General features: G+C 66.7%; 54 protein-coding genes, 1 tRNA gene, 1 pseudogene and 1 riboswitch (2 of these 57 cut by a window edge). Of the genes and pseudogenes, 21 read left to right on the top strand and 35 right to left on the bottom strand.

The features are described from left to right. The 12 genes from recN to PQI66_RS03200 form a co-directional block, all read left to right on the top strand. A protein-coding gene (recN, locus tag PQI66_RS03255) for a DNA repair protein RecN (RefSeq protein ID WP_339995949.1) crosses the window boundary here: on the top strand, window positions 1–560 show its 3' end. It extends 1,159 nt beyond the left edge of the window; 560 of the gene's 1,719 nt are visible here — the last part of the coding sequence; the start codon falls outside the window, past its left edge; the stop codon is at window positions 558–560. 67 nt (window positions 561–627) lie between these two features. Beyond that, window positions 628–1,806: a putative cytokinetic ring protein SteA gene (gene steA / locus PQI66_RS03250; RefSeq protein WP_339996024.1), complete on the top strand. Its 1,179-nt coding sequence runs from the start codon at window positions 628–630 to the stop codon at window positions 1,804–1,806. Further along, window positions 1,806–2,720, top strand: coding sequence for a copper transporter (locus tag PQI66_RS03245; RefSeq protein WP_339995947.1), 915 nt, complete (start codon window positions 1,806–1,808; stop codon window positions 2,718–2,720). The genes steA and PQI66_RS03245 overlap by 1 nt, the downstream gene beginning before the upstream one ends. 62 nt (window positions 2,721–2,782) lie before the next feature. Beyond that, the gene (locus PQI66_RS03240) at window positions 2,783–4,444 is read left to right on the top strand and encodes a CTP synthase (protein WP_339995945.1); all 1,662 of its coding nucleotides are present in this window, start codon (window positions 2,783–2,785) and stop codon (window positions 4,442–4,444) included. 13 nt (window positions 4,445–4,457) lie between these two features. Beyond that, the gene (locus PQI66_RS03235; protein ID WP_339995944.1) at window positions 4,458–5,117 is read left to right on the top strand and encodes an NUDIX hydrolase; all 660 of its coding nucleotides are present in this window, start codon (window positions 4,458–4,460) and stop codon (window positions 5,115–5,117) included. Further along, complete coding sequence (locus tag PQI66_RS03230) at window positions 5,107–6,063, top strand: site-specific tyrosine recombinase XerD (RefSeq protein WP_339995943.1); 957 nt, start codon at window positions 5,107–5,109, stop codon at window positions 6,061–6,063. The genes PQI66_RS03235 and PQI66_RS03230 overlap by 11 nt, the downstream gene beginning before the upstream one ends. Window positions 6,064–6,165: 102 nt before the next feature. Continuing rightward, a complete protein-coding gene (locus PQI66_RS03225; protein ID WP_339995940.1) occupies window positions 6,166–7,032 on the top strand; it encodes a ParA family protein in 867 nt (288 codons plus the stop codon). A 2-nt stretch (window positions 7,033–7,034) separates the two neighbouring features. Beyond that, window positions 7,035–7,868 (top strand): segregation and condensation protein A, encoded by an 834-nt coding sequence (locus tag PQI66_RS03220; RefSeq protein WP_339995939.1) that lies wholly within the window; start codon window positions 7,035–7,037, stop codon window positions 7,866–7,868. 14 nt (window positions 7,869–7,882) lie between these two features. Continuing rightward, window positions 7,883–8,449 carry an SMC-Scp complex subunit ScpB gene (gene scpB / locus PQI66_RS03215; protein WP_339995938.1) on the top strand — a complete coding sequence of 189 codons (567 nt, stop codon included), beginning with the start codon at window positions 7,883–7,885 and terminating at the stop codon, window positions 8,447–8,449. 75 nt (window positions 8,450–8,524) lie between these two features. Next, on the top strand, window positions 8,525–9,439 hold the full coding sequence (locus PQI66_RS03210) for a pseudouridine synthase (protein WP_339995937.1): 915 nt from the start codon (window positions 8,525–8,527) through the stop codon (window positions 9,437–9,439). Beyond that, complete coding sequence (der, locus tag PQI66_RS03205) at window positions 9,439–11,805, top strand: bifunctional cytidylate kinase/GTPase Der (protein ID WP_445227983.1); 2,367 nt, start codon at window positions 9,439–9,441, stop codon at window positions 11,803–11,805. The genes PQI66_RS03210 and der overlap by 1 nt, the downstream gene beginning before the upstream one ends. A gap of 88 nt (window positions 11,806–11,893) precedes the next feature. After that, the gene (locus PQI66_RS03200) at window positions 11,894–12,550 is read left to right on the top strand and encodes a DUF4395 domain-containing protein (RefSeq protein ID WP_339995934.1); all 657 of its coding nucleotides are present in this window, start codon (window positions 11,894–11,896) and stop codon (window positions 12,548–12,550) included. Window positions 12,551–12,607: 57 nt separating this feature from the next. Here PQI66_RS03200 and PQI66_RS03195 read toward each other — a convergent pair whose 3' ends face one another. From PQI66_RS03195 to PQI66_RS03170, 6 genes are all read right to left on the bottom strand, one after another. Then, window positions 12,608–13,336 carry a superoxide dismutase family protein gene (locus PQI66_RS03195; RefSeq protein WP_339995933.1) on the bottom strand — a complete coding sequence of 243 codons (729 nt, stop codon included), beginning with the start codon at window positions 13,334–13,336 and terminating at the stop codon, window positions 12,608–12,610. Window positions 13,337–13,435: 99 nt separating this feature from the next. Then, a complete protein-coding gene (locus PQI66_RS03190) occupies window positions 13,436–13,621 on the bottom strand; it encodes a PspC domain-containing protein (RefSeq protein ID WP_339995932.1) in 186 nt (61 codons plus the stop codon). A gap of 81 nt (window positions 13,622–13,702) precedes the next feature. After that, a complete protein-coding gene (locus PQI66_RS03185) occupies window positions 13,703–13,870 on the bottom strand; it encodes a hypothetical protein (protein WP_339995931.1) in 168 nt (55 codons plus the stop codon). A gap of 203 nt (window positions 13,871–14,073) precedes the next feature. Beyond that, window positions 14,074–14,147 (bottom strand) — tRNA-Pro (locus PQI66_RS03180). Between the two features lie 128 nt (window positions 14,148–14,275). Then, entirely contained in the window at window positions 14,276–14,779 is a 504-nt protein-coding gene (gene rraA, locus PQI66_RS03175) for a ribonuclease E activity regulator RraA (RefSeq protein ID WP_339995929.1), read from the bottom strand. A gap of 27 nt (window positions 14,780–14,806) precedes the next feature. Continuing rightward, window positions 14,807–15,646 carry an alpha/beta hydrolase family protein gene (locus PQI66_RS03170; protein ID WP_339995927.1) on the bottom strand — a complete coding sequence of 280 codons (840 nt, stop codon included), beginning with the start codon at window positions 15,644–15,646 and terminating at the stop codon, window positions 14,807–14,809. A gap of 150 nt (window positions 15,647–15,796) precedes the next feature. Here PQI66_RS03170 and secA2 point away from each other — a divergent pair, with 150 nt between their 5' ends. The 4 genes from secA2 to PQI66_RS03150 all read left to right on the top strand — a co-directional run bounded on the left by secA2 (window position 15,797) and on the right by PQI66_RS03150 (window position 20,490). After that, entirely contained in the window at window positions 15,797–18,154 is a 2,358-nt protein-coding gene (secA2, locus tag PQI66_RS03165; RefSeq protein ID WP_339995926.1) for an accessory Sec system translocase SecA2, read from the top strand. 156 nt (window positions 18,155–18,310) lie between these two features. Beyond that, window positions 18,311–18,745, top strand: a complete 435-nt coding sequence (gene odhI / locus PQI66_RS03160; protein WP_075816070.1) for an oxoglutarate dehydrogenase inhibitor Odhl — start codon at window positions 18,311–18,313, stop codon at window positions 18,743–18,745. Window positions 18,746–18,826: 81 nt separating this feature from the next. Further along, complete coding sequence (gene ftsR / locus PQI66_RS03155) at window positions 18,827–19,567, top strand: transcriptional regulator FtsR (protein ID WP_339995922.1); 741 nt, start codon at window positions 18,827–18,829, stop codon at window positions 19,565–19,567. 290 nt (window positions 19,568–19,857) lie between these two features. Beyond that, window positions 19,858–20,490, top strand: a complete 633-nt coding sequence (locus tag PQI66_RS03150) for a MerR family transcriptional regulator (protein ID WP_339995920.1) — start codon at window positions 19,858–19,860, stop codon at window positions 20,488–20,490. 43 nt (window positions 20,491–20,533) lie between these two features. Here PQI66_RS03150 and PQI66_RS03145 read toward each other — a convergent pair whose 3' ends face one another. From PQI66_RS03145 to PQI66_RS03135, 3 genes are read right to left on the bottom strand one after another with little or no spacing between them, the layout of a single operon-like run. Then, a complete protein-coding gene (locus tag PQI66_RS03145) occupies window positions 20,534–21,367 on the bottom strand; it encodes a hypothetical protein (RefSeq protein ID WP_339995919.1) in 834 nt (277 codons plus the stop codon). Next, complete coding sequence (locus PQI66_RS03140; RefSeq protein WP_445227982.1) at window positions 21,345–22,265, bottom strand: 3-methyladenine DNA glycosylase; 921 nt, start codon at window positions 22,263–22,265, stop codon at window positions 21,345–21,347. Before PQI66_RS03140 ends, PQI66_RS03145 begins: the two co-directional genes overlap by 23 nt. A gap of 24 nt (window positions 22,266–22,289) precedes the next feature. After that, complete coding sequence (locus PQI66_RS03135) at window positions 22,290–23,186, bottom strand: tyrosine-type recombinase/integrase (protein ID WP_339995918.1); 897 nt, start codon at window positions 23,184–23,186, stop codon at window positions 22,290–22,292. A 29-nt stretch (window positions 23,187–23,215) separates the two neighbouring features. Here PQI66_RS03135 and PQI66_RS03130 point away from each other — a divergent pair, with 29 nt between their 5' ends. Then, window positions 23,216–23,590 carry a hypothetical protein gene (locus PQI66_RS03130; protein ID WP_339995917.1) on the top strand — a complete coding sequence of 125 codons (375 nt, stop codon included), beginning with the start codon at window positions 23,216–23,218 and terminating at the stop codon, window positions 23,588–23,590. A 135-nt stretch (window positions 23,591–23,725) separates the two neighbouring features. Here the strand turns inward: PQI66_RS03130 and PQI66_RS03125 are convergent, their stop codons facing one another. The 14 genes from PQI66_RS03125 to gndA form a co-directional block, all read right to left on the bottom strand. Then, window positions 23,726–24,235: a hypothetical protein gene (locus tag PQI66_RS03125; protein ID WP_339995916.1), complete on the bottom strand. Its 510-nt coding sequence runs from the start codon at window positions 24,233–24,235 to the stop codon at window positions 23,726–23,728. A 170-nt stretch (window positions 24,236–24,405) separates the two neighbouring features. Beyond that, complete coding sequence (locus tag PQI66_RS03120; RefSeq protein WP_339995914.1) at window positions 24,406–24,813, bottom strand: hypothetical protein; 408 nt, start codon at window positions 24,811–24,813, stop codon at window positions 24,406–24,408. Further along, complete coding sequence (locus tag PQI66_RS03115) at window positions 24,810–25,208, bottom strand: hypothetical protein (protein ID WP_339995912.1); 399 nt, start codon at window positions 25,206–25,208, stop codon at window positions 24,810–24,812. The genes PQI66_RS03120 and PQI66_RS03115 overlap by 4 nt, the downstream gene beginning before the upstream one ends. Before the next feature lie 45 nt (window positions 25,209–25,253). Next, window positions 25,254–25,679 (bottom strand): hypothetical protein, encoded by a 426-nt coding sequence (locus tag PQI66_RS03110; protein ID WP_339995911.1) that lies wholly within the window; start codon window positions 25,677–25,679, stop codon window positions 25,254–25,256. Between the two features lie 212 nt (window positions 25,680–25,891). Then, window positions 25,892–26,413, bottom strand: coding sequence for a hypothetical protein (locus PQI66_RS03105; RefSeq protein ID WP_339995909.1), 522 nt, complete (start codon window positions 26,411–26,413; stop codon window positions 25,892–25,894). 61 nt (window positions 26,414–26,474) lie between these two features. Further along, on the bottom strand, window positions 26,475–26,897 hold the full coding sequence (locus PQI66_RS03100) for a hypothetical protein (protein WP_339995907.1): 423 nt from the start codon (window positions 26,895–26,897) through the stop codon (window positions 26,475–26,477). A gap of 50 nt (window positions 26,898–26,947) precedes the next feature. After that, complete coding sequence (locus tag PQI66_RS03095) at window positions 26,948–27,340, bottom strand: ImmA/IrrE family metallo-endopeptidase (protein ID WP_339995906.1); 393 nt, start codon at window positions 27,338–27,340, stop codon at window positions 26,948–26,950. A 1,602-nt stretch (window positions 27,341–28,942) separates the two neighbouring features. Further along, entirely contained in the window at window positions 28,943–30,016 is a 1,074-nt protein-coding gene (locus PQI66_RS03090) for an IS630 family transposase (protein ID WP_339995904.1), read from the bottom strand. 34 nt (window positions 30,017–30,050) lie between these two features. Next, entirely contained in the window at window positions 30,051–31,151 is a 1,101-nt protein-coding gene (locus tag PQI66_RS03085; protein ID WP_339995903.1) for a type I restriction enzyme HsdR N-terminal domain-containing protein, read from the bottom strand. Window positions 31,152–31,383: 232 nt separating this feature from the next. Continuing rightward, window positions 31,384–31,842 carry a hypothetical protein gene (locus PQI66_RS03080; protein ID WP_339995901.1) on the bottom strand — a complete coding sequence of 153 codons (459 nt, stop codon included), beginning with the start codon at window positions 31,840–31,842 and terminating at the stop codon, window positions 31,384–31,386. Between the two features lie 324 nt (window positions 31,843–32,166). Further along, on the bottom strand, window positions 32,167–33,228 hold the full coding sequence (locus PQI66_RS03075) for a hemolysin family protein (RefSeq protein ID WP_339996021.1): 1,062 nt from the start codon (window positions 33,226–33,228) through the stop codon (window positions 32,167–32,169). Beyond that, window positions 33,221–34,612, bottom strand: a complete 1,392-nt coding sequence (locus tag PQI66_RS03070) for a hemolysin family protein (RefSeq protein ID WP_339995899.1) — start codon at window positions 34,610–34,612, stop codon at window positions 33,221–33,223. The genes PQI66_RS03075 and PQI66_RS03070 overlap by 8 nt, the downstream gene beginning before the upstream one ends. Before the next feature lie 7 nt (window positions 34,613–34,619). Beyond that, window positions 34,620–35,762, bottom strand: a complete 1,143-nt coding sequence (locus PQI66_RS03065; RefSeq protein ID WP_339996019.1) for a DEAD/DEAH box helicase — start codon at window positions 35,760–35,762, stop codon at window positions 34,620–34,622. 363 nt (window positions 35,763–36,125) lie between these two features. Next, complete coding sequence (gene gndA / locus PQI66_RS03060; protein WP_339995897.1) at window positions 36,126–37,574, bottom strand: NADP-dependent phosphogluconate dehydrogenase; 1,449 nt, start codon at window positions 37,572–37,574, stop codon at window positions 36,126–36,128. A gap of 117 nt (window positions 37,575–37,691) precedes the next feature. Between gndA and PQI66_RS03055 the strand changes: the two genes are divergently transcribed. After that, complete coding sequence (locus PQI66_RS03055; protein ID WP_339995896.1) at window positions 37,692–38,228, top strand: PaaI family thioesterase; 537 nt, start codon at window positions 37,692–37,694, stop codon at window positions 38,226–38,228. 22 nt (window positions 38,229–38,250) lie between these two features. Here the strand turns inward: PQI66_RS03055 and PQI66_RS03050 are convergent. The 3 genes and pseudogenes from PQI66_RS03050 to PQI66_RS03040 all read right to left on the bottom strand — a co-directional run bounded on the left by PQI66_RS03050 (window position 38,251) and on the right by PQI66_RS03040 (window position 42,982). Next, window positions 38,251–40,523, bottom strand: a pseudogene (locus PQI66_RS03050) (bifunctional hydroxymethylpyrimidine kinase/phosphomethylpyrimidine kinase). Further along, window positions 40,520–41,371 (bottom strand): hydroxyethylthiazole kinase, encoded by an 852-nt coding sequence (gene thiM, locus PQI66_RS03045; RefSeq protein ID WP_339995894.1) that lies wholly within the window; start codon window positions 41,369–41,371, stop codon window positions 40,520–40,522. The pseudogene PQI66_RS03050 and the gene thiM overlap by 4 nt, the downstream one beginning before the upstream one ends. Next, window positions 41,361–41,454: riboswitch (TPP riboswitch) on the bottom strand. It overlaps the preceding gene by 11 nt. 100 nt (window positions 41,455–41,554) lie before the next feature. Next, window positions 41,555–42,982, bottom strand: a complete 1,428-nt coding sequence (locus tag PQI66_RS03040) for an NAD(P)/FAD-dependent oxidoreductase (RefSeq protein WP_339995892.1) — start codon at window positions 42,980–42,982, stop codon at window positions 41,555–41,557. A gap of 332 nt (window positions 42,983–43,314) precedes the next feature. On the opposite strand from PQI66_RS03040, the gene PQI66_RS03035 reads away from it, so the two are divergent. Further along, window positions 43,315–44,673, top strand: coding sequence for a class I SAM-dependent methyltransferase (locus PQI66_RS03035; protein WP_339995891.1), 1,359 nt, complete (start codon window positions 43,315–43,317; stop codon window positions 44,671–44,673). 16 nt (window positions 44,674–44,689) lie between these two features. Here the strand turns inward: PQI66_RS03035 and PQI66_RS03030 are convergent, their stop codons facing one another. Continuing rightward, window positions 44,690–46,066: an MFS transporter gene (locus tag PQI66_RS03030; protein ID WP_339995889.1), complete on the bottom strand. Its 1,377-nt coding sequence runs from the start codon at window positions 46,064–46,066 to the stop codon at window positions 44,690–44,692. 160 nt (window positions 46,067–46,226) lie between these two features. Here PQI66_RS03030 and PQI66_RS03025 point away from each other — a divergent pair, with 160 nt between their 5' ends. Beyond that, window positions 46,227–47,951 (top strand): FAD-binding dehydrogenase, encoded by a 1,725-nt coding sequence (locus tag PQI66_RS03025; RefSeq protein WP_339995888.1) that lies wholly within the window; start codon window positions 46,227–46,229, stop codon window positions 47,949–47,951. On the opposite strand, the gene PQI66_RS03020 is transcribed toward PQI66_RS03025, so the two are convergent. From PQI66_RS03020 to PQI66_RS02990, 7 genes are all read right to left on the bottom strand, one after another. Then, the gene (locus PQI66_RS03020; protein ID WP_339995886.1) at window positions 47,948–48,457 is read right to left on the bottom strand and encodes a phosphoribosyltransferase; all 510 of its coding nucleotides are present in this window, start codon (window positions 48,455–48,457) and stop codon (window positions 47,948–47,950) included. The two genes, PQI66_RS03025 and PQI66_RS03020, sit on opposite strands and share 4 nt — an antisense overlap. A 41-nt stretch (window positions 48,458–48,498) precedes the next feature. Continuing rightward, window positions 48,499–50,355: a BCCT family transporter gene (locus PQI66_RS03015; RefSeq protein WP_339996017.1), complete on the bottom strand. Its 1,857-nt coding sequence runs from the start codon at window positions 50,353–50,355 to the stop codon at window positions 48,499–48,501. A 258-nt stretch (window positions 50,356–50,613) separates the two neighbouring features. Beyond that, the gene (locus tag PQI66_RS03010; protein WP_339995884.1) at window positions 50,614–51,675 is read right to left on the bottom strand and encodes an FUSC family protein; all 1,062 of its coding nucleotides are present in this window, start codon (window positions 51,673–51,675) and stop codon (window positions 50,614–50,616) included. Continuing rightward, window positions 51,672–52,475 carry a bifunctional hydroxymethylpyrimidine kinase/phosphomethylpyrimidine kinase gene (gene thiD / locus PQI66_RS03005; protein WP_339995882.1) on the bottom strand — a complete coding sequence of 268 codons (804 nt, stop codon included), beginning with the start codon at window positions 52,473–52,475 and terminating at the stop codon, window positions 51,672–51,674. The genes PQI66_RS03010 and thiD overlap by 4 nt, the downstream gene beginning before the upstream one ends. 263 nt (window positions 52,476–52,738) lie before the next feature. Continuing rightward, window positions 52,739–52,864 carry a hypothetical protein gene (locus tag PQI66_RS03000; protein WP_339995880.1) on the bottom strand — a complete coding sequence of 42 codons (126 nt, stop codon included), beginning with the start codon at window positions 52,862–52,864 and terminating at the stop codon, window positions 52,739–52,741. Then, window positions 52,865–54,109 carry a pyridoxal phosphate-dependent aminotransferase gene (locus tag PQI66_RS02995; protein ID WP_339995879.1) on the bottom strand — a complete coding sequence of 415 codons (1,245 nt, stop codon included), beginning with the start codon at window positions 54,107–54,109 and terminating at the stop codon, window positions 52,865–52,867. After that, on the bottom strand, window positions 54,106–55,080 hold the full coding sequence (locus PQI66_RS02990) for a DMT family transporter (RefSeq protein WP_339995877.1): 975 nt from the start codon (window positions 55,078–55,080) through the stop codon (window positions 54,106–54,108). The genes PQI66_RS02995 and PQI66_RS02990 overlap by 4 nt, the downstream gene beginning before the upstream one ends. Between PQI66_RS02990 and PQI66_RS02985 the strand changes: the two genes are divergently transcribed. Next, window positions 55,079–56,533: an aminotransferase-like domain-containing protein gene (locus tag PQI66_RS02985; protein ID WP_339995876.1), complete on the top strand. Its 1,455-nt coding sequence runs from the start codon at window positions 55,079–55,081 to the stop codon at window positions 56,531–56,533. The genes PQI66_RS02990 and PQI66_RS02985 overlap by 2 nt on opposite strands. On the opposite strand, the gene PQI66_RS02980 is transcribed toward PQI66_RS02985, so the two are convergent. After that, window positions 56,496–56,772: the 3' portion of an HAD family hydrolase gene (locus tag PQI66_RS02980; protein WP_339995874.1), read on the bottom strand. The gene runs 581 nt beyond the window's last position; only the last 277 of its 858 coding nucleotides appear in the window; its start codon lies beyond the right edge, outside the window; its stop codon occupies window positions 56,496–56,498. The genes PQI66_RS02985 and PQI66_RS02980 overlap by 38 nt on opposite strands.

Here is a 56,772-nt window from a genome sequence, read left to right as displayed (position 1 = left end):
AGATCGAGGGGCTGCAGATGTCCTCGTCGTTGCGTGTGGAGGTGCGCACTGCAGGGGGACGGGGAGCTGCGGCGGCGGAGGCCGCGGACTGCCACTCGGACGGTATCGACGAGGTCGAGTTCCTGCTCGTCCAGGGAGGGAAACCGAATTCGCTGGCCGCGACGGCGTCGGGCGGCGAGCTCTCCCGCGTCATGCTCGCCCTCGAGGTGGTCCTGGCCGGGCAGGGTCGCACGATGGTCTTCGACGAGGTGGACTCCGGTGTGGGGGGACGCGCCGCCGTGGAGATCGGACGGCGGCTCGCCCGGCTCGCCGTCGACAACCAGGTCATCGTGGTGACCCATCTGCCCCAGGTCGCGGCCTTCGCCGATGCGCACGTGCATGTGGCCAAGGCGGCCTCGGACGAGTCGGTGCGGTCCAGTGTGCGCACGCTCGACGACGCAGGACGGGTGGAGGAGCTGTCCCGCATGCTGGCCGGTCTCGAGTCGGACACCGGGCGTGCGCACGCCGAGGAACTGCTGGAGACGGCGCGCCAGGCCAAGGTGGACCTCGGCGCCCGGTGACGACGTCCGTCAATCTCGTCGGTCCCGTCGGCGCGCCTACCCGCCGGTGACGCGCCCAACCGCCACAATGGTCTGCATGATCTTCTCCCGTACTGACACCCCCGGCATCCACGGCCACACCCGGGACTGCACCGGGACGAACGGCACCGGCCGGTTGTCCGAGGGCGACATCGTCGTCATCGACCAGCCGGACATCGGTCGCGCCCTCGCCCAGAAGTTCATCGACGCCAAGGTGGCCGCGGTGGTCAACACGGCGCCGTTCTCGACCGGGAACGTCCCGAACTTCGGACCGCAGATGCTGCTGGACGCCGGTATCGTGTTGGTCGACGACGCGGACCCGTCACTCACCGAGCGGTTGAAGAACGGACGCAAAGGCCGGCTGCACGAGGGCAAGATCCTCTACGGGGACCGCTCCATCGGCAAGGGCGAGATCCTCGAGGACGACGTCGCCGTCGCACGTTTCGACGAGGCGCGCGAGACCCTGGCCGACCACATGGAGGCGTTCACCGGGAACACCGCCGAATTCGTGCGCACCGAAGCCCCCTTGTTCATCGACGGTCTCGGTATCCCCGAGGTCGGTGTGGACATGGACGACCGCAAGGTGCTGGTGGTCAGCCCCGACCCGGCCATCGACGACAAGATCAAGTCCCTGCGCTACTTCATCCGGGAGTACGAGCCGGTCATCATCGCCGTCGACGGTGCGGCGGACACCGTCCTCAAGCACGGCTACCGCCCCCGGGTGATCGTCGGTGATCCTGAGGTCATCAGCAACGAGGCACTGAACTCCGGTGCCACCATCGTCCTCCCCGCCGAGCCGGACGGTCACGCCGCCGGTCTGGAACGTATCCAGGACCTCGGGGTCGGCGCGATGACGTTCCCCGCGGCCACGTCCGATTCCACGGACCTGGCGCTGCTGCTGGCCAACTACCACGGTGCGTCCATGGTGGTGAACCTCGGACCGGTGCTGGACCTGGACCGTATCTTCGACACCGCGCAGTCCCCGGACACGCCGTCGGCGATGCTCTCCCGCCTACGCGTGGGTGGACGCCTCGTCGACTCCTCGGCCGTCGCCGAGCTCTACCGGGTCTCCCGGAGCGGTGGCGGCTGGTGGTGGGCACTCGTCGGTGTCCTGCTGGCCGTGCTGGTGATCGTGTTGATCGCAGGATTCAGCGGGTCGGGGAGCTTCGCCGACAACCTGGTCGACACGTGGAACAACATCGCCCTGCGTTTCCAGGACCTGTTCTGATGGGCGCAGCGAAGACGACCGGGGTCGTGGCGATCGGAATCGCCCTGGGCACCGCCCTGGGTTTCTACGTCCTGGCTCCGAATGTGGAGGGTGGCCCGGCGGCCGTGGACTCGGAGGCGCAGGCCCGGCTCTCGGAGGAGGCCGAGCGGGCCGACCTGGAGGCCGCCGAGGGCGACGCCTCTGATGCGGTGCTGTCGGACCTGGCGGCGGATGCCGTCGGCGATGACCTGGACGGTCGCTCGGTGATGGTCATGGCCACCGCGGACGCGGACGACGACGCCGTCGACGCGGTCCGCGACCTGATCGGCGAGGCCGGCGGAGAGGACGCCGGGACGTTGCGGTTCGACGCCTCGTTGACGTCGCCGGAGTCCGGTGACGAGCTGAAGTCGCTCGCCGCAGGAAGCCTGCCGGCGGGGGCCTCACTGTCCGAGGACCGGCTGGACCCCGGTTACCACGTCGGTGAGTTGCTCGGGCAGTCCCTGAGTTCGGGCCGGGACGCGGCCAGCGAGTCCGACCGCGCGGTGGTGCTCGGCGCACTCGGGAACGCCGGCTTCTTCGCCGACGGTCAGGACGACCTCTCGGCGGCGGACGCGGTGGTCGTCGTGACCGGTGGAGCGTCCGACGGCGACGGCGACGGCAACTACTCCACCCGCTTCGTCGCGGACCTCGCCGCCGCACTGGACGAGACGACCGGGGGAGTCGTCCTGGCCGGTGAACACGGGTCAGCGGCACGTGACGGTGCGCTCGGCCTCATCCGGGCCGACGCCGACGCGACCGAGAACGTCAGTACCGTGGACAACGTGACCACCGTCGCCGGCCGGATCACCGTCGTGCGTGCCGTCGCCGGTCAGCTGGACGGCGACGCCGGTGCCTACGGGTCGGCGTCGAACGCCGCGGCGCCGACAGTGGAGTAGGCGCCGACGTCTGTTAGACTGAAGCCCCGTAGGTTTTAACAGTTCCAACCACGGGAGTCGATGTGTCTCAGGGCCGTAGCGAGCAGCACACCAAGTTTATTTTCGTCACGGGCGGCGTCGTCTCGTCGCTGGGCAAGGGGCTGACCGCCGCCAGCCTGGGGCAGCTGCTCGTCGCACGGGGGCTGACGGTCACCATGCAGAAGCTGGATCCGTACCTCAACGTCGATCCGGGCACGATGAACCCCTTCGAGCACGGCGAGGTCTTCGTCACCGACGACGGCGCCGAGACCGACCTCGACCTCGGTCACTACGAGCGCTTCCTCGACCGCAACCTCACCCAGAACGCCAACGTCACGACCGGCAAGGTGTACTCCACCGTCATCGCCAAGGAACGCCGTGGCGAGTTCCTGGGGAAGACCGTGCAGGTCATCCCGCACATCACCGATGAAATCAAGTCCCGGATCCTCGCCCAGGCACTGCCGGACGCCAACGGGGTGAAGCCGGACGTCGTCATCTCCGAGATCGGCGGCACCGTCGGTGACATCGAGTCCCAGCCGTTCCTCGAGGCCGCGCGACAGGTCCGCCACGAGGTCGGCCGGGAGAACATCTTCTTCATCCACGTGTCCCTCGTGCCGTACCTGGCACCGTCGGGTGAGCTGAAGACCAAGCCGACCCAGCACTCCGTCGCGGAACTGCGCAGCATCGGCATCATCCCCGACGCGATCGTGCTGCGCTGCGACCGGGAGGTTCCCGAGGGACTGAAGTCCAAGATCGCGATGATGACCGACGTCGAGGAGGAGGGCGTCGTGTCCTGCGCCGACGCCGCCTCGATCTACGACATCCCGCGCGTGCTCTACCGTGAGCACCTGGACTCGTTCCTGATCCGGAAGCTCAACCTCCCTTTCCGGGACGTCGACTGGACCGTGTGGGGCGGACTGCTCGACCGGGTGCACGCGCCCAGGGGTGAGGTCACCGTGGGACTGGTCGGCAAGTACATCGACCTGCCGGACGCCTACCTGTCGGTCGCCGAGGCGATCCGGGCCGGGGCCTTCGGCGAGCAGGTGAAGGCGAACGTCCGGTGGATCGCCGCCGACGACTGCGCCACACCCGACGGCGCGGCGCAGGCGCTCAAGGGCGTCGACGCCGTCGTCGTCCCCGGTGGATTCGGGATCCGGGGCATCGAGGGGAAGATCGGTGCGGTGACCCACTGCCGTGAGAACCTCGTCCCGATGCTGGGTATCTGCCTGGGGCTGCAGTGCACCGTCATCGAGGCCGCCCGCAACGCCGGAATCGCCGACGCCTCGTCCACCGAGTTCGACGAGAACACCCCCTCGCCGGTGATCTCGACCATGGCGGAGCAGCAGGCCGCCGTGTCAGGTCAGGCTGACCTGGGCGGCACGATGCGTCTCGGCGCGTACCCGGCCGTGCTGACCGAGGGCTCGGTGGTGGCCGCGGCCTACGGTGAGAACGAGGTCTCGGAGCGTCACCGGCACCGCTACGAGGTCAACAACGCCTACCGGAGTGAGATCGAGGAGAACTCCGACCTGGTCTTCTCCGGGATCTCGCCCGACGGAACCCTGGTGGAGTTCGTCGAGTACCCCACGTCGGTGCACCCCTACCTCGTGGCGACACAGGCCCACCCGGAGTACAAGTCGCGCCCGACGCGGCCGCACCCGCTGTTCAGCGGACTGGTTCGTGCGGCGGTACAACGCCAGGGCAGCTAGAGGAACCCCCGTCGTGGAGTACCGCACGCTGTCCAGTGAGCTGCTCGTGGATGCGCCGGTGGTGGCCGTGCGCCGCGACCGGATCACCACCGCCACCGGTGAGGCCACCCGGGAGATCGTCGAGCACTTCAGTGCGGTGGCGGTCGTCGCCGTGCGGACCTCGGCGACGGACGGACGACCGGAGGTGATGCTGGTCCGCCAGTACCGCCGTCCGGTGGACCGGTACCTCTGGGAACTACCGGCCGGGCTGCTCGACGTTGTCGGGGAGAGCCCGCTGGAGGCGGCACGCCGGGAACTCGCCGAGGAGGCCGGGTTGGCCGCCGGACGGTGGCATCTGCTCGGTGACGTGTGTTCGTCGCCGGGGATCAGCGAGGAGATGTGCCGTATCTTCCTCGCCGAGGATGTCCGGTCGGTCACCTCCGACGATCCGGGGGCGGGAGCGGAGGCGTCCGGTGAGGAAGCGGACATGACCACGACGTGGCTTCCGGTCGATGAGGCCGTGGAGTGGGTCCGGCACGGGCGTATCGAGAATGCGACGGCGGTGGCCGGGCTCCTGTACCACGACGCCGGTGTTCGCCGCGACGTCGCCGAACCCTTCGCCTACCGTTCCGGACTCGCCCGGCGGCGCAGTGGAGGCCGGGAGGCGGGGGCGGACATGAAGCATGTCCGCTGAGGAACTCCCGGAGGTGTCCGCGGCAGACCAGCGGCGGGCCCGGGCGTGGATGCGCCATCTGCGGACCGAGCGGGGGCGCAGCGCCAACACACTGAGCAGCTACGGCAGGGACGTCGACCGCTACCTGACGTGGCTGGCGCACGACGGCCTCGACATGGCGACGGTCTCGACGACCGACATTGAACGGTTCATCGTGGACCTGCGTCATGGGTGCGCCGTGACCCGGCAGCGGCCTCTCGCCCAGACCTCGGTCGCCAGGATCCTCAGCGCGGTCCGCGGCCTGCACGGGTTCACCGCCCGGGAGACCGGGCTGCCGGACGTCGTCGCGGATGTGCCGTTGTCGCCGGGGCGCCGTGACCTCCCGAAGGCACTGACCACCGACCAGGTTCTCCGTCTCATCGAGGCCTGCCCGTCCGGTGACGGGGCGGGCCTGCTGGACCTCCGCGACCGTGCACTGGTGGAGCTGCTGTACTCCACAGGGGCCCGCATCAGTGAAGCCACCGACCTTGACCGTGATGACGTCGACCGGAATGACGGACTGCTGCGTGTCCGTGGCAAAGGCGGAAAGGAACGTATCGTCCCGGTCGGGGACCCGGCGTTGGACGCCCTGGATGCCTACCTGACACGTGCGCGCCCGTCGCTGGCACAGCGCAGCCGCCACGGGGCGGATGCCTCCGCCCTGTTCTTCACGGCACGGGGAGGTCGGCTCACGCGACAGGCCGGGTACAAGATCGTCTCCTCGGCCGCGGAGCGGGCCGGTATCGGTGAGATCTCGCCGCACAGTCTGCGACACAGCTTCGCCACCCACCTGCTCACCGGTGGTGCCGATGTCCGTGTCGTCCAGGAGCTGCTCGGGCACTCCAGCGTCTCCACCACGCAGATCTACACGAAAGTCACCCCCGACCTGCTTCGGGAAACCTGGGCGGAGTCGCACCCGCGTGCGTGATAATCTGAACCGTGTGATTTGTTCATCGCGGCGGCGTCACACGCCTCTTCCTGCGACACCAGGGAAGAACGCCACAGATTCAAGGAAGGGAGCTTGACCGAGATGGCTCGTTCATCGGAAGGCCTGTTCGACAAGCCCCAACTGGGCCTCACCGGACGCCCGCTGCGTGAGATTCCCCGGCCCGCCGCGCTCGACCGGCACGGCCCGGCGACCGTGATCGCGATGTGCAACCAGAAGGGCGGGGTCGGAAAGACGACCTCCACCATCAACATGGGGGCCGCGCTGGCCACCTACGGCCGTCGCGTCCTGTTGGTCGATCTCGACCCGCAGGGGGCGCTGTCCGCGGGGTTGGGCATCGACCACGAAGAGTTGGACGTGACGATCTACAATCTTCTCGTCGACAACTCGGCGACGATCCACGAGGCCCTCCACCACAGTCCGGTCGAGGGGCTCGACGTCGTCCCCGCGAACATCGACCTGTCGGCGGCGGAGATTCAGCTGGTCAACGAGGTCGGCCGGGAGCAGGCACTGGCGCGGGCGCTCCATCCGGTGATGAACGACTACGACTACGTCATCGTCGACTGCCAGCCGTCGCTCGGACTACTCACGGTCAACGCGCTGAGCTGTGCCGACAGTGTGATCATCCCGATGGAGTGCGAGTACTTCTCGCTGCGCGGCCTGGCCCTGCTGACCGACACGGTGGAGAAGGTGCGCGACCGGTTGAACTTCCGGCTCGAGGTCACCGGCATCCTCGTGACGATGTTCGACCGGCGCACCAACCACTCCCGGGAGGTGATGGAACGGGTCGTCGAGGTGTTCGGGGACAAGGTCTTCGACACCGTGATCACCCGCACCGTGCGCTTCCCGGAGACCTCGGTGGCCGGAGAGCCGATCACGTCCTGGGCCCCGAGCTCCGACGGCGCCAGGCAGTACCTTGACCTTGCGGCCGAGGTCGTCGAGAGGACCTGACGGTGACCACCGCGGTGGATGAGGTGGTCGCCTCGACGTCCGAGCAGCCGGAGCTGACCGGTTTCCGGGTCGCGCTGGCCAACTTCGACGGGCCCTTCGACCTGCTGCTGCAGTTGATCCATTCACACAAGATGGATGTCACTGAAGTCGCGCTGGCCCGCGTGACCGATGAATTCATCTCCTACACCCGCACCCTCACCGGCAGCGTCGACGACCTTGACGAAGTGACCGAGTTTCTCGTGGTTGCGGCGACATTGCTGGACCTCAAGGCTGCGCGGCTGGTGCCGCGCGGGGAAGTGGAGAACGAGGAGGATCTCGCGCTCCTGGAGTCCCGGGACCTGTTGTTCGCCCGCCTGCTGCAGTACCGGGCCTACAAGTCGGTGGCGGGACTGTTCGCGCAGTGGCAACGCGACGCCGACCGCAGTTACCCGGTGCAGCTCTCCCTGGAAGAGCAGTTCACCGAGTTGATGCCTCCGGTGGAACTGGGCATGACCGCCGCTGAATTCGCCGAACGGGCGGCCGCAGTGTTCCGCCCGAAGCCCTCGGAGGTGTCGACGACCCATCTGCACGCCCAGCATGTCTCCGTGCCCGAACAGGCGGGTCACATCCTGTCCACTCTGCGCGTCGCCGGTGCCGAGACCTGGGTCAGTTTCCGTACCCTGATCTCCGACTGCGAGGTGTCGATGACGGTGGTGGGGAGGTTCCTTGCCCTGCTGGAGTTGTACAAGGCCCGTGCCGTGGGGATTGAACAACCTGTTCCGCTCGAGGAGATGAGCGTGGCATGGACCGGGTTGGACGTGGACCCGGCCGTCGTCGCGGCGAGCAACTGGGATTGAGAGGATCATTCATCGTGGAACCGGTCAGCATCCTGCGGAGCCGCCTGGAGTCTCTGCTCCTGGTGGCGGACGAACCGTCCTCACCCGCAGACTTCGCCCGCCTGCTGGAAACCTCCGAGGTACGGGTGGTCGAGGCGCTCACGGAGATCGCCACGGAGTTCGCGGACCGGGGCATGGGTTTCGAGCTGCGTGAGCGTGACGGACTCTGGCGTCTGTACACCCGGCGGGAGAACTCGACCACCGTCGAGGCCAAGATCCTCGACGGGGCGCAGCAGCGGCTGTCACGGGCGGCACTGGAGACTCTCGCGGTGGTGGCCTACCGTCAGCCGGTCACCCGGTCCCAGGTGGCGGGGGTCCGTGGCGTGAACTGCGACGGGGTGATGCGTACGCTCACGCTGCGAGGGCTGATCGCGGAGGTCGGGGTGACCGGAGAGGTCGGCGGAGCACACCTGTACGCCACCACCGACCTGTTCCTCGAACAACTCGGTATCGAGTCCCTCGAGGCGTTGCCGAACCTCGCCCCGCTGCTGCCGGACGTCGACAGTATCGACGGTATCGACGGCGTTGATCAGACCGACTAACCGTTGTCCCGCCGACGGGTTAGACTGGTCAACTGACATAACTGAACACCCTCGACTGATTGATGAGGACTTTTCGTGAACACCCCCGCTCGCCGAGACGGCACACCGGAACAGGAACCAGGCAAGACCCCTGCTGACCTGTACGTGTCCAATGCTCGCCCCGCACGTCGTCAACACGTGCCCGACCGTAAGCCACCGCAGTCCGGAGGCTCCTCACCGTCCTCCACCGCCGGTAAGGGACGAGGCGGTACCGACGACAAGTCCGTGCGGCTGCAGAAGGTCCTCGCCGCCGCAGGCGTGGCCTCTCGCCGGATGTGCGAGAAGCTCATCGACGCCGGCCGTGTGGACGTCAACGGCCAGACCGTGACCCAGCAGGGCATTCGCGTCAACCCCGACAGCGACGTCATCCGCGTCGACGGCACCCGCGTGATCGTCGACGAGAACCTGGTCACCTACGCGTTGAACAAACCGCGCGGCTTCCAGTCCACCATGAGTGATGACATGGGTCGCCCCTGCATCGGGGACCTCGTCGGTGAACGGGTCGCCGCCGGCCAACGGCTCTTCCACGTCGGCCGGCTCGACGCCGCCACCGAAGGCCTGCTGCTGGTGACCAATGACGGTGAGCTCGCGAACCGGTTGATGCACCCACGCTACGAGGTGTCCAAGACCTACCTGGCGACGGTGCTCGGCGAAGTCGACCGTCGGCTGATCCACCAGCTCAAGAACGGTATCGACCTCGACGACGGCATCGCACGCGCCGACTACGTCCAGATCATCGATGTCTGGCAGGGCAAGTCCCTGATCAAGCTGGAGATTCATGAGGGTCGCAAGCATATCGTGCGCCGCATGCTCAAGGAGGCGGGTTTCCCCGTCCAGGCCCTGGTGCGGACCAAGGTCCACACGGTGCAGCTCGGTGAACAGAAGCCCGGGACGCTGCGGGCCCTCAACCGTTCCGAGCTGACCAGTCTCTACAACGCGGTGCAGCTGTAATGACCAACGAAAGGAACGACGTGACTGACGTGACCGACCTCAGCAAGGTCGACAACATCGCCGGTGGCGGCTTCATCGTCGCCGTGGACGGACCGTCGGGTACCGGGAAGTCTACGGTCAGCCGACTGCTCGCCCGGGCAGCCGGTGCGAAGTACCTCGACACCGGGGCGATGTACCGGGTCGCGACCCTGCATGTGCTGCGTGCGGGCATCGACCCGGGGAACTCCGCCGCGGTGGTTGCCGCCACCGCTGACCTGCCGCTGCTGGTGAACGAGGACCCCGCCTCCACCGAGGTGCTGCTCGACGGTGAGGACGTCTCCGCTGAGATCCGTGGGCCGGAGGTCACCGCCCACGTGTCGGCGGTGTCGGCGATTCCCGAGGTCCGGGAGAACCTCGTGGCGCTGCAGCGTTCGCTGGCACTGCGCGCAGGACGGTGTGTCGTCGAGGGACGGGACATCGGCACCGCCGTCTTCCCCGAGGTCCCGTGCAAGGTGTTCATGACCGCGAGCGCGGAGGTCCGCGCCCGTCGCCGGTTCGTGCAGGACGTGGCTGCCGGCCGCGACACTGATTTCGACGAGGTGCTCGCCGACGTCGAACGACGTGACGCCGCGGACTCCTCCCGTGCCGTGTCGCCGCTGCGTCCGGCAGTGGACGCCACCGTCCTCGACACCGGGGACATGGATGTCGAGCAGGTGCTCGCCGAGCTGACCCGGCTCGCGGCAGACTCCGCGGCACGCCCGGCCTGGGTCGGCGACGCCGACAGTGGTGAGACACTGGTCTTCCGGACGACGGACGGCGAGGTCCTCGGCGATGCTGACGGTACTGCCGACACCGACGATGCCGACGACACCGATGATTCGGTGATCGACGACGGCCTGGAGTCGGAGGAGGACTTCTTCGGGGAGTACGACGAGAGCGACTTCGGTGACGTCGTCGACGACACCGAGTTCGCCGACTTCGACCTCCTCAGCGCCGATGCCGACGACACCGACTGGGATGCCGTCGAAGAGGCGTTCGGGGTACTCGGTGATGACCGGGCGGAGCAGGAGGCCCTGTGCACCGTGGCCGTGGTCGGGCGCCCCAATGTCGGCAAGTCGACCCTGGTCAACCGGTTCATCGGTCGTCGAGAGGCGGTCGTCGAGGATTTCCCCGGTGTCACGCGCGACCGGATCTCGTATCTCGGTGACTGGAACGGTCGTCGGTACTGGGTTCAGGACACCGGTGGATGGGACCCCGACGCCAAGGGGATCCACGGCGCCATCGCCCGCCAGGCCGAGACCGCGATGGCGACGGCGGACGTCATCGTCTTCGTCGTCGACACCAAGGTCGGAATCACCTCCACCGATGAGCTCATCGCCCGTCGTCTGCAGCGCTCCGAGGTGCCGGTGGTGCTGGTGTCGAACAAGTTCGACTCCGATTCACAGTACGGCGACATGGCGGAGTTCTGGTCCCTCGGGCTGGGTAACCCGTTCCCGGTGTCGGCCCAGCACGGCCGGGGGGCGGCGGACGTCCTCGACGAGGTTCTGGCGAAGTTCCCGGACACCCCCCGGCAGGCGTCGGTGGTCTCCGGTCCTCGACGCGTCGCTCTCGTCGGGCGTCCGAACGTCGGAAAGTCCTCGCTGCTGAACAAGATCACCGGTGAAGAACGGTCGGTCGTCGACAACGTCGCCGGCACGACGGTCGATCCGGTTGATTCGGTGGTCGAGCTCAACGAACGGGCCTGGCGCTTCGTCGACACCGCGGGTATCCGCAAGAAGACCAAGACGGCCCGTGGCCACGAGTTCTACGCCTCCCTGCGTACCCGCGCCGCGATCGACTCCTCCGAGGTCGCGATCTTCCTGGTCGACGCCTCCGAGCCCATCGCGGAGCAGGACCAGCGGGTGTTGCGGATGATCCTGGACTCGGGTCGGGCCCTGGTGATCGCCTACAACAAGTGGGACATGGTCGACGAGGAACGCCGCGACGAGCTCGAGCGGGAGATCGACCAGCAGCTCGCGCACGTGCCTTGGGCACGTCGGGTGAACATCTCCGCCAAGACGGGGCGGGCACTGCAGAAGCTGGAACCGGCGATGATCGAGGCGCTGGAGAGCTGGGACCTGCGGATCCCGACCGGACAGCTGAACACCTGGCTGCGTGCCGTGATCGCACAGACCCCGCCGCCGATGCGTGGCGGTCGGCTCCCGCGGGTGCTTTTCGCCACCCAGGCATCCTCCGAGCCGCCGGTGATCGTCCTGTTCACCACCGGTTTCCTGGAGCACGGGTACCGTCGCTTCCTGGAGCGCCGGCTGCGTGAGTCCTTCGGTTTCGAAGGTTCACCGGTCCGGATCGCGGTGCGCGTGCGGGAGAAGCGCGGCCGCAAGAAGTAGGCCGACCGGGGGACACCTCTCCGGAGTTGTCGCCGATGTGAGCGGAACCATGGTGCCCGGCGGACTGCGGGAGTAGCTTCGTGGAGTTATGGGCGACGACGCAGCAGCTACACCGCCGGAGCGGTTCAGCAGTCAGACGACGGACCTGGGGAGGGAGCGTCCGGCGTTTGTCGCGGGGAAAGTCAGGTCGGCCCGCTCGGCGGCTCCGCCGAGCGGGCCCGGCACCCTGTGGTGGTTTCCGCCGGTGGTGAACGACCGCGCTGCACGGACCACGGCGATGCTGGTGGTCGCCCTCGCCGTGGTCACGGTGGTGCTCTCGCAGGTAGGGCTCACCGTTGCGGCGACGGTGGCGGGGACGCTCCTGGTCGTCGGCTTCCTTCTACGGGTCCTCGCCGGGCCCCGTTTCGACCCGTTCGGACAGCTGTCGGTCCGCTGGCTTGCTCAGCGGGTGTTCGGGGCGCCGGTGCTTGTCGCAGGGGCACCGAAGCGTTTCGCCCAGATGATAGGCCTGGTGTTCTCCGGGACTGCGTTGGGACTGCGGGTCGCCGGACTGACGGAGGCCTCGGACATCGTCCTGCTTCTCCTTGTCGCGGCGGCCGCGTTGGAGGGGTTCATGGGTGTCTGTCTGGGGTGCCTGATCTTCGCCCGTCTGCAGCAGTGGGGGGTGGTTCCCGCCGACATACGCGCCGACTGCGCGGTCCGTCCCGCAGCCCCCACCGCTGCGTCACGGTCCACTGCCACGTGAGTCGTGCATACCGACAACAGTGAGCGGCGGTGATGTCGACGGCCGCGGAGTGGGGGGTCAGGCGGCCTCGAAGACGCCGCAGGCCTGGCGACCACCCGCATCGCCGGTGGAGAGAGTGTCCTCGTCCGGGCCGTCGGGGGCGTATCGCTCGGGTATGTTTCCGTAGTTGTCGGGGTCTTCGTGGACGATGATCGCCGAACCGTCGTCGTCGAGGAGATCAGAATCCTCGATCCGGTCGGTGGTGACCGTCATTCGTCCTTCCCCGTTCTCATTGACGAGGAGTGCGGGCAGATCGCCCCCATGATCGGGGTGATCATGACCGTCGGCACCCAGGTGGCCTCCTGCGGAGAGGAAGTCACCCGATTCAGGGTCGTCGGAGTCATCGTCCGGGGCGGTGCTGTCGGGTTCGCAGACACCGACGGCGTGCAGGTGCATACCGTACATGCCCGGCTCCAGTCCGGAGAACGAGACGGACAGCTCCGTGGTGCCGGCGTCGTCTCCGCCCGGTGCGGAGACCTCCACGGTCCCCACCTCGGCGCCGTCAGCGTCTGTGACTGCGGCAGTGGCAATGGCGTCCGCGCTACCGGAGCCGGCGGTCTCCGACGTGTCCGTCCCGGTTGCCGCAGCGGCATCCGTCGATGAATCGTCGTCGCTGTCCGTGGAGCAGGCGGACAGGACGAGCAGACTCGCCGCGCCGAGGGCGATGACACTCCGGCGGCGTTGTCCCGCGGCTGCGGGTGGGGTGGTGGGGTCTGCTGCAGGTGAACTGGAACTGGTGCTGAACACGGCGTCCTCTCGAACAGGTGGGGAACGGTTGTGGTGTTCTCCTCGAGGGTACCGAATCCCCGCTGCGCCGTCCGGCCGATCGCGGGCGGTTCATCGCGTCTACCGGGAGGGGCTCGGCATCACGATCCAGGCAACGAAGTAGAAGATTGCCTGCGGCCCGGGGAAGACGAAGGACAGGATGAACAGGAGTCGGACGGTGGTCGGGGACCAGCCGAGCCAGTCGGCGATTCCGCCGCAGACTCCTGCGACGACCCGGTGGTTGGGGGAGCGTTCAAGTCTGGACATGGCCCCCAGGCTACGCCGCGGAGACGTGGCTAACGCCGGGCCCGGCCGAGGACTGCTGCGGACCCCGTCGGGATCGTGTCGTCACACCTCGTAGCGGTGGCCGTTCCAGTTCGCTGTCCCGTCCGGCACGAAGGCGATGTACTGCTGGTCAAGGTTCCCGGGGAGGAAGGCGAGGAGGTCAATGATGCCGTTGAGCATGTTGACTGAGATGCCGAGGAAGAAGTCGTAGAGCATTCCGACGGGGTCCATGAGAGTCCCTTTCTGTGTCCTTAGAGCGGTCGCCAGGGACTGTAACAAGCCTCGTGGAAGGCTGAGTGGAAGCTCGGGGAGCGGTCCCCGTAGTCCGCTGATGCGATCTGAACATCGGGGGTGTTCCCATGGTGCTTTGTGCTGTCGGAGGGGAACTGCTGGCGGGACACAAAAATCCCACCCTCGGAAGGGTGGGACATTTGTCGGACTGACAGGATTTGAACCTGCGACCCCTACACCCCCAGTGTAGTGCGCTGCCAAACTGCGCCACAGTCCGCCGGTCCATCGCTGGACCTCGCATAGATTACAACACCGATATTCGTGTTCGCCAATCGCCTGCTCGGCGGTGGTTTGCGGACGGAGGCCGCCGGCTCTGACGGTGCCACGGCTCCGCAGTCACCGCAGTCACGGGGAGGGGGAGACCGGTGTCTCGGCGACGACGATCCCATCGGCGTCGGCGTAGGCGATGTGTCCGGGCACGAAGTCGACGCCGCCGAAGCTCACCGTGATGTCGCGTTCCCCGGCAGCGTCCTTGGCGGATTTGCGGGGGTTGGTGCCGAGTGCCTTGCAGCCGAATTCCATGCCGCCGACAACGGCGGAGTCGCGGATCGCCCCGTTGATGATTACACCGGCCCAGCCGTGCTCGACACCGAATTCCGCGATCATGTCACCCATCAGTGCGGTGTGGACCGATGCGTCGCCGTCGACGACGAGCACCCCGCCGGGGTTGTCCTCCTGGAGGATCTTCTTGACCAGACCGTTGTCCTGGAAACAGCGCACGGTCGTGATCGGTCCGCAGAAGTCGGTGTGCCCGCCGAGATCGCGGAACTGGGTGTCGCAACTGCGGACGTCTGACCCGATGATGTCGACCAGATCGGCTGTGGGGATGAAGGTGATGTCGTTGCTCATGGTCAGTCAGCCTAGCGCTGCACGCCGTCACAGGTGGCGGATGTACGGTTCCGCCCACGTCGCGATCGTCTGCCCGGCGCGCTGCGCTGACCCGCGCCAGGTGAGCAGGTGGTCGGCGTCGTCGAGGCTCAGCAGACTCTTCGGCCAGGACGCAGCCTCGATGATCCGGGTGGCATCCGAGACCGGGACAGTCTGGTCGGTCGGGGAGTGCAGGACCAGCAGTGGTTTCCTGATCGCCGCGATGTCGGCGGCGACACGGGCCGGCTCCGAGACGTCGGCGAGATCGCTGAGGAAGGAGTACGACACCGGGATGTCGCGTTCGGCAAGGTGCACCGTGCGTACGTCACCGGGGCTGAGGCCGGCGCAGTCGTCCTGGAGTGAGCGGGCCGCAGACGACGGGCGGTAGGGCGCCCCGATAGTCGCGACGGCCTCCAGCGACGGAATGTCCCGTGCGGCGCGCAGTACGGCGGCACCCCCGAGCGAGTGCCCCACCAGCAGGGACGGCGCAGCCAGACGTTCCTCCAGCCAGGTGGCGGCGGCGTTGAGGTCGGCGATGTTGGAGGAGAAGGTGGTGGACGCGAAGTCTCCCTCGGATTCGCCGAGACCGGGGAAGTCGAAACGCAGGCAGGCGATGCCCGCCCGGGCCAGCGTCTTGGAGATGCGGAAGGCGGCGGGAACCTTCCGGTGGCAGGTGAAGCAATGGGCGAACAGTGCGACCGGAACACCGGAGGCGCGGAACTCCTCCGGGGAGAGACCCCGGACATCGCCGGGCAGGTCGACGGTTCCGGACAGTACCGGCCCCGTCCGGCCGTCCACCTGTCCTCCGTGGAACCGGACGTCGACGGAAGCCACACTTCGGGAAGTCACCTGCATCAGGATAGTCGCCGCCGTGGGGAACCGGGCGGGTGACGCGGCGCAGGACCGGCGTGCCGGTGTCAGCCCGGCCCCGTGGCGACTATCCTGGCAACCGAAGCGTGTGTCACACGACCCCTATTCACGAAGTTTGCGGAGGCGAGAATGGCCGGATTCGGCTGGTTCTGGAAGGCCATGGGTTCGTCGGCGACGGCGAACCAGAAGAAGTCGAAGACCATCGTGTCCGAGGCGGCCAAGTCCGCCGAACGGCTTGCCGGGGCGTCGGACGAGGAGGTCGTCACCATCGCCCGGTCGTGTGTGACCACCGGCGACGTGCCGTCGATCGACGATGCGCCGATGCTGTTGGCGGCGATGAGGGAGGCTGCCGAACGCACGATCGGCATGCGGCCGTTCGACGTGCAGCTGCAGGGGGCGCTGCGCATGCTGGTCGGTGACGTCGTCGAGATGGCTACCGGCGAGGGAAAGACCCTGACCGGTGCGATGACCGCGGTCGGTTACGGACTGCAGGGGCGCCGGGTCCACCTGATCACCGTAAATTCCTTCCTCGCCGGGCGCGACGACCGGTGGATGGGGCCGTTGCTCGACTTCTTCGGATTGACGCACGGGGCCATCGCTGAAGAGTACGGGGCTGATGAGCGGCGGGAGATCTACTCCCGTGACGTGATCTTCGGTGCAGTCAACGAGATGGGTTTCGACGTGCTGCGCGACCAGCTGATCACCCGTCGTGATGACGCTGTCCGCACACCGGCGGACGTCGCCATCGTCGATGAGGCGGATTCGGTGATGGTCGACGAGGCGCTGGTTCCCCTCGTGCTGGCCGGGTCGGAGCCGGGACCCGCGCCTGCTGGAAAGATCACCGACCTGGTGCGCAGGATGGAGGAGAACCGTCATTTCACGGTGTCCGGCGACCGCCGTAACGTCTTCCTCACGGACTCGGGTGCGCGGTTCGTGGAGAAGGGGTTGGAGATCGGCTCCCTCTACGGACAAGGCGACGACGACGGTGGGGACGACGGCGAGACTGACGGAGGCGACGGCGCCGATGCGCCGGGGACCCTCCTGTCCCAGGTCAACGTCGCCCTGCATGCCCAACACCTGCTGAGCCGCGACGTGCACTACATCGTGCGCGACGGAAAGGTCGCGCTGATCGACGGTTCGCGTGGGCGCGTCGCGGAGCTGCAGCGGTGGCCGGACGGACTGCAGGCCGCCGTGGAGGCCAAAGAAGGGCTCCAGGTGACCGACGGTGGACGTATCCTCGACCAGATCACCGTCCAGGCCCTGCTGGGCCTGTACCCGCGCAAGTGCGGCATGACGGGCACCGCCGTCGCGGCGAGCGACCAGCTCCGTCAGTTCTACGACCTGTCCGTCAGCGTCATCGACCCGAACGTGCCGACGCAGCGCTTCGACGAGGCCGACCGTGTCTACACCACCGAGGACCAGCGGGACGGGGCCGCCGTCGACCACATCGTGCAGGTCCATCAGGCCGGACAGCCGGTCCTGGTCGGCACCCAGGACATCGCGGAGTCTGAACGGGTGGCACAGGCGTTGGCCGACCGGGGTGTCGACTGCCGCGTCCTCAACGCCAAGAACCACGAGGCGGAGGCGGACATCGTCGCGGAGGCGGGCAGGGCCGGTCACGTCACCGTCTCCACCCAGATGGCGGGTCGCGGCACCGACATCCGGTTGGGAGGGCGCGACGAGGAAGACCACGACCACGTTGTCGGACTCGGCGGTCTGCACGTCGTCGGGGTCGGCAGGTTCCGTTCCCAGCGGCTGGACAACCAGCTGCGGGGACGCGCCGGGCGCCAGGGCGACCCCGGTTCATCGGTGTTCTTCGTGTCCCTCGAGGACGACGTGGTCAGTACCGGTGGCGCCGGTGAGGAGCTCCGCGCCGAGCCGGGGGCGGACGGGCGCCTGGAGCAGCGCAAGGTGCTTCAGTTCATCGACCACTGCCAGCGGGTTGCGGAGGGACAGATGCTGGACATCCACGCCACCACGTGGAAGTACAACAAGCTCATCAACGACCAGCGTGAGATTGTCGACGACCGCCGCGGCACAGTCCTCGACACCGACACCGCCTGGCAGGATCTCAGCTACCACGACGTGGAGAAGGCGGGCAGGCTCCAGTCGGAGGGTGTCCCCCAGGATGTCCTGGAACAGGCGGCCCGGGAGATCATGCTGTTCCACCTGGACTTCGAGTGGAGTGAGCACCTTGCCTACCTCGACGACATCCGTGAGTCCATCCACCTGCGCGCCATCGCGCGGGAGAGTCCGATCGACGAGTTCCACCGCATGTCCATCGCGGCGTTCGGCGAGCTCGCCGAACGCGCCGTGACCAAGGCACGGGAAACCTTCAGCGCGGTGGACATCACCTCCGAGGGGGTGGACCTGGCAGGTCAGGGCCTGCACAAGCCCAGTGCCACATGGACCTACATGGTCAACGACAACCCGCTGTCGAACTCGGGGGGAACCGTGGTCGGGTCGATCGCCGCGATGTTCCGGTGACGTTTCGGCGAGGCTTTCCACCGAGCCCGGAGGCAGCCGGGTAGTATGATGGAAACGGCTTGCGGGCGTCACGCCCGCTTTCCTCATCGGCTCCTCCCGCGACCTGCGGTCGGGGCCCATGGTCACACTGCAACAGATTCCAGGAGGAACTGAAACATGAGCGACAACACCGGGATCCCGGAAGCATCGGTCGAAACGACCTCGGTCTTCCGTGCTGACCTCCTCAAGGAGATGGAGACCGGTGCGCAGTCCGAGTCCGCACCTGCAGGTGTGGAGGGTCTCCCGTCGGGTTCTGCGCTCCTCGTGGTCAAGCGTGGTCCGAACGCCGGGTCACGGTTCCTGCTCGACCAGGACACGACTGCGGCCGGCCGTCACCCCGACAGCGATATCTTCCTCGACGATGTCACGGTCTCCCGTCGGCACGCGGAGTTCCGCCGCAACGGCGAGGAGTACGAGGTGGTGGATGTGGGAAGCCTCAACGGGACCTACGTCAACCGCGAACCGAAGAACTCCGCCGTGCTGAGCAACGGCGACGAGATCCAGATCGGCAAGTTCCGCCTGGTCTTCCTCAACGGCACCAAGGACGCCTGAGACACGTCCTCGTCAGTGTTGTCCCCGTAACGTCTCTGTCAAGACCATGTCACCGGACCCGCATCCGATGTGAGGAGCACCGTGTCAGCGAATGCCGCAGCTGTAGGCCAGTCACAGCCTGAGCCCCGCCCGACGCCCGGGCGGGTTCTGCCCACGTCGTCGATCGGTGACGTGCTCAAACAGCTTCAGGCGGATTTCCCGGACGTGTCGGTGTCGAAGATCCGTTTCCTCGAGGCGGAGGGTCTGGTGACTCCGCAGCGCAGCAAGTCGGGGTACCGACGGTTCTCACCCGAGGACATCTCCCGACTGCGCTACATCCTCGCCAACCAGCGGGACAGTTTCCTGCCCCTGAAGGTGATCAAGGAACAGCTCGAGGCCATGGACTCGGGCAAGGTGACCCCGGTGGACGCACGTCGTTCAGTGGCGGGAACGGTCACCCCCGACCAGTTCCGTCAGGCGACGGTGCGTCGGCTCACCCGTGCGGATGTGGCCTCGCGTGCCGGCGTCGAGGATTCTTTCGTCGCCTCCCTCGTGAAGATCTCCCTGGTGACGCCCGACGCCGCCGGTTTCTTCTCCGTCGATGACGTCGACGTCGTCCGCATTGCGGCGAAGATGGGGGAGTACGGGATCGACCACCGCCACCTCAAGACGCTGTCCACGCAGGCACAGCGACAGGCGGATCTGGTCAACCAGGTCGCCGGGCCGGTCGCACACGGTCGTGACGAGAACGCCCGCGAACGCTCCACCGAACTCAGCAGGGAGGTCAGTGCCCTCGTGGTCTCCCTGCACGCTGCCCTGATCAAAGGGAAGCTGCCCCGCTGAGACTCAATCCCGCTGACACGGGGCGCACTGCCCCGCAATCTTTCCGCGCCCCGACCGTCTCCGTCTGGTCGGGGCACCGTCTTTTTCTGAACGACACGCGTGTTGTTACATCCCTGTGGTCTGCCTGTGCGTGTTAGCATTACCCTCGACCTCAAGTTGAGGTTGAGGGATGGACACGCATTCGCGCGGTTGTCGTCGGTTACCGGTTGACTCCGCCGCCATCCCGTCTAGTCTTGAGAGCAGTGAATCGCAGGTGTGCAAGCAGACACGCCGAACAGAGGAGAATCAGCATGGAGCGGAGCGACTCCCGGGACGTTCTGGGCAAGAACGGCAAGGTCGCCGACGACGCAGGCGTGGCGCCTGATGTTTCCGGCAGCGCCCTGTCCCCGCAGCAGGACACCTTGTTCGACGTCGACGGCCCCGACCAGGAGGTCGGTTACCGGGTGACGATCGCCTGCCAGGTCGCAGGTATCACCTACCGGCAGCTCGACTACTGGGCCCGTACCAAGCTGGTGCAGCCCTCGATCCGCACCGCCCACGGTTCGGGTTCCCAGCGTCTCTACTCGTTCCGCGACATTCTGGTGCTCAAGATCGTCAAGGGGCTGCTGGACACCGGTATCTCCCTGCAGAACATCCGTCGGGCCGTGGACAAGCTCGGTAACCTCGGTGTGGACGATCTCGCCGGTATCACCCTGGTCTCCGACGGCAAGACCGTCTACGAGTGCCGCTCCGCCGAGGAAGTCATCGACCTGCTCGCCGGTGGTCAGGGGGTCTTCGGTATCGCCGTGCCGGGCCTGATGAAGGAGCTCAGCGGAACGATCACGGCTTTCCCCTCGGAGCCCGCCGAGCCGGCCGTCCGGGCCGAACCCGTCTTCAACCCGTCCGACGAGCTCGCTGCCCGCCGGCGTCGGAAGTCGTCGTAGCTCGTCCCCCGGGGGAACCCGCCGGGGAGCCGGCCGGACGTAGCTAGAAGGTCGCTCCGCTCAGCGCGCCGACGACTCCGACCAGCCACGGGGAGGCAGGCAGGGGGGTGACAGTGTCCGCGGTGTCGGCCCGGGCCGCGAAATCAGCCGCGGCCCGGGCCGACGTCTCGTCCACCGACGGTGACGAACCGAAGGCGACGAGGGGAAACTGCACCTCGCCGACAGTTCTCAGCTCACCCGATGCGGTGGCGGAATCCCCGAACAGGGCGGCAGAGGTCAGGAACGGACGTGTTCCGTCACGGAGCTCTGACAGGGACGGCCCCTCACCGACGGTCCCGGTGTCGACGTCCTTGGCCGTGGTCTCCGCCGCGAGCGCGGAGACCATCGATTCCGGGCCGGACGGGAGGACTGCTGCGCCGATGGTGCCGTCGCCTCCGGCGGGAACGTAGTGCACGAGGTCATCAGTGGCGACGATCCCCACGGTGTCCGGAGCACCCGACAGGCCGGAGATGAAGCCCGTTCCCGCGGGGATCCAGACCGGGGCGACCCCCGGTTCCACGCGGCGGTAGGCCTCGGTGGCCTCGGCGGTGGACTTCAGGGCGACGACAGCGGTGACACACCGGTCGCGGACCACCGGCCCCCCGGAGTTGTACCTGTCCACCACCTGCCGTGCGACGTCCTCGGCCGCCGGGTCGGCCCACACGGTGAGCTGCTGCTCTCCGTCGATGCAGTTCTGCGCCGAGGTCGCGCCGTCGTGTCGGCCGGCCAGGATGAACCAGCCGACCACCATGGCGATGACCAGGATCAGGGCGAGGAGTGCGGCCCAGACCCATCCGGCGACCCGGAACCGCGATTCAGCCGCACTGTGCCGTGCCATGTCCACTCTCCGTTCTCTCGGTACGGAAGAAGTCGTCGATCAGGTCGACGAGCGCCCGGCGAAGCACCTGTCCGCGCGCGGCGAAGTCGCGTTGCCGTCGGACGTACTCGGTCCGGCCCTCCGGGGTCTCCACCTCGACCGGCGTGAAACCCCAGCCACTCAGGTCGTAGGGGCTGGCCTCCATGTCGGTCCGGCGCACGTCACAGGCCAGCCGGAACGTCTCGAGCCAGAGTTCACCAGGCACCAGGGGCCCGAGTTTGGTCGCCCACTTGTAGAGGTCCATGGTGGCGTGCAGACATCCCGGCTGCTCCATGTCGGCCTGGGTCGACCTGGTCGGTTGCAGGGTGTTGCGCGGGACCGCGGCGTCGGTGAAGAAGCGGAAGGCGTCGATGTGGGTGCACCGCAGGGTACTGTCCTCGACCACCGCGTCGGTGCCGGCACGTCCGAGGCGGAGAGGCTCGGGATGCCGGGGCGTGTCCCGGTAGACCATCGCCCATTCGTGCATGCCGAAACAGCTGAACCGCGGGGTGTGCTCCAGTGTGGCGGCCAGTAGCCGGTGGATGTACCGGAAGCTGTCGCCTCTCCTGGCCATGAGTGCGGCGGTGTCGAGTTCCCACAACGGCCTGCCCAGGTCGTCGTCAAACTCGCGGAGACTGCCGCTGGTTCCGGGCCGATCACCAGCGTCAGCGACGAGAGATACCCCGAAGCCGGGGTTCCACCGGCCAAGCTTCCCGGGCGTGACCGGATAGTAGGAGAACATGAAGTCCCAGACCGGGTGTCGTTCCCCCCGCGAGCGACGCTCCCGGTGGTCTGCAGTGAGTTCAGCGACGACGTTCTCGTGTCTCTGCTGGTAGGAGCGCCACATCTCCGGCTCCAGCACCACTTTTTCACCTTGCATACGATCTACCGTACGCGCCCCCATTCAGCTCACCGACCTCAGCTCGCCCCGGCCATCCCTCAACGATCCCGCAAGAGCCCCGACAGCGCTCCGCGACGCCTGCAGGTGGTTCCGTAGGAAGTGCGCGTAGATCCGGTCGGTCGGACTGATCTGGTCGTGCCCCAGCAGTGCTGCGACGGTCTGTGGAGTATTCCCGGCGGTGATCAACGAGGTCGCGTGGAAGTGCCTCATCCCGTGCATCGAGATCTGCTCACTGACCCCAGCGATCCGACGTAGCTTCGACATCGATGACGAGATCATGGGGGAGGACACGCCCCGGCCAGTGGCGCCTGCGACGAGTCGGTCACCGTCCCCTCGGCGCCACCGCTTTACGTCGCGGAGTAGGGCAGGGGAGCCAGGCACGTGCCGGTCGGAAGACTCAGTCTTCAGGGGGCCGTCGACGCCGACTCGTTTGGGGCACTGACGCTGCACCCACAGGGTGCCGTCCTCGACGCCGAGGTCTCTGCCGTTGAGGCCGGCGACTTCACCGATGCGTAGGCCGGTCTCGGAGGAGATGATGATGCACTGCGCTAGCCACTCTGAGGGGGTCTGAGGGGGGTAGGCGGTTCGCCTTGTCGGTTGTCCCTCGACGCGGCCGCCAGTGCGGGCGGTGGCGATCAGGAGGTTGATCTCGTCGATGCTCGGCACCTGCTTCTCGGCGACGGGCTTGAGCTTCTGGGGTAGCTTCTTGTGCGCGGCGGTCACGTGGTTCTTCGGCAGGATCTCGTCGTCCACAGCGATCTGCAGCAGGGTCTGCAGTTGACCGAGCCGTACGCGCACGGTGGTGTCCTGTAGCGGCTTGCCGCCGGCCCATGGGCGCCGGGTCTGGAGGGTCTTCACCCATGCGAGGACGTGGGATTTGCGGACGGATCCGATCGGCATTTTGGCGAGGGGCCGAGGTTGTTCAGGAGGTGCTTGCGGGTGTTTTTCGTGCCCTGGTGCGCGGTCATCTCTACCCGGTCTTCGGCAAGCTTGTGTACGAGAACTTCTTTCTTCTTCGGGTCGACGTAGACGCCTGCGGCGACGTCGGCTTTCATCTTGTTCTCGTGGAGCTTCGCTGCTTTCTCGGTGGAGAACGTCTCGGATTGTTTCTCTTTCGCGGCGTCTCTCCATCGGGCGACCCATTGGACTGGTTTCCGTTCTTCGGTTTGCCTGTGCGTGGTCTTCTCTGGACCATTGCTACACTCCTGGTGCCTCCTGCTGATTGGTGGATGTTCTGGCCCTCATCGCCCTGCCCGGCGGTGCGGTCGCATTGCTGCGTGGGGTTGCATCTTGAGGCCGATTGAGATGATCATCAGTGATGCGAGAACCACACCTGATATGGCCATGACCGTGGTCACAACAGCGACCAGTATGACGAGAGCACGTGGGGGCTTCCGGTCTGGCCTTGTCAGCCCGGTGCCTTACCCCTTGAATGCCTCTTACAGCGTCCCAGTCCAAACTGCTTCATTGGTGAGAGGATCGATGTTTCCTCTGAACCGTAGTTGGTAGTCGCCTGGGGTGCCGGGGGCGTTGTCGAAGCACACAGTTCCTTGTGCTTGTTGGCCGGGTTCGACTACTTCAGGGAGATGCCGCGTGTCATCGTTTGCAGTTTGCAGTCGAGCAGTGTTCGACGGGTCGTAGAGTTTCCATGCGGCGAGGCCTTGGATGTCGAGAGGTTCTGCGTCGGGGGCGACTTTGATGTTGATGTCGACGCAGGTGTGCTCTTGTTCTGACTGTTCCGCGGGACGGAGGTTAGTTGGCGTGATTTCAGCTCCGGCGACGATGAGGGGCTCGCCGATTACGGCTCGGTCTTCCGGGACCTCAGTGGCTTCCGGTGTCGTGCTGTTTGCTGGTGCTGAGGTTTGGTTGTCGTCGTCGGTCGTGCAGGCCGATAGCGCGAGGGGGACGGCGAGGATGAGTGCGAGTGTGGTGGGATTTCGAGTGGGCATGTGCCTGGTGTCTCTCTGGAGGTGCGAGGGGTGGCGATCGTCGGTGTAGTGATCGCTGGTGGCTTAGGGGTGAGAACAATGATAAGCGATCGTGGCGTTCTCTTACTGGTCAGCGATGCGTGTTCGGTCATTGCCCCTGCCGGCGAGGGGGCTTCACTTCTGTCGGGTTCCTATCCGGCCTCGACGATGATGTCGAAGGTGATGTTCTCGCCGGTGTCTGGATCCTTGATTGCGGCGGTCGTTCCCCCGAGGTTCAGGGGAGTGAATCCAGGGTTAAACGTCGCGGATCCGTCATCCCGCCCGGGGGTGAGGCGTGCGATGGTGTCGTCCGCGGTGCTTCCCCTTGTCCAGGAGTCGGGGTTGTTGGGCACGTTGATGACGAGAGGTCTGTACATGGCGATTGTTATGGGACTGTTTTCGGCCAGTTCTTCCGGAGTGAGGGTGACGGGCGCTGGCATGGCAGCAGAGGTGTTCACCCCAGATTCTGTCGTCGTGGCTTCTGGGTCGTTTCCTGCACAGCTCGCGAGAGCTATCGACATAACGATTGTGATGGGGATAGCGAGTACGCGAAGTTTCATCTTCTGTCCCAGTCGATTTCGGTGATTGTTGGTGTTGACGTCATCTCGAGGTGTTCGGTTAGCTTGCATTGGTAACGAACGGATCGTTGTTCGTTGTTCTCGTCAGTAATCTCTGTCTTCCCCTGGATGAGCCATAGGTCGCCGTCTCGTTTTTCGACGTCCACGTCCGACCAACTGGCATCTTCTGCAACTGTGACTGTGCTATCGATATTGTTCTGGCATGCTCTGATGGCTTCGCCTTCGGTCATTGACGTGAACATGATGTATCCGACGTAAGCTGCGCCCGCTACGACGAGGGTCCCACCCATGAGACTCCAGGGCAGCAGTGTTTTGTACCACGGCTTTGTATCCGTCGTTTGGTCCTTATTGCGTTCAGAGCGCTCGGGCAATGTCATTCTGTGGCCGCTTTCGGTCCTGAAGATCGGCAGGGGTCTTCTTCGTTAAAGGTCGGGGTAGGGCTCTGTATTGTTGAGGTGTACTACGCGGTCGCCGCCGAAGAGGAGTCTGTCTGCGTCGTCTGGGATCCACTGAGCTGCGTAGATCTGTTCGCTCTCGCCTGCTGGTACGTAGGTTGACCATCGTTCGTAACCTGCCGGTGGGTAGCAGGGGGCGAGAGTGGCTTGTTCCGGTTGGCCGCCTGGGCGTAGGTACTGGGGGTGCCAGATTGATGCTGTGTCCAGTTTACGGCTTACGACTTCTCTGGTGGCCCACACTTGGACGAGTTTCTTGCCTTCAACTTCGGATGTTTCAGGTGTGCCGTTGACGTCGCTTGATTCTGCACAGGAGCCGCCGACTGTGATGTGTTCGATGGTGGAGTATTCTTCGCCGTGGTCGGTTACGTGGTGGGTTCGTTCGCCGATGTGCATGGGGAGTGTGGGGCGTGGAGCAACTGTCGTGGCTTGCGTTGTGGTCGTGGGGTTGGGTGGCTCAGTATCCGCGCACGCGGCTAGGACGAGGGGCACCGCTATGGTTGCTACGAGGGGTGATAGCCGGTGGGGTTTCATCCGTGTCCTTCTTCTTAGATGATCGGTACTGCTCGCTCTCATCTTCCTGGCCGGCAGCGGGGGCCGTTTCGTGTCTAGGGGCCTTCCATCGTGGGGTTGCCGTTCTCGTCGTAGTACCGCGGTGAGGTTTCGCCGGTCTCCTTATCGAACCAGATCGGGTCTCCGTTGTCGTCGTAGTATCCGCATGTTGCGGCGGGGCCTACGCAACCATCGGACCGATAGGGCTCTTCGTACTCCGGGGTTCGCTCCGTCAGCCGGTAGAACTCTTCGGGGTCGATGACCCCGTTTGAGGGATTGCAGTCAGCGTAGTCCCAGACGTAGGCGTCTGTGCCAGGGCACCTGGTTCCCTGGCCGGGTGGTGCCCATATGCCTTGCTGCTCGGGGACGGGTTCGACTGCTGCTGGTTCTTCTACGAGGGGCTCCGGTTCGGGAGTCGCTGATGGCTTGCTGCTGGTAATGCTTGAGGTGGTCGAGCTTGCGGTGCTGGATGTGGCGCTGTTCGTCGCAGGCGCCGGGTCCTGGTCGTCGTTGCCACAGGCGGTGAGGACTAGGGGGAGGACGAACAGAGCGGCGAGGGCAGATCGTCGGATGGTCATGTGGTGGCTTTTCTCTGGGGTGATGTCATGGCAGGGTTGCGTACTCCCCGTGCCGGACATTCTATTGCTGGCTGATGGCGAACACGGTTCGTTCGGTGATCGTGTACTCACCAACACTGGCTGCCGGTCCCTGTTGGGCCCTGACGGTGCACTCTCCGCCATCTGGAGCAACCTGGACTACCGATGTCTCTGTGTCTGGAACGGGTATGGACGTTTCACTTTCGCCGAGGTCGTGACTCTCGTAGCCGTCTTCCGGAGTGACCACCCTCATGCCGGCATCCGGTGAGGAGATCTCATACGTTCCTTCCTCAGTGTATGAAACCTTTAGTGTGTTCTCCCACCCGAGTCGAGTATTCGGCTCACCGAAAGGCATGGTGACAACGGGGATGGTTCCGTTTGCGTCTTCAGCCGAGTCGCTGCTATTGCCGCATGCGGTGAGCGCGAGCGCTCCCGCGACAGCGAGTGCTGTGCGTCGGATGGTCATGGTCGTCTCCTCTTAGGGGTGGGGCTGCCGTCGTCAGTGCGGCAGCCTATTTAGTTTCTCACAGTGATCTTGCGTGGAGCAGTTCGCGCCATCGTGCGCCACACCTTCACGAGGTGCGGAGTGACACCGAGCGCCCAGGCGATCACTCCTGTGCGGTGTCCGTAGAGCTGCTCGGCTTCCCGGGAGTCGTGCGGGGTGATGAGTGCTCCCGCGGCCCATTCGTCGGCGCGTCGTTCGAGTCGGATGCTGCAGGAGTGCTCGTCTTTGTGGTGGGCGTGCCCCAGCTCGTGGGTGCGGGCAGACCGGGCGGTGTAGGGGCCGAGGTTCTCCTGGATGAAGATCACTCTGTGGCCGTGGATGTAGATCGCATTGAGGTCATCGCGGAGACCTGGGGTGGGCAAGATCTTCACCTCCATGTTCTCTGCGGTGGCTTCTAGGTCCATGCTGTTCGTCTCTACGGTTCGTCGGGCTCCTCGAGTCGGGGAGTGCGGTGCTGTGCGGCGCCGCGCATCGCGTTGGCGTCGCGCAGGCCTTTCTTAAGGTTATGGTCAGATATCTTGAAATTGTAGTATTTTTCCAGCCTCTCCCTGTTCTGGGGTGGTGCCGATGGGAGCATCGGGGAAGGCGGCACGTCGGCGTTGGGAGCTACGTCGAACACGTCATCGTCGCCGCGTCGACGCCATCCTCACCCGCCGCTACACAGCACTGTGCTCCGGCTGGGTCGTCCTCGGCGTCATCGGACTGGCAATGATCTGCCGCGGATTCTTCTACCTCCCCGCAGTCGTCCGCGAGTCCGAGCGGGTGCCCTCCATCGAGGAGTACGCGCCCGTTCAGGTGTGGGCCGTGGTTTGGATCGCCGGGGGAGCCACCGCAGTGATCTGCGCGGACAGACGCAAAGGACGCGGCATCGGCATGCCCGTCGCCGTCGCCATCCCCGCCGGATGGGGGACGCTCTACCTCGGGCCCCTGGTTCGCAGGCTGGTCCCCATCCGGCTACATCACCTGCCTGACCATGTGCCTGCTGTCCTTCCTGACCCTTGCCTACTACGCCCGGGTGGACCTGGCCGACGACTACCAGCGGGAGGAGTGATGCACCGTGCCAGAAGCGGGATATTTGCTGATCGGCACGATCTACACCGCCATCGTCGGCCTACTGGCTCGGCGGGTAGATTCATCGTCTCAGAAGCGCACCGCGAAGACCTCGGAGGCGGACACTGATCGTAAGCGGATCCAGGGCCTGTGGTCGAGGGTAGACTCGCTGTCGGAGCGGGTGGGGAGCTGCAGTTGCAGGTTTTCGATCTATGAGCAGATCTGGGGACGGAGCAGTCGAAGAACCGGGCGTGGCGAGCTCACGTGATGGACTGGCGTGCTGCCCGCCTAGACGAGGCGACCTGGCCGCGCCTGCCTCCGATGCTGCACGACGGCCTGGCAACCTGAGTGAATGGGAGGATTCTGCCCCCGGGGGTGTTGGATTACCTGAGTGTGTTCCCCTGGGATACAGTGATGTCGTCCGGACGGAGTGATGACCTCCGGATGTGATCATCGAGCATGATCCCTTTCGAGTAAGGGCGCACCTCGGAGTAGCTTTTTACTGCTCTGAGGTGCGTTTTTTGTTCGCCATGCGACCGACATTACCCCCGGGGGTGGATGCGGCACGGGGTATGTAACAGTTTTATGACCGGCGTCGGTATGGTCATTAGTGCCGCGAAGAAACATCTCTGCGGCTGACACTTTTCACACCTAGCAAAGGGGATCTACAATGATCGCTATCATCTCTGACATCGTCGAAGCTATCTCCGGCTTCTTCACTCAGGCCCTGACCATCGTCACCGGCTCCATCGTCGGCGGCGGCGAGGGTGGCGCCAACTAAGTCGTACTAGCGACTTGAGCCCCCGCACTTCGGTGCGGGGGCTTTTTGCGTTTCAGGGACACCGACACCGGCGTCCCGTACGCTGATCTTCGGCGGGGGACCATCGGGGCCGCCCCGCCGCGGGTCGAGCGCCGCCGACCCCCTCAGGCGTGCAGCTCCCCGATAGCATTCTCAGCTAGTGTCGCGTTTCTGAAGTTGGTTGACGGTTCGATTTCGCCAGGATCTCCTCCGCCGTTTTCGTCCACACGAACGGGTGCTTGCGCTTGTTCCACCCGGTGATAAATGTCCGGATCTTCGCGTTCAGGTCCTTGACCGAGGTGAACACGCCCCGCTTGATCGCCTGGCGGTCGATGATGCCGAACCACACTTCCACCAGGTTCAACCACGATCCGGATGTCGGGGTGAAGTGCACGTGGAACCGGGGGTGCGCGGCCAGCCAGTCGCGTACCTCGGGTGTTTTGTGGGTGGCGTAGTTGTCCATCACTAGGTGCAACTGCTGATCCGGGTAGGCCCGGTCGATCTGGCGCAGGAAGCTGAGGAACTCGGCCCGACGGTGCTTCGGTTTCACCGCCCCGGTGACAGTCCCGGTGGCGACCTCCAGGGCGGCGAACAAGGTGGTCGTGCCGTGGCGCTTGTAGTCGTGGGTGTGTTTTTCAGCGTCCCCGATACGCATCGGCAACATCGGCGCGGTGCGGTCCAACGCCTGGATCTGGGACTTCTCGTCGACGCACAGCACGATCGCGTTGTCCGGCGGGGCCAGATACAGTCCGACAACATCGGTGACCTTGGCGACCAACTCGGGATCGGTGGAGAACTTGAACGTCTCGGCTTTCCAGGGTTGCACCCCGTAGGCCCGCCAGGCTCGCGACACCGTCGCGTTGCCCAACCCGAGGTGCTGACCCAACAGCCGGGATGACCAGTGGGTCACCCCATACTTCTTCGGCGGGCGGGTCAGGGTGGCGTACACGATATCCAGGTCACTGACCTGCTTCGGTCGACCCGAGCGGGCCGCATCGCCCAGACCGTCGATACCAGCCTCGAGGTAGCGTTTACGCCACTTCCACACCGAGGTCGTGGTGGTAGCGACCGCGTCGGCGATGTGCGCATTGGCCATCCCGTCGGCAGCCAGCAGAATGATCCGGGCCCGCTGCACCAGCCCGGCTTTGATCGTTGTCGACCGGGTCCAGGACTCCAGAATCTCCTTGTCGCCATCGCGCAAGGCAAGTGCGGGTGCGGGACTGTTGGGCATGCTTCATTCTCCCACATCATGAAGCATTTAGGAATTAACGACACGCGACACTAGAGACCAGTGACCTCACGCGTGAACGGAGGTGCTCAGCGTGACTGTAGATTCCTTCGATGGAATCGAGGTCATGCGGAGTCTCATTCTTGTTCTCGTCGAACAGGATGATCCTGGGGACCTTTCGGTCGAAGAGCAAGCGTGCGATTGGCTTGCGATTGTTGTCCTGGAACAGGATCGCACAGTAGCTCTTGGCGTCTCTCATAGTTATGTCCACGGCTGGGACGTCGGAGCAGCAGATGGCCCGGATAATACTGTGCGCTTGACGCTCTTCATCCGTGGTCACCACACCATCCTCCGAAACGAGGTCATCCTGGGGCTGTTCTTCGGCGATATCGACCGTGGTCGCGGTCGCCGGGGCGGGGTCTTCGAAATCTTGCGCTGAGCGGAGGCGCCGGTTGGTCTCGTCGCGCAAGTATTGACTCGCCGCCGTGGCTGCGAGCCTAGTGAACAGATCGAGGTTAGCCGCAGTCATGCGTCGAGAAGTTACGCGGGCGGCCAGCAGCTTGACCCACTCCGTTGACGGCTCTTTCAGCTCCGCCGCGATTCCCTTCCGCAGTTCAGAGACGTATTTCAGCTCTTCTGCACTGGCTGCGATCGTCTCCGAGTCAAACTGAGTCTTTGTGCACATCTCGAGGTGGGGGAATATTCGGGCGTCGACGGATGAGAGGTCCAGAGTCATGAATGGTTTCTCGTCCATGCGGTTGATGGCGTCGAGTTGAGCGTAGAACTGGTAGACCTCACCGTTAGTGAGGATTGCGAACTCAGTGTCGGTGACGTTGAAGTATCGGACGAGCTGGGTGGCATGGCTCAGGTCCAGGGGTTCGCCGATCTTCTTGCATTCGATGAGGAACCGGAAGTCGTCGCCTGATTTGATCGCGAAGTCGACTTTCTCGCCCTTCTTCTTTCCGATGTCGGCGGTGTATTCGGGGATGACTTCACGGGGGTCTGTTACGTCGTAGCCGAGAACGTTGCTGATGAAGGGGATGATGAAGGCCGTCTTGGTGGCTTCTTCGGTTTCGATGATGGGCTTGAGTTCGTGGACTTTGGTGGCGAGTGCGCTGATCGCTTGATCGATGCTCATGGTTGGCTCTCTGGTTGGGCGGGGCGCGGGGAGGTGGAGAGTCCTTCCCTGAGCGTTTAGGGCTAAAGAAGATAATACCTCAGGCAAAAGCATTGAGGTGGGCGTTTTAGCCGCGCACCCCCGCGTGCATACCCCACGGCGTCTCTGGTCCTGGCGTTGATGCTCGTCACTGTGATGGATTGACCTCGACCTCATGGGAGCCGTCGCACGACTCCGCTGACGGATCGTGCCTCTAGGGGGAGCAGGCAGGCGTAGGTGAACGGCGCTCACTGTACGTCGGATTCCGGTAGTATCGATACGGCGTCTCCAGTCCCATGGAAGCGCTCTGTGGAACGCTCCCGGTGTAAGCAGACACTAGCGCCAGGAGCGGTCGGGGTTGTCTAACGCGGCCCCGACGACGGGTCCTCATCGCCGGCGTGACGGTGGGGGCTTCGTCATCGATCCGGGCGTGCTCGACGAGCCGCTTCACTGGATCCTCAGGGAGTAGGTGCCACCATTTCGCGTCGCGCAGCCGGATCGTCTGCGCCACCCACTTTCCGTCGATTTTCTCGGAGACGGACAGGGCAATGCCGACGGGGTTGTAGTCCTCGGGGTCGAGGCCTTCATCGCGGAGAGAGGGGATCACGCACTTGGTGACGACGTCCTCGAGTGTGTCGAAGGTGCGGAGCGGATCGTGCTCTGAGTGCAGCATGGGGTGGATTGTAGGCCGCGGGTCGGACATGAGTGGGGCATCTCATCCCTCAACTATCCCGCAGTAGACCCTCGAGACCCCCCTTACGCGCGAATAGCACGACTGGGGAGACGGTCCTGACCTGCGGCGACAGAATTGTGGGATGTCGCGTTCTGCGCCAGGAGATAGTAGGGGGACATAAAGTCCCAGACCGGGTGGCGTTCCCACCGCGAGCGTCACTCCCGGTGGTCTGCAGTGAGTTCAGCGACGGTTCGGCGGTGGTCGCCCTCGCGCTGCCGCCACTGGTCCGGAGTCAGTACCGTGCGTGCCACGGTGGCACATGTCTCAGTCGTCATGGGTCCAGTCCCTCACGGTTCCGACGAGTTCCTCGATGACGTCTTCCAGGGTGATCACGCCGACGACGGACCCGCTGTCGGAGATCTGCGCCATGTGGGAGCTCGTCCTGCGCAGTTCCTTCATCGCGTGGTCGAAGTTCACCCCGCCTTCCACGGTGATCAACGTCCGGATGTCGTGGTCGTCGACCAGCTGGTCCGGTCCGGTTGACGGGTCCAACAGGTTGTCGAGGACATCCTTGACGTGGATGTAGCCCAGGTAGTCACCCGACGCGTCGGCGACGGGGAAACGTGAGTACCCGGTCTCGGAGACCGCCGCCTCGACCTGTCCGACCGTGATCCGCCCGGTGGTCGGATCGACGGGGATGGTGTGCACGTCCGTGCGGGGGATCATCACCTCGGTCAGGGTGCGCTTCGAGGAGTTCAGCGCCTTCGACAGCCGGGTGGCCTCCGACGGGCCGATGAGGCCCTCGGAGCGCGACTCGGCGATCATCTGCGACAGCTCCGACGGGGAGACCGTGGAGTCGAGCTCGTCCTTCTGTTCGACCCCGAACAGTTTCAGGGTGATCCGCGCGATCCAGTTGAGGAGGACCATCACGGGGTGCACCAGTCGGCAGAACAGCAGATGAGGGGCAACCAGGACCGTGGCCACGGTCTCCGGTCCGGCGAGCGCGATGTTCTTCGGCACCATCTCACCGAGGATGATGTGCAGGATCGTCACGATCAGCAGGGAAATGGCGAACGAGACCGGGTGCAGCAGATTGTCAGGGAGCCCCGCGGCATGGAACGGTGCTTCGATGAGGTGCGCGATGGCGGGTTCGCCGACCTTGCCCAGGAGCACCGAGGCCACGGTGATCCCGAACTGGGCACCGGCGAGCATGATGGTCAGGTGCTCGATGGCGTAGAGCACCTTGCCTGCACGGCGGTTCCCCGCGGCGATCATGTTCTCGAGCCGGTCGCGGCGCGACGAGATCAGGGAGAACTCCACACCGACGAAGTAGGCGTTGAGTCCCAGCAGGAGGACGGCGAAGGCGATCGCCCAGAGGTCATTCATCACGCTCACCGTCCTCGGTCACGACGTGGGTGTCGGGGACGGGGCGGAGCTGGACCCGGTCGACACGGCGGATGTCCATGGAGACCACCGTGGCCTCCCACCGGACGGGGTTGCCGTCGGTGACGCGTTCCACGAGATCCCGTTCACTGCGGGGGAGCAGCACCCGGTCGCCCTCCGCGGGAATCCGTCCCAGCGTCGACATCACCAGTCCGCCCAGCGTCTCGTAGGGCCCGTCCGGTGCCGCGTAGCCGCAGGCGTCCTCGAGTTCGTCGCAGCGCACCAGGCCGGAGAGGTCCCAGAACTGGCCGCTGCGCTGGACCTCGGAATCGGTGCGGTCGTCGTGCTCGTCCCAGACCTCGCCGAGGATCTCCTCGACGACGTCCTCGATGGAGACGATGCCGGCCGTGCCACCGTACTCGTCGACGACGAGGACGAGCTGAGACCCGGCGGAACGCACGAGGTTGAGCACGGCGTCGCCACCGAGGCTGGTGGGTACGGTGGGCACCTTGCGGGCGAGGTCACGGACCGGTGTGGCCGCCCGTTCGGCGGCCGGAATGGTCAGGGCGTCCTTGACGTGCACGACGCCGATGGTCTCGTCGAGGTCGCCGTTGACGACCGGGAAGCGGGAGTGACCGGAGTCGTGCGCTTCGCGTATCAGGTCGAGCGCGGTGTCGGTGGTCTCCAACGTGTCGACGGTGGACCGTGGGGTCATGAAGTCCTCGGCACTGGCGTCGCCGAACTTCAGGGAACGGTCGAGGATACGCACCTTGGCCTGGTCGAATCCTTCGGCACCGGTGGAGTGTCGGACCAGTGCGGAGAGCTCCTGGGGGGAGCGGGCCGACGCCAGTTCGTCGGCGGGTTCGATGCCGAACCGCCGGACGATGACGTTCGCGGTGTTGTTCATCAGCTGGATGAAGCGGTGGAAGACCGTGTTGAAGATCCACACCGGTCTGGTCAGCAGCCGGGCGACCTGGAGCGGGTTGGCGATGGCGAGGTTCTTCGGGACGAGCTCACCGAAGACCATCGACAGGACGGTGGCGATGATCAGGCTGAGTATCAGCGCCACCGACGTCGAGGCCGAGGCCCCCAACCCGACGAGTTCGAGGGCGGGGGTGAAGAATCTGGCGAGTATGGGCTCGGCGAGATAACCGGTGGCCAGGGTGGTGACCGTGATGCCCAGCTGCGATCCGGACAGCATGAAGCTGAGGTCGCTGTGGGCGCGTTTGACCATCTTCGAGGCCGCATCACCGCGGGCGGCGATGTCGTCCTCGATCGTCGAGCGTTCCAGACTGGTCGTGGAGAACTCGACGGCGACGAAGAGGCCGGTGCCGGCGGTCAACAACACGAAGCCGGCGAGGCCCAGGATGCTGAGCAGGATGTCCATCCCTGTCCTACCTGTCCAGCCCCAGCTCGCCGAGGTAGGCGGTGAGGCCGTGCCGGTCCAGGACCCATTCGGTGGGGCTGACGCCGGCCTTCCGCATCATCTGCTCGGTGTCCCGACGGGTCTCGGCGGTGGTGAGCGTCAGCACGGTCCCGGTCTCCCCGGCGCGGGCGGTACGGCCGGCCCGGTGGACATAGGCCTTGTGCTCGGCCGGCGGGTCGATGTGCACGACGAGATCGACACCCTTGATGTCGATGCCGCGGGCCGCGATGTCCGTCGCGACAAGCACCGTGGCCCGTCCGTCGGAGAACTCCTCGATGGCCCGGGTGCGGGCACCCTGGCCCTTGTTCCCGTGGATTCCGACGGCGGGTACACCGTCACGGACAAGCTTCTTCACTTGACGATCGACGGTGTGCTTGGTGCGCATGAACATGATCGTCCGGGTGGAGGCGCGACCGAGCTGCAGGACGACGTCGTTCCTGGCGGTCTTGTCGTCCACGACTCCGAGGAAGTGGGCCATGGTGTCGACCTTGGCGCGGACCTCGCCGGTGGAGTGGGTGATCGGATCATTCATGTAGCGCTGGACGAGCACCTTGATGTCTCCGTCGAGAGTGGCGGAGAAGAACAGGTGCTGGGCGTCGGCGGGGATGTGGTCGACGAGGCGGCGCACCTGCGGCAGGAAGCCCATGTCCGCCATCTGGTCGGCTTCGTCCAGGGCGACGATCTCGACCTGGGTGAGGTCCAGTGCCTTCTGCCGGATGAGGTCCTCGGCGCGACCGGGGGTCGCCACCAGGATGTCCACTGGTCGGGCCAGTGCGGTGAGGTTGCGCTTGATGTTCACACCACCGACGACCTCGATGACCCGCTGGCCGACGGACTCGGCCAGCGGGCGCAGCCGTCCGGCGACCTGCTGGGCGAGCTCGCGCGTCGGGACGAGGATCAACGCCCGGGGCTTACCGGGGCGTGAGGCACCGCCGGTCAGCCGGGCAATGACCGGCAGACCGAAGGTGAAGGTCTTGCCGGACCCGGTGGGGCCACGCCCCAGGACATCCTTCCCGGCCAGTCCGTCCGGAATGGCCGCTGCCTGGATCGGGAAGGGGTGCTTGAGCCCCTGGGCCGTCAGCTCCTTGACCACCGGGTCGGGCAGTCCCATGTCGGCGAAGAACACGGAGGTGTCCACACCGGCGGCGGGTTCCGTGGGGACGGCGGTTGCCGCCGCCGTGACCTGCCTGGGTGCGACGCGGTTGGGTTGCTTCTCGTTGCGCACCCGTGGCTGCTGGGGACGTTGGCGGTTGCGTTGCTGACCACCGCCGGACTTCCGGTTCTGTGCTGACTTCTGGGATGACCGCTGGCCCGGCTTCTTCCCCGCGCCACCGGACGCGGAGGCCTCCGAGCCACGTGCGTCGGCGTTACCTGCCGCGCGACTTCCCGCGCGACTTCCCCGGACGACCTTACGGCGTCGGTTCTGGGAGTTGGCGCCGTTGCCGCGTCGTCCTTCTGATTGACCTGACACGGGTTACGCTTCCACCTCACTGCGGTCGGCGGACCAGAGGGTGTGGAAGTGGCCGTCGCGGTCGGTGCGCTCGTAGGTGTGGGCACCGAAGAAGTCGCGCTGGCCCTGGATCAGGGCGGCGGGGAGCCGCTCGGAACGCAGCGAGTCGTAGTAGGACAGGGACGACGCGAACACCGGGATCGGGAGACCGAGCCGGGTTGAGGCGACCACCACGCGACGCCAGGAGTCGACCAGGGTGCCGACTTCACTGTTGAAGTACGGGTCGAGCAGCAGGGACTGGACATCCGGGTCGGTGTTGTAGGCGTCGACGATGCGGTTGAGGAACTTCGCGCGGATGATGCATCCACCACGCCAGATGGTCGCGAGGTCCCGGGGGTCGACGTCCCAGCCGTGCTCGTCGGAGCCGGCCTTGATCTCGTCGAAGCCCTGCGCGTAGGCGACCAGCTTCGAGGCGTACAGGGCACGGCGGACGTCCTCGACGAAGTCGTCCCTCGAGACCCCGAGGGACTCCAGCGTGGTGAGCTCGCCGGCGGGGAGGTTGCCGGTGGTGGCGGCACGCTGGTCACGGGCCCCGGACAGGGCGCGGGCGAACACGGCCTCGCCGATGCCGGTGGTCGGGATCCCGAGGTCGAGTGCGGCCTTGACCGTCCAACGGCCGGTGCCCTTCTGTCCCGCGGCGTCGACGATGACGTCGATGAGCGGCCCCCCGGTCTCCGCATCGGTCTGGGAGAGCACCTCGGCGGTGATCTCGATGAGGTAGGAGTCCAGGTCGCCGTCGTTCCAGGTGCGGAAGATGTCGGCGATCTCGGCAGGCTCGATGCCGGCGGCGTACCGCAGCAGGTGGTACGCCTCGCCGATGACCTGCATGTCAGCGTACTCGATGCCGTTGTGGACCATCTTGACGAAGTGGCCGGCACCGTCGGGGCCGATGTGGGTGCAGCACGGGGTGCCGTCGACCTTGGCGGAGATGTCTTCGAGCAGCGGGCCGAGGGATTCGTAGGACTCGGCCGGTCCGCCGGGCATGATCGCCGGGCCGTTGAGCGCGCCTTCCTCGCCACCGGAGATCCCGGCGCCGACGAAGTGCAGGCCGCGCTCGGACATCTCGGCCTCACGACGGATGGTGTCGGTGTACAGCGCGTTGCCGCCGTCGATGATGATGTCCCCGGGTTCCATCGCCTCGGCGAGCTGGGAGATCACCGTGTCGGTGGCGGGGCCGGCCTGCACCATGATCAGTGCGCGGCGGGGACGTTCCAGGGAGGCGACGAAGTCGTCGATGGTCGAGGAGGGCACGAAGCTGCCGGTGTCCCCGAATTCGGCCATGAACGCGTCCGTCTTTGCGGAGGTGCGGTTGTAGACGGCGACACTGTGGCCGTGGTTGGCGAAGTTCCGGGCGATGTTCGAGCCCATCACCGCGAGGCCGACGACACCGATCTGTGCGGAGGATTCTGTCATGGTGCACCATGATAGCCCCCGGGACGCCAACTCCGCCCGCCGCGGGCCGCCTGTCGCTAGACTCAGCCGAATACACGTCAGACTGACCCGTGGACAGACTTTGAGGAGACATGCGCGATGACGCAGAGTGAAGCACGGACCGATGCCGGACGCCCCGACGCAGCGGACGCCGCGGACAAAGAGGCGGCGGTGGAGCGGATGCTCACGCTGATGGCGTCGGCGAGCGCGGGCGAGCTCACCGAGGCGCAGAACGCCGAGCTCGCTGGAATCTTCAGGTCCTCGATCCCCTCGCTGGACCGGACCCTGGGGCTGCGCTACGTAGAGTTCATTCCCGAGGTGGTCGTGGAACTGACCATCACCGAGAACCACGTCCAGCCCTGGGGCATCACCAACGGGGGCATCTACGCGACGCTCGGGGAGTCCGCGGGGTCCTTCGCCGGCTACATCGCGGGCGGAGGCGGCATGGTGATGGGGACCACCAACGCGACGAACTTCCTGCGCCCGTCGACGCCGGGCGACGTCATCCGTTCCACCGCGCACGCCGTGCACACCGGTCGGACCAGTCAGCTCTGGCGGATCGACCACGTCAACGCCGGAACTGGGAAGCTGTGTGCGACCACGGAACTGCGCACGGTGGTGGTGCCGCGTACCTAGTGGTCGACGCCGGTGGGCAGCTCTACCGGCGGTGCGCCTGGTCGAAGAACTCGACCTCCCACCGGGAGGCGTCGAGGAAGGCACGGGCCGCTTCCGCGCGCTGTCGCGGTCCGGCGGTGGCGAACGCCTCCTCGACCAGGGCGACGGCCTGCCGGACGCTGTCGGTGAAGTCCGAACCGGAGTAGGCGTCCAGCCATACGGCGTAGGGGTTGCCCGGCCGGGTGCGCTCGGCAAGGCCCAGGCCGACCTCGGCGTAGAGCCAGTAGCACGGGAGGACCGCCGCGGCGCCGACGACGTGGTCGCGAGCCTGTACACACCGTGTCAGGTGCGCGGTGTAGGACGCGGTGACGTGGGAGGGGGCGACCGGGCCGGTGTCCCCCAGCCATGTGCGGTGCAGCGCAGCCTCCTCGTCGAGGCATTCGACGGCCCCGCGGACCCAGAACAGCGCCGAGGTGGGGTCAGGGGCGCTGGCTCCGAGCGCGGCGAGGGCGGGGGAGTACTGCGCGAGGTAGACCGCGTCCTGGGCGAGGTAGAAGTCGAAGTCCTCCCTGGACAGGGTTCCCGTCCCCAGGTCCACGATGAACGGCAACTGCGTGATCGCCCTCAGCAGGGGTGACTGCGCCTGCCACAGGGCCGTGGTCCAGGGGCCGGCGGCGGGGATCCGGGCGGGAGGCATCGCGGGGTCGGACGGCTCGGCGATTACGGCGAGATCGGCCGGGCTGTCGAGGCGGTCGGGAACCGCTGCGCTCAGACGCCACGGAGTGGTGTCGGCGGCCCGGGACAGACGGCGGGCCCGGTGGCTGTGGTCCACCGGTCCGTTACCGGACCCGACATGCAGTTCGTCGGCGTGGCGGATGGCCTCGGACAGCCACCGGCTGGACCACCGGAGTGCGTCGGTGGTGTCCTCGCCCCCGGCTATCCGGGTGGCCAGCGCCGACGAGAGCGAGCACCCGGTCCCGTGGGTGTTGTGGGTGGCGACGCGGGCGACAGGGACGGCGGTGACGGTGCCGTCCGGTGCGACGACGGCGTTGTCGGCGGTCGGGCCCGGGAGGTGTCCTCCCTTGACGATGACGGTGGTCCGGAGGTCGGCGGCGAGCGCGCGTCCCTGATCCAGTGCCTCGTCCAGGGTGGTGGCCACCGGTGTGCCGCCGAGGACGGCGAGTTCGGTGAGGTTCGGGGTGATCACGTCCACCGTCCGGCACAGGTCGACCAGTGCTGCTTCCGCGTCGTCGGTGAGCAGACGGTCGCCGCTGGTGGCCACCATCACCGGGTCGAGGACGGTGACGGGGACCGGGCGCCGGGCGAGGTAGTCGGTGACCGTGCGGGTGATCTCGGCGGTGCCGAGCATGCCGATCTTGACGGCGTCGACGGTGACGTCGTCGAAGACGGCGTCGAGTTGGGCGACCAGGAACTCGGTTCCGGGGGTATGGACCTGCCGGACCCCGTGGGTGTTCTGGGCGACCAGTGCGGTGACCACGCTCATGGCGTAGCCCCCCGCGGCGCCGATGGATTTGATGTCCGCCTGCGCGCCGGCGCCGCCGGTGGGGTCGGTGCCGGCGATGCTGAGTACTCGGGGAATCATGCGGGGTCCTGTCCGGAGAACGGGTGGGTCGGTCGGTGGCACAGGGAACGCAGGTCGCGGGCCGCGACGGCGGGGTCCCCGGCCGTCATCACGGCCGAGACGACACAGATCCCGGCCACTGCGGTGCGGTCCAAATCCGCGGCGTTGTCGGCATTGACGTGCCCGATCGCCACGGAGGGGATACCGAGGTCGAGGGCGTGCGCAGCCAGGTCGTCGACACTGCCGGGGCCGGTGACCCCCAGGGCCCGTCCGGTGTCGGTCTTGGTGTCGGTCAGCTCCACCGGGCCGAGTCCGAGAACGTCCGGAGGACGGACTCCGTCACGCATGAGCCGTGCGAGGGTGTCGATCTGTGCGTGGTCGTCGACGGACAGCCCGATCATCAGGTCGTCGGGTAGCGCGGCACGGGCGGTCCGGAAGTCGATGTCGTCCTGTCCGATGTGCAGGTGCAGTCCGAGGCGGCGGGCCACGTCGAGCCGGTCGTTGACGAACAGCGGGACGCCGGTCCCGGCGAGTGTCTCGGCGAGTTCGGTGGCGCGCGTGGTGAACGCAGAGTCGTCGAGCGTCTTGTCCCTGAGCTGGACGACCCCGACGCCGCCGGAGACGGCACGTGCCACGATCCTGGCGACCTCGTCACGTCCTCCGCCGAGGACGGGATCGGTGACGAGGTAGAGCCCCCAGTCCACCCGGTGTGCCGTGGTGTGGCTGAGCGTCATACCTCCGCCTCCCGGTGGTCCTCGACGGAGACCAGGTCCGGGATCACCGTGGGGTCCTCCGCCACGGCGTCCAGGGCGTCGAGCCAGGCGACGGCGAAGCTGCCGGGCCTCCTGGTCCCTCCGGCAGGATCGGTTGCCGCGAGGATCCCGGCTGCCCCGGCGTGGGCGTGCGCGGCGAGCACGGCGTCATGGTCGGAGACTCCGTCGACCGCGAGTCGCGCCGCGCCGAGATAGGCCGCGGTCAGGGCCCCGAGGGAACAACCGGTCCCGATGACGCGCTGCATCATCGGGTCACCGGACCTCAGCCAGCTGACCCGACCGGTGGAGACCACGAGGTCACGGGGGCCGGAGACGGCGATCACCCCGGCAGTGCGTTCCGCAAGGGACCGCGCCGCCTGACCTGCGGCGTCGACGGCGTCGGTGGAGTCGACGCCGCGGCCACCGCGTCCGCCCGCGAGGGCGATCACCTCCGAGGGGTTGCCGCGTACCGCGGCGGGACGGTGGTTGACGAGGTCGCGGCTGAACGCGGTCCGCGCCGCCGGTCCGCCACAGGCGACGGGGTCGAGGACCCAGGGGGTGTCCGCGGATGCCGCACCACGTACGGCCTCCCGCATGGCGCAGTACTGGGCGGCGGTGGGGCTGCCGGTGTTGATCAGCAGTCCGGAGGCGATCTCCGCGAAGTCGGCGGATTCCTCCGGGGTGTCCACCATCGCCGGCGCCGCACCTGCGGCGAGCAGGACATTGGCGGTGATCTGGGGGACGACCTGGTTGGTGATGCACTGCACCAGGGGGGCGTGACGGCGCAGGTCGCGGACGGCCTGGATTAAGGCGGTAGGCGTGTCTGGCACGGACCATCCCTTCGCTAGTTCGAACTAGAGCAGGTTCAACGGGTGTGTTCTCAGCGCGTCTCCGCGCACCCCGTGTCTCGTGACGTCCAGCCTACAGCCTTCGGACGGGGAGAAAAGTCTGACCCCGTGCACACGTCCGGACGTGTGCACGGGGTCAGACCCGTCGCGGTGGAAAGGTGCAGGTTAGTCGGACACGGCGCGGGTGTCGCGGCCGTCACCGAACTTCAGGTTGTCACGCACCTCGATGGAGCGGATGTCCTGCTCGTCCTCGAGGGTGCGCAGCTTGCGCAGGGCGTTGCGGGCGTGCAGCTGCTGACGGGTGGCGACGAGGTGCCACCGGTTGGCGGACAGGGTGTTCAGGCCCCAGCTGTAGGCGGCGACGAAACGGTTGCGGAAGCCGACCATGAACATCAGGTGCACGGCGAGCCACATGAACCAGCCGACCGGACCGGAGATCTCGGCCTTGTCCAGTTTCACCACGGCGTTGAAGCGGGAGACGATGGCCATCGTCCCCTTGTCGAAGTACTTGAAGTCGGGGCGGTCGGTGCTGCCCTCCTCGACCTGGGCGCGAATGATCGACGCGGCGTGCTCGCCACCCTGGATCGCGACCTGGGCCAGTCCCGGAAGCTTGTCGAGGCTCATCATGTCGCCGATGACGAAGATCTCCTTGTGGTCGCCCACGGAGAGGTCCTTGTTCACCGGGACGCGGCCGGCACGGTCGGCCTCGACGCCGTCGATCTGGTCGGCGATGTGCTTGCCCAACGGGCTGGCGGCGACACCGGCGGACCAGATCTTGCAGTACGCCGCGACCGTGGTCTCTTCCTCGGTCTTCATGTTCTTCCAGGTGACACCGTCGCGGTCGACGTTGGTGACCAGCGAGTTGGTGACGACCTCGACACCGAGCTTCTCGAGGGTCTTCTGCGCCTTGCGGCCGAGCTTCTTGCCGAAGGGGGGAAGGACCTGCGGGCCACCGTCGACCAGCAGGATGCGGGTCTGCTCGGTGTCGGTGCGTCGGAACTCGTTGCGCAGGGTGCGGTGCGCCATCTCGGCCAACTGGCCGGCGAGCTCGACACCGGTGGGGCCGGCGCCGACGATGACGAAGGTCAGCTGGCGTGCCTTCTCGGCCGGGTCGTCGGTGATCTCGGCGCGCTCGAAGGCACCGGTGATACGGGCGCGGAGCTCGAGGGCGTCGTCGATGCTCTTCATGCCGGGGGCGAACTCGGCGAAGTGGTCGTTGCCGAAGTAGGACTGCCCGGCACCGGCGGCGACGATCAGGGAGTCGTACTGCAGGACGACGTCCTTGCCGCCCAGGTCGGCGGTGATGACCTTCTCGTCGACGTTGACGTCGCGGACCTCGGCCTTGATGACGCGGGCGTTGCGCTGCTTACGCAGGATCTGCCGGATCGTGGGGGCGATCTCGCCGGACGACAGCACACCGGTGGCCACCTGGTACAGCAGTGGCTGGAAGAGGTGGTGGTTGGTGCGGTCGATGATGGTGACGTCGACGTCGGCGCCGGCGAACTTCTTGGCGGCGAACAGCCCGCCGAAGCCGGCACCCACGATGACGACGTGGTGACGTCCGGAGGGACGGAAAGGGGTGGCGGTGGTCATATCAGCGATACTCCTCGTTCTGCGGTGGCCGGGCGGGGCGCCCCTCGGTGTCGGCGCCGGTGGTCATCGCGTGTTCTCTTCTGCATTGTGTCTTTTAGCACTGCTGCGTGTTCTACAGGGGGTCGGTGGACGCCGGTGTAGTGTCGTCAGCCGACGGACCTCCCGGTCGCGTCGGACCTGAGTGCCCATACTAGTGCCTGTCGGCGACGGGCTCATCACGCGGGCAGGATGCGGTCAGCTCGTTCCGTGGCCCCTTCCGTTTCGGGTGCAACCGGGGGTGAGTGATAGTTTCTGATCAAAACGTATGATACCAGTGAGGACGGAGGCTCGAGGTGGCGTCACCTGCCGACGACGACCGTCGCCGTCGCGACCTGCACGGCCTGCGGGACAGGCAGGGGGCCCGGGAGAAGCGGGAGAACCGGGAGAACTATGTCGATCCCGTGCGTTGGCCCGGGGTGGCACGTCTTCCTGAGGCTCCTTTCCTCGGCCGTCGGGCGGTGAACCTGCAGCAACGCCTGGAGGACCTGACCCAGGACCACGGGATCGCCCTGACCCCGGGGGCGTCCCCGCGCTTCGTGGTGGACGACGGGCTGATGCTGGACCGGGTGGTGGACTCCGGTTGGCTCGGACTGGCGGAGGGGTACATGGCGGGGGAGTGGACGGCGGACCCGCTGCCGGAGGTTCTGGGGGTACTGCTGACCCAGCCGCTGGAAGGCGGGTTCGGTCGGGCGTTGTCCCGACGGAGACGGCGGGTGTCCGGAAATGTCCGTGCCGGTGATCTGCCGGACGCGCTGGTCGACATCTACGCCGGGCAGACCCGTGCGACAGGCGCGGCGCTGTTCGCCTCAGGGACGCGGACCTCGGAGGTCGAGAACCCGGACCAGGCCGGTCATCACCCGCCGGTGTCCGTCCGCTACTTCGACGCCCCCACCGACCCGGGGCTCGTCGACCGTGCCGACCTGGATTCCGCCCAACGTCACCGCATCAACGCCATGCTCGACGAAGCACAGGTCGGGCCGGGGCACCGGGTACTGGAGCTGCCGTCCTCGGGCGGGGCACTGCCGGTGATGGCGGCCCAGCGTGGCGCGCATGTGGACGTGCTGACCTCGGACGTCGAACATGCCGAACAGGTGCGGTCCGTCGCACACGACGCCGGGGTGGGCGGAGCCGTGCGCGTGCAGACGATCCGCGGGCCGGTCCCGTCGCCGCGGCAGTGGTCGGGAACCTACGACGCGGTCTTCAGCGTGGAGCGCATGGAGACACTCGGTGACGACGGCACCGTCCACTTCCTCAAGGCGGTGGAACGGATGCTCGCCGCCGACGGTATCGCCGTGATCCAGTCGGTGGTGCGTGCCCACGGTTCCGACCTGCCGGAGGAGACCGTCGCCGAGAGTCTGGACGTGATGCGCGCCTACGTCTGGCCTGCTGTCGCCTACCCCACGGACGGGCATGTGCTGTCTCAGGCCAACCGGGCGGGCCTGTGCCTCACCGCGCGGAACAGGATGGGGTCGCACTACGCGACGACACTGGGGCTGTGGCGGTCGGCGTTCAACGCCCGTGAGCGGGCTGCGGCGGCCGCGGGCTTCGACGTCGTCTACCGACGCCTGTGGAACTACCAGCTCGCTCTACACGAGGCGCTCGCCCGTGCCGGCGCGCTGGACTGCGAGCAGTTCGTGTTCCGGCGGTTCTGACCACTGCGGTGGTCTCTCACACCGTGTAGAGGTCGGCGTCCCTGGTCTCCGGCATCAGCCGGATGGCCACCAGGCTGATGAGCACGACGACGGCGAGGTAGACGCCGACCGACCACGGGCCGTAGGCGGTGGCCAGCGCCACGGCGATGAAGGGGGCGACAGCCGCGCCGAGGATGGACGCGACGTTGTAGGAGATGCCGGAGCCGGTGTACCGCACGTTCGTGGGGAACATCTCGGGCAGGACGGCGGACATGGAGCCGAAGATCAGCCCCATCAGGAGCATGCCGATGCCCAGGAAGATGCCGGCCTTGAGTTCGCCGGAGGTCGCCGGGTCGAGGAACGCCTGGAACGCACAGCAGTAGAACAGGATCAGGACGGAGACCACGGTGAGGTAGCGGCGACGTCCCACGGTGTCGGACAGGTAGCCGGCCAGGGGAACGCCGACGACGAAGAACAGCACGGTGATCAGCTGGATGACGAGGAAGTGGTTGTAGGGGATGCCCAGTCCTTCGCCGGCGTCGCGGTCACCGATGCCGAAGGAGAGGAACCAGGTGGTCACCAGGTAGAACAGTGTGTAGGTCGAGACCATGACGAAGGTGCCGAGCAGGACGGGGCGCCAGGCGGTGCGGAAGACCTCGAGCGTGGGTACCTTGACGTCGTCACCCTTGTCGAGGGTGTCCTGGAAGACCGGGGTCTCCTCCAGCTTGAAGCGCACGTACAGTCCGATGGCGACCATCACCGCAGACAGCAGGAAAGGCACCCGCCACCCCCAGGTCATGAAGGCGCCGCCCGGCTCGCCGTGGGTGTGGTCCATGCCGAGGACCAGGATGAGGAACAGTCCGTTGGCCAGGATGAACCCGAAGGGGGCACCGAGCTGGGGCCACATCGCCGCACGGGCGCGCTTGCCGTCCTCGGCGTTCTCGGTGGCCAGCAGAGCGGCACCGGACCACTCTCCGCCGAGTCCCAGGCCCTGGCAGAACCGCATCAGCGCCAGAAGTGCCGGAGCCCAGAGGCCGATCTGCTCGTAGGTGGGGAGCAGTCCGATGATGAAGGTGGCGACCCCCATGGTGAGCAGGGCGCCGATCAGGGTGGCTTTGCGGCCGATCCGGTCACCGAAGTGGCCGAAGACGATCGAGCCCACCGGGCGGGCGACGAAGGCGAGACCGAAGGTGGCCAGGGAGGCCAGCAGCCCCACGGTGGAGTTCTCGTTCTCCGGGAAGAACAGGTGCGGGAAGACGATGATCGCGGCCGTGGCGTAGGCGTAGAAGTCGTAGAACTCGATCGTTGTCCCGATGGTCGAGGCGATGATCACCCGGCTCTTCTTGTTGCCGGTGGCCGGGGCGGCGGTCGCCCCGGAGGCCGGACCGGAATGGTCGGTGAGGGATGTGGTCATGAACGTGGCTGCGATTCTCTCGTCGGGAAAGGGATGTGTCCGGGCGGTTTACAGGACGATGAGGGAAACTACTCTTCCCATACAACGAACGCAACTGTCCGGATCATGGGATATAACGGACGTGCGCGGGGTCGGCGGGAAACCCCTAGACTCCTTTTGTATGGGAGATAACCGAACGGCCTCAGCGGCCCCCGTGATCATCGTCGGCGCCGGTCTGGCGGGCCTGGTCGCCGCCTACGAAGCGGAGAAAGCCGGACGGGAGGTCCTTGTCCTGGACCAGGAAAACCGTGCCAACCTCGGAGGGCAGGCGTTCTGGTCGCTCGGGGGACTGTTCTACGTGGGCAGCCCGGAGCAGAGACTCATGGGGATCCGCGACTCCGAGGATCTGGCGTGGCGGGACTGGCGGAACTCCGCCGACTACGACGACTCCGGCAACGACCGTTGGCCGCGGGAGTGGGGGCGGGCGTACGTGCACTTCGCGGCGACGGAGAAGCGGGACTACCTGCGTAATCTCGGGCTGAATGTCCTGCCGACCGTGGGCTGGGCCGAGCGCGGCAGCGGCGACGCCTCCGGGCACGGGAACTCGGTACCGCGTTTCCACCTCACCTGGGGCACCGGGCCCGAGGTCGTGCGCGTGTTCCGGGAGCCGCTGCTCGCCGCCGAACAGCGGGGGACGGTCCGTTTCGCCTTCCGGCACCGGGTCGACGAGCTGATCGTCGAGGGCGGTGCCGTTGTCGGCGTCCGTGGCAGTGTGCTCACCCCCTGCGACGACCTGGGCAGAGGTGTCGCCTCTCCCCGGGAGGTGGTGGACACGTTCGAGTACCGGGGCGCCGCCGTGGCGGTCACCTCCGGCGGCATCGGCGGCAACCTGGACCTGGTCCGGCGGTCCTGGCCGACGCAGCGGTGGGGAGAATGTCCCGACGACCTCGTCGCCGGAGTGCCGGCGCACGTCGACGGCCGGATGATCGGGATCTCCACCGAGGCCGGCGCGACCACGGTCAACACCGACCGGATGTGGCACTACACCGAGGGCATGGCGAACTGGGACCCCATCTGGCCCGGACACGGCATCCGCATCATCCCGGGGCCGAGCACCCTGTGGTTCGATGCGGAGGGCCGGCGGTTCCCCACGAACATCTTCCCCGGCTCCGACAACCTCGCCTCGTTGGAGCACATCGGACGCACCGGGCACGGGTACAGCTGGTTCGTGCTCGACCAGACCATCGCGGACAAGGAGTTCATCTTCTCCGGCTCCGAGCAGAACCCGGACCTCACCGACAAGTCCTTCAGGAAGCTTGCCGGGAAAATCGGTCCCGGTACCCACGTCGCCGTGCGCAATTTCATGGACCACGGGGAGGACTGGGTCATCGCCGACGACCTGGAATCGCTCGTGAGCGGCATGAACGACCTCACCGGAGGCGCTGCAGCCGGGGCTCCCGAGGTGGACGCGCAGGACCTGCGCCGACAGATCGAGGACCGCGACAGCCAACTCGACAACAGATTCTCCAAGGATGCCCAGGTCAATTACCTGGGCACGGCGCGGAAGTTCCTCGGTGACAAGATCGTTCGGGCGGCGAAGCCACACAAGATCCTCGATCCGGACCACGGCCCGCTGATCGCGGTCCGGCTGCGGATCGTGACCCGCAAGACCCTCGGCGGGATCGAGACCGACCTGTCAGGCCGGTGCCTGCGTTCGGACGGGAGTGTGCTGCAGGGACTTTACGCCGCCGGCGAAGTCGCCGGATTCGGCGGTGGCGGGATGCACGGGAAGAACGCCCTGGAGGGGACGTTCCTCGGCGGCTGCATCCACAGCGGCAAACGCGTCGGTGAGGCGCTGGGCCGATCCGGCCAGACCGCCGGGGGCGCTGCCCGGCGGACGACCTAGGAAGCCTCGCCGCCGGTGGGGGCCCCGGTCGGTGTGATGACGGGGAAATCCGACCAGGGGAAGTCGATCCACTGGTCGGTCTTCTTCCACACGTAGTCCGGCTTGATGATCGAGCGGGACTTCTCGTAGATCACCGCGGTCCGGGCTTCGGCGACGGTCTCCGCGCAGTACTCCTGGACGAGCTCGAGGGTCTTGCCGGAGTCGGCCACGTCGTCGGCGATCAGGACCTTCATGCCGGACAGGTCGACGGCCTCCGGGGTCGGGGGAAGCATCACCGGCTGGTCCAGGGTCTCGCCGACACCGGTGTAGAACTCCACGTTGATCACCGAGACGTTCTTGATCCCCATCGCGTAGCCCAGGGCGCCGCCGATGAGGAGCCCGCCACGGGCGATGGAGAGGATGAGGTCGGGCTTGTAGTCGTCCACGACCGTCTGTGCCAGCTCCTTGATGGCGGTGCCGAAACGGTCGTAGGTGAGGATCTCGCGTTCAGTGCTCGTGGGGCTCATAACGTCTCATCGTATCGTGTGCGGTCCCCGGTCGCGTCAGGCTAGTCCCGGTTACGCTCCGGGGTCGCAGGATCACCGTCCGCGTCCTCGTCGCCGATGTCGTCGGCACGCCCGTCGGGTGTCCATCCGTCGGCCCATTCGCCGGAACCGTAGTCGTAGCCGACGTCGTTGCCGTCCTCGTCGGTGCGCCGGTACCAGTCGGTGACCTTGTCCGCGGTGGAGTCGAAGTGAGCACCGGCGCCTGCACCGTCCTCGGTCCGGGCGACGGAGATCTCGAAGTCGTCACCGTGCTCCTGCATGCCCTTGACCACGGCATTCTGGATCGCGGAACGGGCGTAGTCGCGGCGGATTGCGGCCGGGTCCGTGGAAAGGTCCTTCACGAATGCGACAGCCAGGACGATGAGCACCACGGAGAAGGGGATGGCGATGAGGATCGTCAGGTTCTGCAGGCCTGTCAGCGCGGTCTCCCCACCGGTGAGCAGCATGACCACGGCGATGCCCATCATGCACAGGCCCCAGAAGACGATGACGAGTTTGCGTGGGGACGGATTACCCCGCTCGGACAGCGTGCCCATCACCAGTGACGCGGAGTCTGCCGAGGTGATGAAGAACACCGCCAGCACGAAGACGATGATGAAGGGGGTGACCGAGCTCAGCGGGAGGTTGTCGAACAGGGCGAACAGCACCTGCTCGGGTGAGGAGTCACCGTTGACGCCGTCACGCCCGTCCTGGAAGAAACTGATCGCGGTGCCACCGAAGATCGTGAAGGCGAGGATCAGGATGAACGTCGGTGCCAGGGTCGTCACCAGCGCGAACTCGCGGATCGTGCGGCCACGGGAGATCCGGGCGATGAACAGACCGACGAACGGTGTCCACGCGATCCACCAGGCCCAGTAGAAGGCGGTCCACACCGACTGGAACTCCAGGGTGTCGTCACCCCAGGACAGTGAGCGTCCCATCATGTCGAGCATATTGTCGGCGTAGGCCATGATGCCCGAGGGCACCAGGTTGAGCAGGAACAGTGTCGGACCGAGGATGAAGGTGAACAGGACGAGACCGAGGGTCAGTGAGATGTTGAGGTTGGACAGGTAACGGATACCGCGGGCGGCACCGGAGACGGCACTGAGGATGAAGCAGACGGTGAGGAACCCGATGATCATGATCAGCACGGTGTTGGTGACCCGGGACGCCCCCGAGACGATCTGGATGCCCTCGCTGATCTGCAGCGCGGACAGCCCCAGGGTCGCCGCGGTGCCGAAGAGGGTGGCGATGATCGCCATCATGTCCACGAGCCTGCCGGCGATGCCGGAACTCTGCCGCTCCCCGAACAGTGAGCGGAAGGCCGAGCTGAACAGCGAGACCCGTCCGCGTCGGTAGGAGCTGTACGCCAGGGCGCCGCCGACCATCGCGTAGAGTCCCCAGATCGCCAGGCCCCAGTGGAAGTGCGCCTGGGCGAGACCACGGTGCAGGGCTTCGGGGGTCTCCGGGTCGGAGGTGTGCGGCGGCGGGTCCATGTAGTACGTCAACGGCTCAGAGGGGCCGAAGAAGAAGATGCCCACGCCGAGGCCGGCACCGAACATCATCGCGATCCAGGCGAAGCGGGAGAACTCCGGCTCCTCGTCGTCGGTCCCCAGCTTGATCTGCCCGAAGCGCGAGAACGCGAGGTAGAGCATCAGGACAACGGCGGAGACCATCACCACGTTGAGGAGCCAACCGACATTCTTGATCGCCCAGGCGAACATCGTCGAGGACACGTCCGACACCGATGAGGGACTGGTGACGCCCCAGGCGATGAAGGAGAGGATGAGCGCCGCTGTGATGAAGAAGACGACCTTGTCCAGGCCGAACCGGTTGCGCTGGTCGTCGACGCTGATACCGGGGACGAGCCCGGGATGCATGTCATCGGGGTAGAGCGCCGGTTCTGCGTCGGATTGTGCGTCGGAACGTGCGGCGTGGTCTGTGATGGAGGGGTCGGCGGCGGGTGTATACCCGTCGGGCGACGTGGGTTCCGGGGATTCCGGCACGGAGTCATTCCGTTCTCCGACCGGGGGTTGCAGAGCAGGGGGTTCCGCCGGACGGGGTAGGTGTCAGTTCGCCGGGACATGTTACGGGACGTCCAGGCGAAAGGTGGAAGGCTTCGGCGGTCCGGGTCTTCGTCAGCGTGTCCGTCGGGCGGCTGCCACGGCGACGAGGACCACGGCGATACCGACCGCCGATCCGATCACCGTTTCGGCGATCCGTGCGATGAGCAGTGTGCCGACCGGTTGCGGGTGGGCGAGGAAAACCATCAGCAGCGCCAGGGGGGTGATGAACACCAACGCCAGCGAGTAGTTCCGCAGGACGACCAGCTCGGCGAGGAACTGCATCACCACCACCCACACGATGATCTGCCAGGGTTCGCTGGGGAACGACAGCAGAAATGCCGCCACCCCCACGCCCAGGACCGTGCCGATGATGCGGTGCAGTCCACGCTCGACCTGCTGGCGGCGTCGTGGTGCCGACAGCGGGACGACGGCGGCGACCTGCGCCCAGTAGGGCGAGGCGATGCCGGTGAGGGATGCCACGGCACCACCGAGCAGCGCCGCAGTACCGTAACGGCTGAACTGCCGGACCTTCTCAGTACGCGGGAAGGACGGTGGAGCCGGAACAGTGTTCCCGGTGTTCGCTTCCCCGGCCCACCGGGACAGCCAGCTCAGCAGGATGCACCATGACGCCGATCCTCCCGCGATCGCCAGCGCGGTCCACGGGGATGCGGTGACGGGTGCTGACGCGACCGCTGTCGTGGCGAAGACAGTGAACACCGCGCCGGCGGGTCTCAGGTCGCGCACCATGATCACCGTCGCTGTCACGGCGGCGACGAGGGAGCCCGCCAGCACCGTGACGGCGGCGTGCATCGCGTCCGTCCAGGTGAGCGCCAGCCGGGCGATCACTGCTCCGAGTGCCACGCAGACGGTGAGCATGACACCGATGAGGGCTTGATGACGGAGGCGGATGCGGGTGGGGGCGTAGCGCCCGTAGATCGAGGTGAAGGCCCCGAACGAAGCGAACAGCGACCACTCGATCCGGTCGGCGAGCAGGAGTACGACGACCGGCACCGCCAATGACAGTGACACCCGGACGGCCGGCACCAGGTCCCTGTTGCCCGGCGCGACGGTGAGGATGCTGCGGGCGGTGGCGCTGAGATCGGCGCGGCCGTACCGGAGCTTAGGGTGGATCAAGCCCCCTGCCAGACGGTGTCGAAGGGTGTGTTCGCGGTGACGCGGTGTTCGATGCCTCGGGTGACGAGGTCCTTGGAACGCTGGACGGCCTCGACGATGTCGGTGCCCTTGGCCAGCTCCGCGGTCAGCGCGGCGGCGACCGTGCAACCGGCACCGGAGACACGCTGCTCACCGATCTTCGGAGCGGAGAAACGGGTGATTTCATGGCCGTCCCACAGCACGTCCACGGCCTCGTCGCCGGGCAGTTCGACGCCACCCTTGGCCAGGACGTAGGGGACGTGCTCTCCGATGCGACGGGCGGCCTCCTCGAGCTCCTCGATGGTGCTGATGCTGTCCATCCCGGACAGGGTCTGGGACTCGAAGACGTTCGGGGTCACCACCGTCGCCAACGGCAGGATCTTCTCCCGCAGCGCGTTGTCGGTGTCCAGTGCCGCGCCGGGTTCCTGCCCCTTGCAGATCAGCACCGGATCGACGACGAGGTTCCTCCAGCTGCGCTCGGCGAGCTTCTCGGCCACGATGTCGATGGTCTGCGGGGTTCCCAGCATCCCGACCTTCGCAGTGCTCATCGTCTCCACCGGATGGGTGGCCAGCGCTGCCTCGAACTGCTCGGCGATGATGTCGGGATCCACCGGGTGGAAGCGGTGGGCCCAATTGTTGTTCGGGTCGAAGGCGACGATGCAGCTCAGCGCGCCGACGCCGTAGACACCCGACTGCTGGAAGGTCTTCAGGTCGACCTGGATGCCGGCGCCGCCCGTGGCCTCGGAGCCGGCGATGACGAATGCGATGGGAGGTGTGTTCATGGGACCAATCGTAGGGGAGATGGGTGGACGCGCGGCAGCATGGGTGCCGAGGCGCGGAGGGCCGTCAACCGCCCGACGTCCCGACGGAGGCGGGGAGGCATCGGACGTCAGGATATCGCACCAGATAAGATAATGATGCATCTAAAAGTCCAGGTCGCAGTTGCATATTGCGCTTAAGTGGTGCGATATGTGCCCGGTTGCTGGTGGACGCCCCGTCAGGACACCTCCAGCGGTCCTCTCGGGATGTCGAGGAACTCGTGGAATTAGGGTAACCGGAACGCCACCGTCCCCCGGGCCGGGGAGTGGATGATGTCCCTCTCGATCAGGGCGGCCAGCACCCTGGACAGTGAGGCCACCGGTTTGCGCAGTTCCGCACGCCGCCGTCCCACCTACTGTCGGTAGTCGCCCAGAAAGTTACCGAGCCGTTCCATCGCTGTGGCGAGCACCTTCTCCTCCGGTAGGAGGACGATGCGCAGGTGGTCCGGGGTCGGCCAGTTGAAGCCGGTGCCGTGGACCAGCAGAATGTGCTCACGTTCCAGCAGGTCCATGACCAGTCTCTCGTCGTCGCGGATGTCGTGGACTCCCGGATCCAGGCGGGGGAAGGCGTACAGCGCGCCACGCGGAGTCACGCAGCTCACGCCGTCCATGCTGTTCAACGCAGTGTCCACCACGTCCCGCTGACGGGCGAGCCGCCCCTCAGGTCCGGTGAGCTCGGCGATGGAGCGGTCGGCATTTCTGCCCCCACCACCCAGCGCCGCGACCACCGCGTGCTGGCCGGGGACATTGGGGCACAACCGCGTCGACGCCATGAGATCCAACCCGTGCAGGAAGTCCGCGGCGTGGTCCTGCGTGCCGGTCACCACCATCCATCCGGCACGGTAGCCGGCCAGACGGCTGCTCTTCGACAGGCCGGAGTACGACAGCGTCAGCACATCCGGGGCGACCGCGGCAAGGTGGGTGTGGACTGTCCTGTCATAGGTGATCTCGTCGTAGATCTCGTCGACCAGGAGGGTCAGCGAGTGTCGTCGGGCGATGTCGGCGATGCCCTCCAGGATGTGCCGGGGGTAGACCGCACCGGTGGGGTTGTTCGGGTTGATCACCACGATCGCCGTGGTGCGCCCGGTGATGCGGGACTCCATGTCAGTCAGGTCCGGGTTCCACCCGTCATCCTCGTCGCAGGTGTAGTGCACCGGGGTACCGCCGGCGAGGGTGACCATCGCGGTCCACAGCGGGTAGTCGGGTGCGGGGATGAGGACCTCGTCGCCGTTGTCGACGAGGGCCTGGCAGGTCATGGTGATCAGTTCGCTGACGCCGTTGCCGAGGTAGACGTCCTCCCGGCGCAGCGCGGGGAACCCGGCGACCGCGTCGTACCGGGCGATGACCGCGTCCAGCGCGGCGGGGACGCCGTGGGAGTCCGAGTATCCGTGGGAAACCGGGAGGGCCCGGGACATCTCCGCGGTGATCTGCGGGGAAGCGGTGAAACCGAACGGCTGCGGGTTCCCGATGTTGAGCTTGAGGATGTCGGTCCCCGCGCGTTCCATCTCTGCGGCACGTGCGGCGACAGGGCCACGGATCTCGTAGAGGACGTTGCGGAGTTTCGAGGACTGGCGGACGGTCTTCCGGATGTGGGTCATGGTTGTCCCTTCATGTCGGGGTGGGATCGGGATGGTGTGTTACGTGCGCGGACAGCCGTCGCCGCGCAGGCGATGACGAGCAGACCGCTGAGCATCGTGGGTACGGTGACGTGTTCCCTCAGCAGGAGAGCGGCCCAGGCGATGCTCAGCAGTGGTTGGATCAGCTGCACCTGACTGACCTGGAGCATGGGTCCGAGCGCGAGACCGCGGTACCAGGCGAAGAAGCCCAGGAACATGCTCACCACGCTGAGGTAGGCGAAGGCTGCCCATGCCTCGGTATCGGCAGCGGCCCAGTCCGCCCAACCGGCCCGGAAGTCAGGTGCACTCGCCACGGCGAGGACCGTCATCACCGGTAGCCCGAGTACCAGCGCCCAGCAGATCGTCTGCCAGGAGCCGAGGTCGCGGGAGAGCAGGCCTCCCTCCGCGTAACCGACGGCTCCGGTGGCGACGGCGGCGAGAAGAAGGAGGTCTGCGGCGTGGAGAGCTCCTCCGGTTCCGCCGTTGTGCAGCACACCGGCGGTGGCCGCCGCGACTGCGCCCAGGGCGGCGGCGCACCAGAATCTGGTGCCGGCGCGTTCGCCCGTACGCAGGACGGTGACCACGGCGGTGGCGGCGGGCAGGGCCGCGATGACCACGGCACCGTGGACGGCGGGGACGTCCTGCAGCGCCAGTGACGTACAGACCGGGAAGCCGACCACGACACCGCCGGTGACGAGGCTGAGGCGCAGCCACTGCCGGGCGCGGGGGAGTCGGCGGAACTGGCCGGTCGAGAGGAGGACGGCACCCGCCAGAACTCCGGCGACGACGGCCCGTCCGGTGCCGGTGAACACCGGGGACAGTCCTCCGGTGACGGCGACCCGGGTGAGCGGCACGGTCAGGGAGAAGGCGAGGACGCCCAGGGTGCCCCACCGCAGACCGGGAGGGAGTATCGGTGGACCGCTGTCGTCGGTAGCGCTACTATGATTGTTCATGTCTCAGAGTAGCAGTGCGCGTCTTGTGGAGGAACTCCGTGGGTGGGTCGTGGGCCACGCCCCCGGAACGAGACTCCCCGCGACCCGTGCCCTCGTCCGGGACCACGGGGTCGGGCCCGGCACGGTCCAGACAGCACTGCGTACCCTCACCGCCGAAGGCCTGGTGGACACCCGGCCGGGCGTCGGCACCTTCGTCGCGGCGGGACCGACGGGGCGGCGGCTCCGGCCCGCCGACTACTCCTGGCAGGCCGGGGCCCTCGGGGCCGCCTCGACGGCCGGCACCGCCGTCGCCGCTACAGCGACGCCCGGCAGCGGCGACGACGGTCCGCTGCGCCCCACACCCGAGGACGCCGTCAGCCTGCACAACGGCTACCCCGACCGACGGTTGCTTCCGGAGAAGCTCGTGCGTCAGGCGCTCGTCCGTGCCGCACGCAGCGACGTGGCGGTCGCCGCAGCTCCGCGTGCGGGGGTGGCGGAACTACGCCAGTGGTTCGCCCGTGAACTCGGTCGGCACACTCCCTCCGGGACGACACCGGCCGCAGCGGCCGACGTCACCGTCCTGCCCGGTACCCAGTCCGGGCTCGCAGCGATCTTCCGTGCGGTCGCGTCCCCCGGTGCTCCTGTCGTCATCGAGTCACCCACCTACTGGGGCGCGATCCTCGCCGCCGGCGAATCCGGGGTGACACTCGTCCCGGCCGTCGGCGGGGGCGACGGGCCCGAGCCCGTCGAGCTCGACCGGACTCTCGCCCGCACCGGGGCACGCGCCTTCTACGCCCAACCACGCTACGCCAACCCCACCGGAACCACCTGGTCACCGACCCGGCGTCGCGAGATCATCGACGTCCTGGCGCGCCACGGCGCGTTCCTCATCGAAGACGACTGGGCGCACGACTTCGGCATGACCGAGGACCCCGAGCACGCGCCACTGGCCGCTCAGGACGACGCGGGGAGGGTGATCTACCTGCGCTCCCTGACCAAGAGCGTCTCCCCGGCGTTACGGGTGGGCGCCGTCATCGCCCGGGGCCCCGTGGGTGAACGGATCCGGGCCAACGTCACCGCCTCGGCCATGTACGTCAGCCCGCTGCTCCAGGTGGCGGCCCTGGATGTCGTCAGTCAACCGGCCTGGCGCACCCACCGGGCGTCGCTACGGGGCCAGCTGCGGTCCCGACGTGACCTTCTGGTCGACGCGGTCCACACGCACCTTCCGGAGGCGGTGCTCTCCGGGGTTCCCGGCGGCGGGCTCAACCTGTGGGTGCGGTTGCCCGACACGACCGACCTGCACCGTCTCGTCGTGGACTGCGAGCGCGCCGGGGTGATGATCGCGTCCGGCAACGGCCTGTTTCCCGCCGAGCCCACAGGAAAATTCATCCGTCTCAACTTCGCCGGACCTGACCCCGGACGCTTCGACCCGGCGGTCAGGACGATCGCCGAGGTGCTGGCACGTTGTTGCTGAGCTGGTCACTGAGCTGTTCGAGGACCTGTGCCACACCGTCGTCGTTCGCGTACGCGGTCACCTCGTCGGCGGCGGCGAGAGCCGCCGGATCGGCGTTGGCCACGGCCACGCCCCGTCCGGCCCACCGCAGCATGTCGACGTCATTCACCCCGTCGCCGAGCGCCAGCACCTCGTGGGCACCGATCCCCAGGCGGGAACACAGTCGGGCCAGGCCGGCGGCCTTGGACACACCGGCCGCC

This window comes from Corynebacterium sp. USCH3 (assembly GCF_037619475.1).
Lineage (GTDB): Bacteria > Actinomycetota > Actinomycetes > Mycobacteriales > Mycobacteriaceae > Corynebacterium.
Note: the sequence above shows the minus strand (reverse complement) of the source record. Positions and strands in the feature narration are given on the sequence as shown.

Excerpts from the sequence above, each read along its gene's own strand:
- PQI66_RS03110 (WP_339995911.1), bottom strand. The coding sequence starts at position 25,679 with ATGCACATCGGCGAACGAACCCACCACGTAACCGACCACGGCGAAGAA.
- PQI66_RS03080 (WP_339995901.1), bottom strand. The coding sequence starts at position 31,842 with ATGCTGCACTCAGAGCACGATCCGCTCCGCACCTTCGACACACTCGAG.
- PQI66_RS03125 (WP_339995916.1), bottom strand. The coding sequence starts at position 24,235 with ATGCCCACTCGAAATCCCACCACACTCGCACTCATCCTCGCCGTCCCC.
- PQI66_RS03100 (WP_339995907.1), bottom strand. The coding sequence starts at position 26,897 with ATGACCATCCGACGCACAGCACTCGCTGTCGCGGGAGCGCTCGCGCTC.
- PQI66_RS03105 (WP_339995909.1), bottom strand. The coding sequence starts at position 26,413 with ATGACCATCCGACGATCTGCCCTCGCCGCTCTGTTCGTCCTCCCCCTA.
- odhI (WP_075816070.1), top strand. The coding sequence starts at position 18,311 with ATGAGCGACAACACCGGGATCCCGGAAGCATCGGTCGAAACGACCTCG.
- der (WP_445227983.1), top strand. The coding sequence starts at position 9,439 with ATGACCAACGAAAGGAACGACGTGACTGACGTGACCGACCTCAGCAAG.
- steA (WP_339996024.1), top strand. The coding sequence starts at position 628 with ATGGTCTGCATGATCTTCTCCCGTACTGACACCCCCGGCATCCACGGC.
- PQI66_RS03075 (WP_339996021.1), bottom strand. The coding sequence starts at position 33,228 with ATGAATGACCTCTGGGCGATCGCCTTCGCCGTCCTCCTGCTGGGACTC.
- secA2 (WP_339995926.1), top strand. The coding sequence starts at position 15,797 with ATGGCCGGATTCGGCTGGTTCTGGAAGGCCATGGGTTCGTCGGCGACG.
- rraA (WP_339995929.1), bottom strand. The coding sequence starts at position 14,779 with ATGAGCAACGACATCACCTTCATCCCCACAGCCGATCTGGTCGACATC.
- PQI66_RS03135 (WP_339995918.1), bottom strand. The coding sequence starts at position 23,186 with ATGCCGATCGGATCCGTCCGCAAATCCCACGTCCTCGCATGGGTGAAG.
- PQI66_RS02985 (WP_339995876.1), top strand. The coding sequence starts at position 55,079 with ATGTCTCAGAGTAGCAGTGCGCGTCTTGTGGAGGAACTCCGTGGGTGG.
- thiD (WP_339995882.1), bottom strand. The coding sequence starts at position 52,475 with ATGAACACACCTCCCATCGCATTCGTCATCGCCGGCTCCGAGGCCACG.
- PQI66_RS03230 (WP_339995943.1), top strand. The coding sequence starts at position 5,107 with ATGTCCGCTGAGGAACTCCCGGAGGTGTCCGCGGCAGACCAGCGGCGG.
- PQI66_RS03115 (WP_339995912.1), bottom strand. The coding sequence starts at position 25,208 with ATGACATTGCCCGAGCGCTCTGAACGCAATAAGGACCAAACGACGGAT.
- PQI66_RS03090 (WP_339995904.1), bottom strand. The coding sequence starts at position 30,016 with ATGCCCAACAGTCCCGCACCCGCACTTGCCTTGCGCGATGGCGACAAG.
- gndA (WP_339995897.1), bottom strand. The coding sequence starts at position 37,574 with ATGACAGAATCCTCCGCACAGATCGGTGTCGTCGGCCTCGCGGTGATG.
- PQI66_RS03140 (WP_445227982.1), bottom strand. The coding sequence starts at position 22,265 with ATGCAAGGTGAAAAAGTGGTGCTGGAGCCGGAGATGTGGCGCTCCTAC.
- PQI66_RS03245 (WP_339995947.1), top strand. The coding sequence starts at position 1,806 with ATGGGCGCAGCGAAGACGACCGGGGTCGTGGCGATCGGAATCGCCCTG.
- PQI66_RS03145 (WP_339995919.1), bottom strand. The coding sequence starts at position 21,367 with ATGGCACGGCACAGTGCGGCTGAATCGCGGTTCCGGGTCGCCGGATGG.
- PQI66_RS03015 (WP_339996017.1), bottom strand. The coding sequence starts at position 50,355 with ATGCATCCCGGGCTCGTCCCCGGTATCAGCGTCGACGACCAGCGCAAC.
- PQI66_RS03055 (WP_339995896.1), top strand. The coding sequence starts at position 37,692 with ATGACGCAGAGTGAAGCACGGACCGATGCCGGACGCCCCGACGCAGCG.
- PQI66_RS03020 (WP_339995886.1), bottom strand. The coding sequence starts at position 48,457 with ATGAGCCCCACGAGCACTGAACGCGAGATCCTCACCTACGACCGTTTC.
- PQI66_RS03040 (WP_339995892.1), bottom strand. The coding sequence starts at position 42,982 with ATGACCACCGCCACCCCTTTCCGTCCCTCCGGACGTCACCACGTCGTC.
- PQI66_RS03065 (WP_339996019.1), bottom strand. The coding sequence starts at position 35,762 with ATGGGACTGCCCGACCCGGTGGTCAAGGAGCTGACGGCCCAGGGGCTC.
- PQI66_RS03200 (WP_339995934.1), top strand. The coding sequence starts at position 11,894 with ATGGGCGACGACGCAGCAGCTACACCGCCGGAGCGGTTCAGCAGTCAG.
- PQI66_RS03085 (WP_339995903.1), bottom strand. The coding sequence starts at position 31,151 with ATGAGCATCGATCAAGCGATCAGCGCACTCGCCACCAAAGTCCACGAA.
- PQI66_RS02995 (WP_339995879.1), bottom strand. The coding sequence starts at position 54,109 with ATGACCCACATCCGGAAGACCGTCCGCCAGTCCTCGAAACTCCGCAAC.
- PQI66_RS02990 (WP_339995877.1), bottom strand. The coding sequence starts at position 55,080 with ATGAACAATCATAGTAGCGCTACCGACGACAGCGGTCCACCGATACTC.
- PQI66_RS03070 (WP_339995899.1), bottom strand. The coding sequence starts at position 34,612 with ATGGACATCCTGCTCAGCATCCTGGGCCTCGCCGGCTTCGTGTTGTTG.
- PQI66_RS03185 (WP_339995931.1), bottom strand. The coding sequence starts at position 13,870 with ATGGACCCCGTCGGAATGCTCTACGACTTCTTCCTCGGCATCTCAGTC.
- PQI66_RS03120 (WP_339995914.1), bottom strand. The coding sequence starts at position 24,813 with ATGAAACTTCGCGTACTCGCTATCCCCATCACAATCGTTATGTCGATA.
- PQI66_RS03030 (WP_339995889.1), bottom strand. The coding sequence starts at position 46,066 with ATGACCACATCCCTCACCGACCATTCCGGTCCGGCCTCCGGGGCGACC.
- PQI66_RS03225 (WP_339995940.1), top strand. The coding sequence starts at position 6,166 with ATGGCTCGTTCATCGGAAGGCCTGTTCGACAAGCCCCAACTGGGCCTC.
- PQI66_RS03025 (WP_339995888.1), top strand. The coding sequence starts at position 46,227 with ATGGGAGATAACCGAACGGCCTCAGCGGCCCCCGTGATCATCGTCGGC.
- PQI66_RS03190 (WP_339995932.1), bottom strand. The coding sequence starts at position 13,621 with ATGTCCAGACTTGAACGCTCCCCCAACCACCGGGTCGTCGCAGGAGTC.
- PQI66_RS03095 (WP_339995906.1), bottom strand. The coding sequence starts at position 27,340 with ATGGACCTAGAAGCCACCGCAGAGAACATGGAGGTGAAGATCTTGCCC.
- PQI66_RS03150 (WP_339995920.1), top strand. The coding sequence starts at position 19,858 with ATGGAGCGGAGCGACTCCCGGGACGTTCTGGGCAAGAACGGCAAGGTC.